This window comes from Streptomyces sp. NBC_01808 (assembly GCF_035917395.1).
In the GTDB taxonomy this organism is placed as follows: Bacteria; Actinomycetota; Actinomycetes; order Streptomycetales; family Streptomycetaceae; genus Streptomyces.
Genome location: NZ_CP109072.1, coordinates 2,887,483 through 2,945,153, shown reverse-complemented (window position 1 = coordinate 2,945,153; position 57,671 = coordinate 2,887,483). Strand labels below are relative to the sequence as shown.

Below are 57,671 nucleotides of genomic sequence, written 5' to 3'. Positions count from 1 at the left end.
CTCGTCTGGGACTGGAACGGCACTCTCTTCCACGACATCCACGCGGTGATAGAGGCGACGAACGCCTCCTTCACCGAGCTGGGCCTGCCGCCGATCACGCTTGAGCGCTATCGCGAGCTGTACTGCGTTCCGGTGCCGCGGTTCTACGAGCGGCTGATGGGCCGGCTGCCGACGGCCGAGGAGTGGGAGATCATGGACGAGACCTTCCACCGGCACTACTGGGTGCGCGCCGAGGAGGCCGCCCTCGCCGACGGCGCGGCGGAGTTGCTGGCGCAGCGGCGGGCAGCGGGGCAGACGCAGTCGCTGTGCTCCCTCGCGCCGCACGAGCAACTGCTGCCGATAGTGCGTTCGCACGGCATCGCGGACCACTTCGTACGGATCGACGGCCGCACCGGCCCGTCCGACAGCGGGAAGGCGGCGCACATGGTGCGCCACCTCGGCGCGCTCCAGGGCATAGACCCGGCCCGTACGGTCGTGATCGGGGACGCGGTGGACGACGCCGTGGCCGCGCGGCACGCGGGGGTACGGGCGGTGCTCTACACCGGCGGTTCGCACAGCCGCGCGAGTCTGGAGGCCGCGGGCGTCCCGGTGGTGGACAGCCTGGCGGAGGCGGTCGCGGCGGCGGACGAGCTGGCGGCGTAACGCGCCCCGGGCGGCCCGTCCGGCACCGGGCTCCACCCCTCGCTCGTACGCTCCGATGGTGACGTTCGCCACCCCCCGGCACACCGGACCCAACAGGGCCATACGGAAGGCTTTAGTCCAGGTGAAGGACGTTCCGCAGGCTGGAGAAGCTGTGCGGATCGTCAAAGAACAGGGGCTGTGTTTGTACACATTCGGCCGTGGACGGCGCCTGGCCCCAAGGGGATAGCCTGGTGGGCGTGATCAGCCCGATATCTCATGGGGGCGACGGAGGCGGGGCCCGCGGGGCCACCACCGCGCCCCTCCCGGCGTCGGTCGGCGCCGGGGACCCCCACCGGGGGGCGGCTGATCGGCGAAACCGGTGCCGCCGCCCGATGATGGCCGGAAGCGGACCGATGCGTTTCCCGTTCCGGCACGATGCCGCGCAGGGCCCGGAGGCATCCGGGCCGCGGTGCCGTGCCCGCTCGTCAGCAAGGGCCGGGGAACACTCCCGGCCCACAAGAACCGTCACGCAACGGCGCGCGACAGGAGCCTGAGGACCATGCAGATCAAGCTGGCTGAAGCCAAGAACGAGCTGCTCGCGCGCGCCGCGCGGGTGGACGGGACGGGTGAGGGGGGATTGCCTCCCGAGACCCTCGACGCGTACCTCCAGCGCTATTACCTGCATACCGCGCCCGAGGATCTGCTCGGCCGTGACCCGGTCGACGTCTTCGGCGCCGCGCTCTCCCACTACCGCCTGGCCCAGAACCGCCCGCAGGGCACCGCCAACGTGCGCGTGCACACGCCCACGGTCGAGGAGAACGGCTGGACGTCCAGTCACAGCGTCGTTGAGGTAGTAACGGACGATATGCCGTTTTTGGTGGACTCCGTCACCAATGAGCTGTCTCGCCAGGGACGCGGCATTCATCTGGTGATCCACCCGCAGATCGTCGTCCGCCGGGACGTCACCGGCAAGCTGCTGGAGGTCCTGGACGCGGGCCGCGACCCGAACGCCTCGCCGCCGTACGCCCGCGGCCTCGAAGACCTGCCGCACGACGCCGTCATCGAGTCCTGGATCCACGTCGAGATCGACCGCGAGTCCGACCGCGCGGACCTCAAGCAGATCACCGCCGACCTGATGCGGGTGCTGTCCGACGCCCGCGAGGCCGTCGAGGACTGGCAGAAGATGCGCGACTCCGCCCTGCGCATCGCCGACGACCTCGACGAGGAGCCGCTGCCGGACGACATGCCCACGCAGGAGGTCGAGGAGGCCAGGGAGCTGCTGCGCTGGCTCGCCGCCGACCACTTCACCTTCCTGGGCTACCGGGAGTACCGCCTGACGGTCAACAGCGACGGCGAGGAGCTGACCGCCGTCCCCGGCACCGGCCTCGGCATCCTGCGCGCCGACCCGTCGCACGCCGCGTTCGCCAAGGACGACGGCAAGCCGCAGCCCGCCTCCGAGTCGTTCCACCGGCTGCCCGCCGACGTCCGCGCCAAGGCCCGCGAGCACCGCATGCTGGTGCTCACCAAGGCCAACAGCCGCGCCACGGTGCACCGCCCGGCCTACCTCGACTACGTCGGCGTGAAGAAGTTCGACGCCGACGGCAACGTCGTCGGCGAGCGGCGCTTCCTCGGCCTGTTCTCCTCCGCCGCGTACACCGAGTCCGTACGCCGCGTGCCCGTCGTCCGCCGCAAGGTCGCCGAGGTCCTCAGCAGGGCCGGCTTCACGCCCAACAGCCACGACGGCCGCGACCTGCTGCAGATCCTGGAGACGTACCCGCGCGACGAGCTGTTCCAGATCCCCGTCGCGGAGCTGCAGTCCATCGTCATCAGCGTGCTGTACCTGCAGGAGCGCCGCCGGCTGCGGCTGTTCCTCCGGCAGGAGGAGTACGGGCGCTACTACTCGGCGCTCGTCTACCTGCCGCGCGACCGCTACACCACCTCCGTGCGGCTGCGGCTCGTCGACATCCTCAAGGAGGAGCTGGGCGGCACCTCCGTCGACTTCACCGCCTGGAACACCGAGTCGGTCCTGTCCCGGCTGCACTTCGTCGTCCGCGTCGACCCCGGCACCGGGCTGCGCGAGCTGACCGAGACCGACGTCCACCGCATCGAGAACCGCCTCGCGGACGCCTCCCGCTCCTGGAACGACGGCTTCACCGAGGCGCTGGTCGCCGAGTTCGGCGAGGAGCGCGCCGCCGAGCTGGCGCACCGCTACGCCGGCGCCTTCCCGGAGGGTTACAAGGAGGACTTCGCGCCCCGCGCCGCCGTCTCCGACCTCCAGCACTTCGAGAAGCTCAGCTCCCGGGGCGGCGCCGACAAGTTCGCGCTCAGCCTGTACGAGCCGGTGGGCGCCGCGCCCAACGAGCGCCGCCTGAAGGTCTACGGGACGGGCGCGCCGTTCTCGCTGACCCGGGTGCTGCCCGTGCTGCACAACCTCGGCGTCGAGGTCACCGAGGAGCGGCCGTACGTGCTGCGCTGCGGCGGCGTCACCGACGCCTGGGTCTCGGACTTCGGGCTGCAGTTCCCCCCGTCGCAGAACGGCGGCGGTCTGGAGGTCGGCGAGGACGCGCGCGAGCGCTTCCAGGAGACGTTCGCCGCGGTGTGGAACGGCGAGGCGGAGGACGACGGGCTCAACGCCCTCGTGCCCGTCGCCGGGCTGACGTGGCGGCAGGCGATGGTGCTGCGCGCGTACGCCCGCTATCTGCGCCAGGCCGGCTCGAAGTTCAGCCCGGCGTACATGGAGGACACCCTCCGTACCAACGTGCACACCACCCGGCTGCTGGTGAGCCTCTTCGAGGCGCGCATGGCGCCGGAGCGGCAGCACGCCGGACGGGAGCTGACGGACGGCATCCTGGAGGAGCTGAACGGCGCGCTGGACCAGGTCGCCTCCCTCGACGAGGACCGCATCCTGCGCTCGTTCCTCACCGCCATCCAGGCCACGCTGCGGACCAACTACTTCCAGCACGACGGCGACGGGAAGTCCTGGCACTCGTATCTGTCGCTGAAGCTCGACCCGCAGGCCATCCCCGGACTGCCCGAGCCGCGCCCGGAGTACGAGATCTGGGTGTACTCGCCGCGCGTCGAGGGCGTGCACCTGCGCTTCGGCAAGGTCGCACGCGGCGGGCTGCGCTGGTCCGACCGGCGCGAGGACTTCCGCACCGAGATCCTGGGCCTGGTCAAGGCGCAGGAGGTGAAGAACACCGTCATCGTCCCGGCCGGCGCCAAGGGCGGCTTCGTCGGCAAGCGGCTGCCGGACCCGTCGGCGGACCGGGACGCCTGGCTGGCCGAAGGCATCGCCTGCTACAAGACGTTCATCTACGGCATGCTCGACATCACCGACAATCTCGTCGGCGGCGAGGTCGTGCACCCCAAGAACGTCGTCCGGCACGACGAGGACGACACGTACCTGGTCGTCGCCGCCGACAAGGGCACCGCGACCTTCTCCGACATCGCCAACGAGGTCGCCGTCTCGTACGACTTCTGGCTCGGCGACGCCTTCGCCTCCGGCGGCTCCGCCGGCTACGACCACAAGGGCATGGGCATCACCGCCCGCGGTGCCTGGGAGTCGGTCAAGCGGCACTTCCGCGAGCTGGGCGTGGACTGCCAGACGGAGGACTTCACCGCCGTCGGCATCGGCGACATGTCGGGTGACGTCTTCGGCAACGGGATGCTGCTCAGCGAGCACACCCGGCTGGTCGCCGCCTTCGACCACCGGCACATCATCGTCGACCCCGACCCGGACCCGGCCGTCTCCTACGCAGAGCGCCGCCGGCTCTTCGAGCTGCCGCGCTCCTCCTGGGAGGACTACGACACCCGCAAGCTCTCCGAGGGCGGCGGGGTGTTCTCCCGCAAGGCCAAGGCGATCCCGGTGAACGCCAAGATGCGCCGGGCGCTCGGCATCCGCGACGGCGCCGCGAAGATGACGCCCGCCGAGCTGATGAAGGCGATCCTCCAGGCGCCGGTCGACCTGCTCTGGAACGGCGGCATCGGTACGTATGTGAAGTCCTCGGCGGAGGCGCAGGCCGACGCGGGCGACCGGGCGAACGACGCGATCAGGGTGGACGGCGTCGACGTACGGGCGCGGATCGTCGGCGAGGGCGGCAACCTCGGTCTGACGCAGCTCGGCCGGATCGAGTTCGTGCGCGTCGGCGGCCCCGGAGGCAAGGGCGGCAAGATCAACACCGACGCGATCGACAACAGCGCGGGTGTGGACACGTCCGACCACGAAGTGAACATCAAGATCCTGCTCAACCAGGTCATCGGCGACGGCGACATGACCGTCAAGCAGCGCAACAAGCTGCTGGGGGAGATGACCGACGAGGTCGCCGCGCTGGTGTTGCGCAACAACTACGCGCAGAACACCGCCCTGGCCAACGCCGTCGCCCAGGCCCCCAGCCTGCTCCAGGCCCACCACCGCTACATCCGCAAGCTGAGCAAGGAGGGGGCGCTCGACCGGGATCTGGAGTTCCTGCCCGGCGAGAAGCTGATGCGCGAGCGCCTCACCGCGGGCCTGGGCCTCACCCAGCCCGAGCTGGCGGTGCTGCTGGGCTACACGAAGATCACCACCGCCGAGGACCTGGTCGCCACCGGGCTGCCCGACGACCCGTATCTGGAGCGGCTGCTGTTCTCCTACTTCCCGCAGCCGTTGCGCGACCGCTTCCCCGACCAGATCCGCGCGCACGCGCTGCGCCGCGAGATCGTCACCACGGTGCTGGTCAACGACACGGTCAACACCGGCGGTACGACGTTCGTGCACCGGCTGAAGGAGGAGACCGGCGCGTCGACCGAGGAGATCGTACGGGCGCACACCGCGGCCCGCGCGATCTTCCACCTCGGCGACTTCTGGGACGAGGTCGAAACCCTCGACAACGTCATCGCCGCCGACATCCAGACCCGTATCCGGCTGCACTCCCGCCGCCTGGTCGAGCGCGCCACCCGCTGGCTGCTCAACAACCGGCCGCAGCCGCTGCAACTGAGCGAGACGATCGACTTCTTCAGCGAGCGCATCGGACAGGTCTGGGCGGCGCTGCCGAAGCTGCTGCGCGGCACGGACCTGGAGTGGTACGAGCGCAACCAGAACGAGCTGACCGACAACGGCGTCCCGGCCGAGCTGGCGCAGCGGGTCGCCACGTTCTCGGCGGCGTTCCCGGCGATGGACATCGTCGCCGTCGCCGACCGCACCGGACACGAGCCGCTGGACGTCGCGGAGGTGTACTACGACCTCGGTGACCGGCTGCACATCAGCAACCTGATGGACCGCATCGTGGAACTCCCGCGGGCCGACCGGTGGCAGTCCATGGCCCGCGCGGCGATCCGCGAGGACCTGTACGCGGCGCACGCGCTGCTCACCGCGGCGGTGCTGTCGGCGGAGCCGGAGGCGGAGGGCGAGGCGATCACGCCGGAGCTGCGGTTCAAGACCTGGGAGGCGAAGAACACGGCGATCCTGGGGCGGGCGCGCAGCACGCTGGAGGAGATCCAGAGTTCGGAGTCGTTCGACCTGGCGAACCTGTCGGTGGCGATGCGGACGATGCGCACGCTGCTGCGGACGAACCGGTAGGAGGACGGCGGCGCGGGGCGTTGCTCGAAGTCCGGGGCGGGCGAATGACGTAGTTTGTCCCGCATGGGGCAGACAGCCACGGATCAGCGACCGCCGCGCGTCGGCCCCGGCACGGCGTCCGTCGTCGCCGCGTACCGCCGCGCGCTTCCCCGCGCCGTCCGCCGCCACCTCGCCGTCCTCACCGCACCGCACCACGCCGACCGGCTCCGCGCCGCCCTCAAGGCCCGCCGCGAGCAGGCCGCCACCGAGGCCCCGGGCCGCGTCGTCATCACCGCCGACGGCCGGCCGCGCATCGCGCACCTGCAGCGCGCGCTCTCCCCGGTGCAGGCCCGCCGCGTCGGGGTGCTCGGGGTCACCCGGGCGCTGCGGACCGCCGGCGTCCCGTACTTCGCGGTACGGGGCCGGGCGGGCGGGCCCTCGGTGGTCGCCGTGCCCGCGGACCAGCGCCGCCGGGCGTGCCGGGCGCTGGCCCGGCTGTGCCGGGTGCAGCCGGCGTACGTGACGGTGGTGGCGGGCGAGGGCGCGGGCGCGGGCGCGGGGTCTGGTGAGGGGCACGGGGCCGGTGCGGGGGCGCGGGGGGCCGGCCTCGTGGGGGACGGCGCGGCCGGTGCGTACCCGAGCCTCGTGCCCGGCTACGAGCCGGGCGTCTGGCAGCAGTTGGAGAAGGCCGACGTGCTGCGCCTCACGTGGTATCGCACCGAGCCCGGCCTGCGGCTCGTCATCGGCGCCGACTCCGGCTGCGAGGTGGAGTTCTGGCACGAGGACGCCACCGGCGACCGGCTGCTCGCGCCCCGCCCCGGCCGCGTCGCCGGCAGCGTCCCGGCCGGCGCCACCACCGTGAAGATGACCGACCGCGGCTCCTGGGGCTGCGGCCGGCTCACGCTGCGTACCCGCGAGGAGTTCGCGCACCCGCTGCCCGAGGACGTCACGTATGCGGTCGACGCGGTGTTCACCTGGACCGATCCCGAACTGCGCTACGCGCTGCGCTCCCTCGCCACCTACGCGCCCTGGCTCCGCCGCATCCACCTGCTCACCGATGACGGCGAGCCGCCGTGGCTGGACACCGCGCACCCGGGGCTGAAGGTCGTCGCGCACCGCGAGGTCTTCGCCGACCCGACCATGCTGCCGACGTCCAACCCGCGCGCCGTCGAGAGCCAACTGCACCACATCGAGGGCCTCGCCGAGCACTTCCTGTACTTCGGCGACCGCCTCTTCCTCGGCACCGAGACCGTCCCCGAGCAGTTCTTCCTCGCCAACGGCCTCACGCGGTTCTTCGTCTCGCCCGTACAGGAGCCGCTGCGGCACGCCCCGCACCCGCTGCGGCGCAGCGTGCTGTGCGAGATCGAGCGCGAGTTCGGCGACCGGCACGTGGCGACCGCCGCCCACCGCGACCCGCGCCGCGACGACCTCGCGATCCCGTCGTCGCTGTACCACCACTACGCCGCCCACACCGGCCGCGCGGCGGCCGCGACGCTGCGCTACGCGGACGTGGACCTGGCGGCGCCCGGCGCGGACGCCGTGCTGCGGGGGCTGCTGGCGGCGCGGAACCGCACGGTGATCCGGGCCAGGGGCACGGGGGCGCCGGGGCTGCTGGGGGCGTTCCTGGAGGCGTACTTCCCGGTGCCGAGCGCGTACGAGCTGCCGGGGTGAGGGCGGCGGCGGGCTGTCTGGACGCCGAGCACCTGACGGTGCTGGACGGGCGGACGCTGAACGTGTGCGTGCGGCTGCCGGAGGACGGGGCGGGCCGGTCGGGGGCGTGGCTGCGGGCGGGGGGCAGGGCGCTGCCGCTGGAGGTGGCGGGGGAGCGGGCGTTCGGGACGTACGTGGTGGAGCCGGGGGTCCCGGAGGGGGCCGGCATGAGGCGGCGGCGGGCCGCGGGGGCGGGGCACGGGCTGGACGTGATCGCGGTACGGGAGGGGGAGGCGCGGGAGTTGGGCGTGGAGCTGGCGGTGGGGGGCCGTCGGCGCAGGGGGTACGGGCTGAGGGCACCGGGAGATGGGGTGCCGGTGGCGAGTCCGGGGGCGGGTTCGGCGGCGGGGCCGACGCTTCTTGATCCGCCGCATCCCGACGGCTGGCGGATCACCGTCGCGGCATCGGGGGACGGGTGCGCCGTCGTGCTGCGGGCGGTGCGGTTGCCGCCGCATGCGGAGGTGGAGCGCGTGGAGGTGGGCTGGACGGAACTGGCGGTGCACGGGCGGGTGGTGGGACCGGCGGATACGCCCCCGGCGTGGCGGTGGCCCGTCCGGCTGCCCCGGAGCCGGGGCGCGGAGGACGCGCGCCGCGGGCCGGCCGGCCCGGCTCCCGGCGGGGAGTTCGCGTGCGAACTCGTGGGGCGCGGGGAGGCCGGGGGAGTGTGCGCGCTGCCGGTGGCCGACCGCGGGGGCGGGCGGTTCGTGGCCCGGGCCGGGGGTGCCGAGTTGACGCGGGTGGCCGGATGGGGCGGCGAGCGGGCGTGGGACGTACGGGTACGGGCCGCCGGGTGCGCGGTCGCGCTCCCGGTGGGGCGGTTGCTCGGCGACGTCGTCGACCCCGGGCGCGTACACCGGCTGCCGAACCGTTTGCTCATCGCCGACTCCGGCGACGTCGTCAGGGTCGCCCCGCGGTACACCGCCGCCGGCCGGCTGGTCGTCGTCACCGAGGTCGTGGGGCACGCGGGGGAGACTCGATGAAGATCACGTTCCTCGCGGACCCCGCCGCCGCGGCCCAGGACGGTGTCGTACGGAGCCTCGCGGCGCGCCACGACGTGGAGTTCGCCGCCGATCCCGACTCTTCCACCCTGCGTACGCTCGACGCCGACGTGCTCGTCACCACCGCCCCCGACCTCGTACCCGCCGTCTGCGCCCTCGCCCCCGCCCGCACCCTCACCGTCCACCGCGCCCCCGGCCCCGGCCACCCGCCGCCGCCCGGCGCGCCGGAGCTGGACGCGCTGGTCGTAGCGGCGGAGGCCGACCGGGCGGCGTACGAGGCGGAGTTGGGCCCGGCGGCGCCGCGCCTCGCGGCCATCCCCGACGACGCGCACGCCCCCGACCGCTGGCACGCGCTCCTGACCGAGCTGGCCGCACTCCGCGACGACGAGCCCCGCCGCCAGCGCGACCGCGCCGACCGCGCCGCCTTCCACCGCGCCGCGACCGCTCCCGCCCGGCCGCCCCGCTCCCTGCCGCCGCACCCCCCGCCACCCGCGGCGGAGCTGCGCAGGTGGGAGGAGGCGGTACGGGCCGCGGGGAGCGGGAACGGCGGGCGACTCGTGCGGGCGGCGGGGCAGTTGGCCGAAGTACGGGACGACCTCCTCGCCGCCGGCGCGTACGCCGCCAACCTCCGCCTCGCCGCGGACGCGCTGGAGGCCGCCGACGTCCCGTACCTCCTGCTGCGCGACCCCGACGACCCCGACGACCCCGACGACCCCGACGACCCCAACGACCCCGACGACCCCGACGACCCGGACGAGACCGACGGGACCGACGACCCCGACGACCCCGACGACCCGGACGAGACCGACGGGACCGACGACCTGGACGGGACCGACCCCGGCGCCGCCCCCCGCCACCGCCTCGCCGTCGACGCGGGCCTGCGTTCGCGCGCCTGCCGCGCGCTGGCCGGTGCATACCCCGGCCAGGCCGTCTACGTCCTGCCCCTCCGACACCCGGACGTCCCCGTCCCCGCCGAACTGCTCACCGCCGCAAGCGAACCGCCCGCGCTGCGCCTCTACCGCCCGTACCTCACCTCGGGCCGCACCCTCCGCTACGGCCCCGGCCACGGCTGCGACATCGAATTCTGGCAGCGCCGCCACCGCGGCGGCGCGTACGCCACCCCGCGCGCCCCCACCGCGCTCGGCACCACGCTGCCGTCGCTGACGCCGACCGCCGTGCTGTACGTGGCCGACCGCGCGTTCCCCACGCTCCGCGAGTTCGTCACCGAACCCCGCCCGCCCGTCGATGCCGTCTACACCACCACGGGCCCGGCGCTGCGCTACTCCCTCCGCTCCCTCGCGATGTACGCGCCCTGGATCCGGCACGTCTACGTCGTCGCGGAAACCCCGCCGCCCTGGCTGGACACCGCCCGCCCCGGCCTCACCGTCGTCGACCGCCGCCACCCCCTCGACGCCCTCGCCACGCACGTACTGCCCCTCGCCGACGACGTGTTCCTCGGCCGCGCCCTCCCCGCCGGGCGCCGCACGGGGCCGCCCCGCGTCGAGACCGCGGGCGGCCACGAGCCGCGGCGGCTCGACCGGCTGTTCGCCCGCCGCGACACCGACGTCTTCTGTCTCCGGCTCGACGGCAAACTCCCCCGAGGGGTGCAAGCGTTCCTGGAGGGGTACTTCCCGGTGCCGTCCCCCTACGAGCGCGCGGGGGCGCGCGGGGAGGGCGTACGGGCGTGAGGATCGTCTTCCTGCTCTCCCGCGCCGACGAGCCGGGCGACGTCCCGCGGGCCGTCCTCACCCGGGCAAGCCACCTCGCCGCCCGCCACGACGTCGAGGTCGTGAGCGTCTTCCGCACCCGCGACCGGCCGCACGCCGCGCCCGACGCCCGCGTCGCGCTGCGCCACCTCGTCGACCGCACCGGCCCCGTCCCCGTACCGCTGCGGCCCACCGCCCTCACCGACCGTGCCCGGCAGCAGCTCGCCGCCGCGCCCAGCGCGCTCGTCGACCCCGCCCTGGGCCCGGACTTCGACGCGCTCACCGACACCGAACTCACCCTCGCCCTGCGCACCCTCGACACCGATGTCCTCGTCACGGCCTCGCCCGCGCTGCTGCGCGCCGCCGCGGACCACGCCCCGGCGGGGGTGGTGCGGATCCACGAGTCGCCGTGGGCGGGGGAGGGGGCGCTGCCGCCGGGGACGGGGGAGTGCGATGCGGTGGTGGTACGGACGGAGGGTGCGCGGCGGCGGCTGGCGGCGGCGCTGGGCGCGGCGGCGCGGGGGCCTGCGGCGCCGAAGCCGGCGGCGATCCCGTACCCGGCGCCCGGCGGCTTCCGGCCGCGGTCGTCGCGTACGACGCGGACGGCGGTGCTGGCGGGCCCGCTGACCCGGGCGGACCACGCCATCGCCGCGTTCGCGGCGGCGTCGCCGGCCGGCTCCGGCTGGCGGCTGCGGGTGTTCGGGGAAGGCCCCGAGCCGCCGCGGGTGCGCCGGCGGGTGGCGGAGCCGGGGCTGTACGAGCGGGTGGAACTGCTGGGCCCGAGCCCGCACATGGCGGCGGAGTGGGCCAAGGCGAGCTTCGCGGTGCTGCCTTCGGGGAGCGCCGGAGTGCTGGAGGCGTACGCCGCGGGGGTGCCGGCGGTCGCGTACGCCGAGGGCGGCGGGGCGGCGGACGTCGTACGGGACGGGGTGGACGGGCTGCTGGTGCCGCCGGACGACGTGGACGCGCTGGCGGACGCGATGACGCGGCTGATGGCGGCGGACGCGGAGCTGCTGCACCGGCTGGGTACCAACGCCCGTGCGGGGGCGGGGCGGTTCGCGGCGGAGGGGGTGACGCGGGCGTGGGAGGAGCTGTGCGCGGAGCTGGTCGCGGTGCGCGCCCCCGCCCGCGGTGCCGCGGAGCCGGGGGAGCGCGCGAGCGTGCCGCCGCGCTGACGCAGCCGGGCCCCTGGTGCGTACGAACCGCGTGGCCCGACCCGGGGCGACGGGCCCGGTGCCTACGGCGGCGCTACGGGACCGGGGCACCCGCCGTGCCGCGGGGCGCGGGCGTTCGGGTGGACGTCCGGGGCCCCGGTGCGGGCGCCGGGCCCGGGCGGTCGCCGGACAGCGCCGCCGAGAGCGGCAACTGCTCGTGCAGCCCCGCGCACAGCAGGGCCACGGGCGCGAGCGCCAGCAGACTGGAGAGCAGCGCGCGACCCGGTTCCGCCGCCGCCGAACCGGCCAGCGTCGCCAGCGCCCCGGCCGCCGCCCCGATGCCGCCGTGCACCGCGTGCGTCCGCAGCACCTCCCGTACCCGCACCAGCCCGCACCGCCCCCACCGCACCAACTGCAGCGCGTGCCCCGCGGCAGGACCGGCGGCCGCGGCGCAGGCCAGCAGCGGCAGGGCGGAGCCGGAGCCGCGCCACGGGAGGACGGCGGCGAGGGCGGCGGCGGTGGCGAGGAGCACCACCAGGTGCGTACCGAGGAGTTCGCGGCGGCGGCCGCGGGCGAGGTCGAGGGAGCAGCCCGCGGAGTAGACGAGTTGCAGCGCCGCCGCCGCGCAGAGCCACGGCACCAGCGCCGTCGCGGACTCCCAGCCGGGGCCGAGGAGCAGCGCGAGCGCGGCGGGCCCGACCCCGGCGGCGGCGCCGAACCCGGCGAAGCCGGCGGCGGAGGCGGCGGTGACGGCGATGCGCGCGGTGGGCACGTCGACGCGGCGTACGGGACGGGACGGCGGGTGGCGATCGGCCTCCCGGCCCCCGCCCGTCGCCCGGTCCGCCACCCGGCCGTACACCGTCACCGGCACCTCGCACAGCGCCGCGGCGCGGGAGTACACGCCGGCCGCGCCAGGCCCCAGCAGCCCGCAGACCGCCCACAGCGGCGCACCCGCGGCGACCAGCCGCAGCAGCCCGAACCCGGCCGTGAACCGCGAGACGCGGATCAGCGACGCGGCCTGCACCGGAGGGCCGTCCGCCAGCGGCGTACGGGACAGGAGCAGCGCCGCGGCGCCGAGTGTCACCGCGGCCGAGACCGGCAGCACGGCGGCCAGGCCGAGGGGGTTGACGCCCCCGGCGAGCAGCAGGATGCCGGTCGCGGCACCGGCCGCCTGGCCGCCGGCGTCCGTCAGCACGGCGGCGCGGGGGCGGTCGGCGCGGCGGAGCGCGGTGAGCGCGGCGTCGGCGGCGGGCTGGCAGAGGAACGCGCAGGCGAGGAGGCGGAGGAGGGGGGTGGTGCCGGGGGTGTGCAGGAGCAGGGCGGGCAGCGGGGCGGCGAGTTGGGCGACGGCGAAGCCGGTGAGCCCGGTGATCCCGGCGAGCCGCAGCGCGGCGTGGGCGGCGGGCCGGGTCGGCGGTCCTGCGCGGTGCAGGGAGGCGGCGATGCCGCTGCCGGCGAGGTGGGCGAGGAGGTGGACGGCGGTGAGGGCCACGGCGTACGCGCCGAGGGCGGTGGGGGAGACGTGGCGGGCGGCGTAGGCGACACAGCAGAGCTGGAACAGCAGCCCGAAGGCGGCGCCCCCCAACCGCCAGCCGCCCGCGGCGTCTTCCGCGCGGACCGTACGGGCCGTGTCCCCGCTCACCGCCCCACTGCCCGCGGCGTCTTCCGTATGCCCCGTACCTGCCGGATCCCCGTTCACCGTCCCACCGCCTGCCGCCACATCCGCGGCAGCCGCGCCTCCAGCCCGCGCCGCGGCCGGGGCGGCGCCCCCGGCGCGCCGTGCGGCGCGTAGCTCTTCGCGTCGTGCGCGTGCCACGGCGTCTCCGGGTGGATGAGGTGCAGCCCGTACCCCAGCTCCGTCAGTGGCGACAGCGCCGCCGCCATCGCCGCCGGGTCCGTGCTCGGCAGGACGACGAGCCGGCGCACGCGCCGCGGGACCGCGCGCCGGTAGCGGCGTACGAGCCACGGCTGCCGGGGCTTCGCGCCGTTGGCGTCCGCGGCGTAGGCGGGGGTGGGGCCGGGCCGTGCGGGACCTTGGCGGGGGCGGCCGACTCCCGTGGCGGGGGGCGCCGTTGACGGGGCGGCGGGTCGCTCGCTGCGGGTCTGTGTCATCCGTACCTCCGGCTTCCGTGCGTCGGGACTGCCTGCGCCGGGTGTGCGTGCGTCCGGCTGCCGTGTCTGCGGTGTGCGTGCCTGCGTTGCCCGTACGACCGGCTGCCGCGCTGTTCGTACGACCGGGGTTCGCGCCGCCGTCCCCGTACGCCCCGCTTCCGCACCTCCGTCATTCGCTGCGCACCACCGCACTCCCCGCCGGCCGCGGCAGCACCCCCGGAACGCCCCGCGCCACTCCCCGGGGCCCCGGCAGCGGCGGGTATCCCGCCTCGCCCAGGAAGACGTGCCGGACCACGCGCTCCGCGGCGTGCCCGTCGTCGTACGGGCAGAAGCGGCGCCGGAACGCGGCGAGCTGCGCCGCGGCGGCGGGGGCCGCGTGGGCGCCGGTGGCGAGCGTGCCGGCGATCTCGTCGGCGGTGCGGCAGACGCGGCCGGGCGGCTCGGCGGTGAGGTCGAAGTACGTGCCGCGCGCGAGCCGGTACGCCTCCCAGTCGGCGGCGTGGATCACGATGGGGCGGCCGAGCAGGGCGTAGTCGAACATCACGGACGAGTAGTCCGTGAGCAGCGCGTCGGAGGCCAGGCACAGCTCGGTGAGCGACGGGTGCGCGGTGACGTCGAGGACGCCGGCGGGCGGGGCGCCGGCGGGCGCGGCGTCGTGGAAGTAGTGCGCGCGGGCCAGCAGGACGACGTGCGCGCCGCGTTCGCGCAGCGCGCGGGCGAGGGCGCCGAGGTCGAGCGCGGGGACGTGGCCGGGCAGGTAGTCGCGGCGGGTGGGGGCGTAGAGGACGGCGGTGGCGCCCTCGGGGATGCCGAGCCGGGCGCGCAACCCGGCGCGCGCGGCGGGCGCGAGGGGCGGCCCGGCGAGGGCGTCGTTGCGCGGGTAGCCGTACTCCAGGGTGGTGTGCTCGGCCGGGTAGGCGCGGCTCCAGGCCAGCGTGGAGTGGCGGTTGGCGGAGAGGCTGTAGTCCCAGCGGTCGACGCGGGTCATGAGCGCGGCGAAGTCCATGCCCGCCGCGCCCGCCGGGTGGTCGGCGAGGTCCAGGCCCATCTTCTTCAGCGGGGTGCCGTGGTGGGTCTGTACGTGGATCTGGCCGGGGCGCTTCACCACGTACTGCGGGAAGTTGACGTTGTTGACGAGGTACGTGGCGCGCGCCAGGGCGCGGTGGCAGGCGCGCGAGCCGGGGCGCAGCACCCGTACGCCGGGCGGCACGGTGTGCGCGTACCCGGGGCGGGCGATCCAGGCGGTGGCGAGGCCGGGGACCAGCTCGCGGGCCCTGGCTTCGAGGGCGGCGGGGTTGCAGGAGTAGCCGCGGTACCAGTACGCGGCGAAGACCGCCAGGTGCGGGTCGAGGGGCAGGCGGAGCTGGAGGCGGTAGTAGAGCAGGCCGCAGCCGGTGCGGGCGCGGCGGGCCGCGCGGGCGGCGAGGTCGCGGGTACGGGAGAGGAGCCGGCCGGTGGCGCCGAGCAGTTGGAACGCGCGCCCGGTGCCGAGCCGCACGAGGAGATGCCGCGTCCGGGCCCGTACCCCGCGCCCTGCCCGTACCGCACCGCCGGCGTCACCCCGGGCCCGTACGCCACCCTCCGCCCCCGACCCCGCCCCATATCGCACGTACAGCGCCCGCGCCCGCCGGAAGAACTCCGCCCGCTTGTGCCGCGGCACCCGCTCGCTCTTGTTGAAGATCGTCGTCAGGTGGTCCACCATCCGCACGAACAGCACCGGCCGCCACCGCTCCAGCCGCCGCGAGGCGAGGAACGCGAACACCCGCTCGTACTGCTCGAAGACGTCGAGGTGCTGCTCCCCCGGCGTGCCGAGGATGTTGCCCGACCGCCGCTGCCGGTAGTGCACGCACACCCGGTCAAGCACCGCGATCCGCTCCGCCGACAGCAGCGCGGGGTACGTCCACGGGGTGTCCTCGTAGTAGCCGGGCGGGAAGCTGAGGCCCTGCGCGGCGACGAAGTCCCGCCGGTACGCCTTGTTCCACACCACCATCAGCAGCCGCAGCAGCTCCGGCCGCTCCGCCAGCCGGAAGACCTGCGGGTCGCGCTCGGCGAGCAGGTCGGCACGGACGTTGCGGGCGTGCCGGCCGTCCCAGTAGGTGCGCGCGTAGTCGTAGACGAGGACGTCGGGGTCCGCGGTGGCGGCGAGCCGGTCGGCGATCGCCTGGAGCGCGCCGGGGACGAGGGTGTCGTCGCCGTCGAGGAAAAGGACGTAGTCGCCGGTGGCGCGCTCCAGTCCGGCGTTGCGGGCGCGGCCGAGGCCGACGTTGGCGCTCAGGTGGACGGCGGTCAGCCGCGGGTCGCGGGCTGCCGCGGCGTCGATGATCTCGCCGCAGAAGTCGGGGGAGCGGTCGTCGACCGCGATGACCTCCACGTCCGTGAAGGACTGCGTGAGCACGGACTCCAGGCACTCGTCGAGATATGCCTGGACCCTGTACGCGGGGACGATGACGCTGAACCGGGGCACGGGACACATCCCTGGGCGGGCGGCGGCGGAAGGACAGTCCGCTGGTCGGAATGTCCTTATTTCTGGTATCCGCCACCGTAACGGCGGCCCCACGCGCTCAGCCTTACGACAGTACGGCCGCCCGGGTGATCCACCCGGACGGCCGTATCGCTTCGGTGCGCTCGCCTCAGCGCGTACGCGCCTACTTCACCGCGCCCGCCATCACGCCGGACACGAACTGCCGCTGGAAGGCGAAGAAGACGACCAGCGGGATGATCATCGAGATGAACGCGCCGGACGCGATCAGCTCGATGTTGCTGTCGAACTGCCGCGTCTGCTGCTGCACCGCCACCGTCAGCGGCGGCTTGCCCGGGTCGGCGAAGACCAGGGCCACCAGCATGTCGTTCCACACCCACAGGAACTGGAAGATGCTCAGCGCCGCGATCGCGGGCCCGCCCAGCGGCATCACGACGCGGAAGAACAGCCGCAGCTCGCTCGCCCCGTCGATCCGCGCCGCCTCCAGCAGCTCCCGCGGGATCTCCGCGAAGAAGTTCCGCAACAGGAAGATGGCGAACGGCAACCCGAACGCGGTATGGAAGAGCACCACGCCCGTGATCGTGTGGAACAGGTTCAGATCCCGGTACAGCGACGCGATCGGGATCAGCGCCACCTGCACCGGCACCACCAGCAGGCCCACCACCGCGAGGAACACCCAGTCCCGGCCGGGGAACTCCATCCACGCGAAGGCGTAGCCCGCCAGCGCGCCGATGACCACCACCAGCAGCGTGGACGGCACGGTGATCCAGATCGTGGTGGGCAGCGCGCCCATCACGTCGTCGTTGCCGAAGAGCGCGTCGTACGTGTCCGTGGTGAGCTGCCCCGGATCGCCGAAGACCTTCCACCAGCCGGTGGTCGCGATGTCCGCGGGATCCCGGAACGACGAGATCAGCAGCCCCACCGTCGGGGTCAGCCACAGGAACGCCACGATCACCAGGAACGCCCGGACCGCGCCGCCGCCCGCGTACCGGCCGATGCGGGCGGCGAGGGACTCCTTCGCCGGCGCCTCGGCCTTCGCCTTCTGCGGTTCCGGCTTCGGTGCGGTCTCCGCCGCTGCTGCGGTGGTCATCGGCCGGACTCCTTTCGCAGGCGGCGGATATTGAAGATCATCACGGGGATGACGAGGAGCAGCAGCACGACGGAGATCGCGCTGCCCACGCCCAGGTCGGGCTCGGTGCCCGCGAACGCCTGCTGGAACAGCTCGACGGCCAGCACGTTGCCGTCCTCCAGCCGGGCGCTGGGCACGATGATGTAGACGAGGTCGAAGATCTTCAGCACGTTGATCATCAACGTGACGAGCACCACGGCGAGCACCGGCGCCAGCACCGGCACCGTGATCCGCCGGAACACCTGCCACTCGTTCGCGCCGTCGACCCGCGCCGCCTCCATCAGCTCCCGCGGCACCGACGCCAGCCCCGCGGCGATCAGCACCATCGCGAACCCGGCCCACATCCACACGTACGCCGCGATCACCGCCGGCGTCACCAGCGACGGGCCGAGCCAGTCGACGCCGCCGTACGCCTCCGCGAAGTTCGAGGAGGGCAGCCGCAACTGGGCGCCGTCGGCCGCGGCCGGCAGCGTGAACGTACCGTCGGACGCCGTCGTGGCCGAGGCGACGACCTTGCCGTCCTTGACCGCCTCGACCTTGATGCCCTTCAGCGCCTTCTCACCGCTGTCGACGACGTCGGGCTCGCCGCCGCCGGGCTTGAAGTCCAGCCACACCGTGCCGCTCACGCCGTCGCCCGCGGCCTGCGGCTTCGCCGCCGGCTGCTCGCCGGCCGCGTCCTGCGGCTTCACGGCGACCAGCGGCAGCAGCGCCGTCTGCCCGGCGCTGACGGTCGTTTTGCTGGTGAAGGGGCCCTTGTCGGGACCCTTCAGATCGGCGTTGGGGCGCGGGCGGGCGCCCGGCCAGGGCGCGGGGTCGCTGAACGTGTCGTGGATCGTCGTCCACGCCGCGTTCGCGGCGCCGCGCTCCGGCTCGTTCTGGTAGACGAGGCTGAAGATGACGCCCGCCGCCAGCATCGAGATCGCCATCGGCATGAAGACGACCATCTTGAACGCCGTGCCCCACCGCACCTTCTCGGTGAGGACGGCGAAGATCAGCCCCAGCGCGGTGCAGACCGCGGGCGCGACGAGCACCCAGATGAGGTTGTTGCGCAGCGCGGTGCGGATGCGGTCGTCGCTGAACAGCTCGGTGTAGTTGTCCAGGCCGATGAATTCGTCGCCGGAGACGTCGAAGAGGCTGCGGTAGACCGAGTACCCGATCGGATACAGCACCAGGGCGCCGAGCAGGACCACGGCGGGCAGCAGGAACGCCACCGTGATCCAGCTCTTGGTCCGTACCACCGACCTCGGCGGCTTGCTCTGCTTCTGCTCTTCCGACTCTTGTGACTTGCTGCCCGGCGGGGCGAGGGGGGAGGGGGCGGCGGACTCCGCCGCACCCCCCGCCGACGAGGTCGACATCAGGGTCTCCCTGCTCCGTCCGTCAGCTCTTGTAGGCCGCGGCCGCGGCCTTCTCGAGGTCCTGCTGCGCGCCCTCGACGTCCTTCGGATCGGCCAGGAAGTCCTGCAGCGCCTTCCACTCGCCCTTGCCCGCGGTGCCGCCGAAGTCGGCGGGCGCCTGGTCGGACATGTCGAACCGGAAGTCGTCCCCGGCGTCGACGAGCGCCTGCGCGATCTCACGCTGCACGTCGTTCGGGTACGCGCCCATGTCCATGTTCTTGTTCGGCGAGACGAAGCCGCCGGGCGCCGCCCACGCCTCCGCCGCCTCGGTGGACGACAGGTACGTCAGCAGCGCCTGCGCGCCCTTGGAGCCGGTCAGCGTCACGGCCGCGTCGCCGCCGGTGACGACCGGCTTGTCCGGGCCGACCGCAGGGAACGGGAAGACCTTCGCGTCCTCGCCGACCTTCGCGTCGGTCTCGTTGACGAACGCGCCGACGAAGTCGGCCTCGAAGACCATCGCGGCCTTCGGGTCCTCCAGGTCGGCGAACGGGGCGATCGCCGAGTCCGGGAACGCCATCTTCGTCGCCTTCTTCTGGCCGCCCGCGATCAGCGTGTCGTCGCCGAACAGCTCGCCGAGGGTGGTCAGCGCGTCCTTCACCGACGGGTCGGTCCACGGGATCTCGTGCGCCGCGAGCTGGTCGTACTTCTCCGGGCCCGCCTGGGAGAGGTAGATGTTCTCGAACCAGTCGGTGAGCGTCCAGCCGTCCGCGCCGCCGATCGCCACCGGCGGCACGCCGGAGTCGGAGACGAGCTGCGCGGTGTCCATGAAGCCCTGCCAGTCCTCCGGCTCCTGGGCGCCCGCGTTCTCGAAGGCCGTGGTGTTGTACCAGACCAGCGACTTGTTGGCCGCCTTGCAGTACACGCCGTACTGCTCGCCGTCCACCGCGCCCAGGTCCTGCCAGCCCTGCGAGAAGTTCTTGCCCAGCTCCTTCTTCGCGGCGGCGTCCAGCGGCTTCGCCCAGCCCTCCTTGACGAACTCCTGCAACACGCCCACCTGCGGCGCGAACACGACGTCCGGCGGCTTCCCGCCCGCGACCTGGGTCCGTACGAAGGACGCGACGTTGTCACCGGTGGGCACGTACTCCACCGTGGCGCCGGTCTGCTCCTCGAAGCCGTCGAGCACCTTCTCGAAGTTCTTCTGCTCAGGCCCCGTCCACACGGCGCCGACGCGCAGGGACTCGCCGTCCAACTTCGGCAGCGTGACGCCGGCGCCGGACTTGTCCGCCTTGCCGCCGTCCCCGCCGTTGTCGTCGCCGTCGTCGCCGCACCCGGCGGCTGTCACGGCGAGAGCACCTGCGGCGACGATCGCCACCGCGGCCCGCACGACTCTTACCTGCTGCAGTGTATGCAGCGAACTGCGCATCCCAGCCTCCCCAGGAACGCGGGGCAGATGGGGTTGTCCCGTACCGGCACAAACCTGCCCCGCGAGGCCTGTGCCGTTTTACCGGTGCGAAATGCTGTGGGGTATGTCCTACGCCCGGACCGGCGGGCCCGCAATAGCGCTTCGTACGCAATCCCCGTCAGCGGCCGTTTCGTGATCCGTCCGTGACAGGGGAGCGTTCGGAATGTGAAGGCGGGCCTGGGCGGGATAAATACGGGGGGAGGCGTAAAAACCGCTGGTGGGAGGTGGTTTGAAGAGAAGTGAGTGCGGTCGTGGAGCGTGGGGGGAGAGTTCGGCCGTTGGAGGGAGAGCGGTTGCGGTGCGTTGACGGCGGAGACGCGAGGGGTGGCAGATTGTTGCTGGGGGGACGGGTGGGGCGGATGGTGCGAGTGGGACGTTGAGGGCAGCAGCGTGCGCGGGCGGGCGCGTACGGAGCGTGCGAGAGGCGTACGTGCCGACTGTGCGGCCGTGGGGCGAAGGCGCGGGCCGGTGGGGGCGGAGGCCGCGGGGCTACGGGGACGGGGTGCGGGTGTCGTCCTGCTGGGGGGCGGGGGTGCCCGCGGCGCGCTGGAGGGCGCTGGCGAGCAGGGCCAGGTCCGTGGGCCCGTTGCCGAGTTCGCGCAGGGGGCGGCTCGTCGGGGGTGAGCCCATGCGGGCCCACTCCAGCGGCACGACGGTGGGCCGCGCGGTCGCCGTACGGGGGATCCGGCCGGTGACCCGCGCCGCCTGGAACGGCACCGGCTCCGCCCCGGCGGCGCGCAACAGCCCGCGCCCCGGCGGCACATCGTCCCCGCCGAGCACGACGTGGTGCGCCGCGCCGGAGACGGCGGCGGTGGCGGCGGTCGCCTCGGGCTGCGCGGAGGCGGTGACGAGGTGCATGCCGAGCGGGCCGCCGTCACGGGCGATGGCCTCGACGACGCGGACGACGGATCCGGCGGCGGGCCGCGCGGGGCTGCCGAGGGCGGGGGCCACGAGGGCGTCGTAGTCGTCGACGACCAGCACGACGGCGGGCGGCGCGGCCCGCCGCCCGGCGGGCACGGGGGCGGGCGCCGTGGTGCCGTGCGGCGGTGTGGTGCCCGGGCGTTGCTGCGGTGCGGGCATCCGGGTGCCGTGGGGCGGGGCCGCACGGCCGCCGACGGCGCCTTCCGTACCCGCACCTGCTCCGGTCTGTGCCCCTGCTCCCGCGCTGGCCGCCGGCACCGGGCCGGACTCGGCCCGCGCTCCCGTCGCCGGTGTCTCCTCCGGGGCGGGTCTGGGGCGCAGCCGCAGCGTGTTGCTCTGCGCGGCCTGTATGTCCGCCGCGCCGCCCGTGCGCGGGTCGCCCGCCGGGCGGGGGCCGGGGATCGCCGGGCCCTGCGGCGCCTTTTCGCCTCCCGGGGCGTACCCCGCGGCCCTGCGCTTGAACTCCGCCCACAGCTCCTGCGCGAACTCCCGCATCCGCACCGGGTCGGACGCCACCAGATACCCCGAGACGTGCGGCAGGTCCGCCGCCGCGCCCAGCGCGTCGCCCCGCTCCCGGCCCGCGCCGTCGACCAGCACCAACTGCAGCCGCTCCGGCGGCTCCCCGGCCGCCAGCGCGGCGGCGAACGAGCGCAGCAGCTCCGACTTGCCGCCCCGCGCGGCGCCTTCGACCGCCAGCGGCCCGGCGGCGAGGTCGGCCATGAGCCGCCCGGCGGGGCCCGCGCCGAGCACCGCGCCCACGCGCGGGGCGCCCGAACGGGACTCCAGCCAGCGGGCGGTGAGCGCGGTGGGGGTGGCGCGGGCGAGGTCCAGCTCGTCCAGGAGGCGTACGGCTCCGGGGAGGGCACCGCGGCGGGCGGGGTGGATGCCGTCCGCGTCGTCGCGCTCGCCGTACGGGGCCAGCGCGCGGGCCAGCCGCTCCGCCCACGCGGCCGACACGGCGTCGACCGTTCCCGCCGGTCCCGCGGCGGCGGGGCCGGAGGCGGCGGCCCCGAACCAGCCGCCGGCCGCGGCGGGTTCGGCAGGCCCCGCATAGCCGTCGCCGCCGAGGCGGGCGCGGCCGGTGCCGTAGGCGGTCGCGGGGGAGGAGCCGCCGCCGGCGGGGTCGTCGTGGGCGCCGTCGTACGGACCGGCCGCGGGCGGCTCCGCGGGCCCGGGCGGCGGTGCTGCGACCCCGGGGGCGGCCGGCTCCGTAGCGGCACTGTCCGGTGCTGCCGCCGCGGGGCGCTGGAGGAGCCGCAGGCTGGTGGCCACGTCGCCGCTGAGCAGCCCGACCGCGCCGCAGGCGGCGAAGCCGGGCGCCACGCCGGCGGCCGCAGCGTACGTCGCGGTCAACGGCGAGGCGGGGGTGGCGGGTGCGGTCTCGGCGAGGCAGACGAGGTGCACGCCCGCGGCGGGCCCGCGTTCGGCGAGCCGGGCGACGGCGTCGCGGACGGCGGCCGTCCCCGGATCGCCGTCGACGACGACGACGCTGCGCGTCCCCGGCACCGGCTGCTCCACCCGCCGCTGCAACTCGCCCACGCGCGCGGCGGCCTGCTCCCGGTCGTACGCGAGCAGCAGCCGGCAGTCCTGGCCCTGCCGCGGCCGTACGTGGGGGAGCCAGCCGGCCCACGACCAGTCCTCGACGCGCGACTCGTGCGGCCGGGTCGGGTCGGCGGCGATCAGCACCAGCTCCAGGACGTCGGGCCCGTGCAGCGCGGCGAGTTGGGCCACGACGGAACGCGCGAGCCCGGCGAGCCGCCCGCGCGGCCCGGCGAGCGCGAGCGACCCGGCCCGCCGCAGGTCGACGGTCAGCGGAGCGGTGCCGCCCCCGGGGCGGAACTCGGTCCCCAGCCGTACGACGAGCGCGTCGGCGTGCCCACTCCCGCGCCGGAACACGGGTCCCCGCCCAGCGGTGCCGCCCGCGCGCGGGGTGGTGCCCGCGGGGGCGCCCGGCTGTGCGGGGATGCCCGCGGCGGTGTCGGCGGCACCGGGGCGTGCGGGGTCTCCGGAGCGGGCGGGGGCGCCCGCATCCGTGCCGGGGTGCGGGAACCCGCCCGCGTCGGCGGGGTGCGCGGGGTGGTGCGCCGGGGTGTCGTCCGGGGCGTAGAGGAAGCCGGGCCGGTACGCCGCTTCGCCTGCCAGGGCCGCGAGCAGGACGGTGGCGGCGTCCGGGTAGCGCTCGTGCAGGTCGGTGGTCCCGCCGGGCCCGGCGGCGGTACGGGCCGTGGCCGGGGCGGCCGCCGCCAGCTCCGCGGCCTCCTCCCGGCCGCCGAGCCTCCGGGCCCACGCCCGGATACCGCGCCGCGGCGGCTGCGGTACGGAAGCCGTTCCCGCCGCCCCGCCGCGGGACTGCAGCTCCGGCGGCACGAGCGTGCCCCGCGTCGGCGTCCCGCTCCTGCGCGGGGCGGCGGCGCCCGGTGCACGCGCCCCTTCGGCGGCGGTGCGCCCGCGCGCCTGCGCGGCGGGCGCCTCGCCACGGGCTTCGCCGGTGCCCGGCGCGCTCGGGCCCGCGTCCGCGCGCCCTCCGCCGTACCCGGGCGCCCCCGTGGCGGGGCCGCCGGGGCCGGAGGCGGCGTGTGCGTCGTCGTCTCCCGCGCCGGGTCCTGTCTGTTCGGGGGAAGTGTGCCCGCCGTCGTATCCGGGGCCCGTCTCCCTGGGGCCGTTCCGGCCGGAGGCGACGTGGCGGTCCGGATATCCGGGATCCGCTCCCGTGCCCCGTCCGCTCCGGCCGGGGGTCTCGTGTCCCTCGCCGTACGCGGGGCCGGCCGCGGCGGAGCCGCGTGCGGCCCCGTCTCCGTCCCCGTGGACCATGTCGGAGTCCGTCCGGCCGTGCACCCCGTGTGCACCGGCGTGCGTATGGTCCGCTTCCGCGGCGCCGTACCCGGCGCCGTGCGCCCGGTCCGTCCCGCTGTCTCCGTACTCCGGGCCGCCGCCCGCCGGCCAGCCGCTGCCCAGGCCCGCCGTCGTCGTGCCCTGATCCTGCGGCCCGCGCTGCTCCGGGACCCGGCTGTGCTCCGCCGACCCGGACCCCGGTCCACCCCCGTGCTCCGCCCTGCCCGCGCCCGTACGCCCGGACCCGGAACCCGGCCCGGCCGTGATCCTCAGCGCCGACTCCCCGACCCGCAGCACCGCGTCCGCGCGCAGCGGCACCGGGGTCGTGCCCACCGCCACCCCGTCGATCGTCGTGCCGTTCGTGGAGCCCAGGTCCGACACCGTGACGCCGCCGTCAGGGGCGACCGTCAGCGCGCAGTGGAGCCGCGAGACGTCCGGGTCGTCCAGCGGGACGTCGGCGTCGGCCGATCTGCCGATCCGGACCTGGCCGCCGTGCAGCAGGTGGACGCCGCCCGCGTCGGGGCCCGCCACCACCCGCAGGCTGGTGACCGCCGCCGCGCCGGCCGCCGGGGGCTGGCCGTGGCCCGGGTCCGCGGGGCCGCCGAGGCTCAGGACCGCGCCGTCGACCAGCGGGGGTTCGCCGAGGAGGGTGCGATCCGGGTCGAGCAGCCGCTGTCCCGCGTAGACCGCGATGCCCGCGCCGCCGCCCGTGCCGCCCGCGGTGCCCCCGCCGCCGCTCGCTGCGGCCGCGGCGGCGTCCAGGAGGCCGCCCGCCACGGCGCCCAGGGTCGTGCCGGCAGGTGCGGTGACGATCACATCGCGACCGCGGGCGGCGCCGCCGCCGCGCGCCGCCTGGACGGTCAGCCGGATCTGCATGCCGGTCACCGCTCCCTTCCCTGGGCAGGGCCGATTCGAGGGCCGCCGTCATATTCCCACTTCCCACCGACAGCCCGCTGCGAGACCGGTGTTGGCGGATCTTGTATGGCCGCTTCCTGCCCCGACTCCGACTTAAAAGTTGCCGTTACGGACCATTGTTGACGCCTTCGTCAGCCCTACGGGGCAACCAGTGACCGGGTGGTTGACGTCCTTTCTTGCCACAGGCGTCACGGAACGACCGCGGACGGGCGATACGGCGGTACGGCACGGGTGAGACGGCGCCGTGCACGGGTACGGGGTCCGCAGGGGGTACGGGGACGAGCACGGCGACCCTGGCACCCGAGGGGCGGGGGCACGGCACAAAACAGGAGGCGCCTTCCGGAAAACCGGTGGCCAGGGGCGGACCGGGAAGCCGGACCCCCGGTCCCGCCCGACCCCGGCGGGCGCCGCGGTGACGCCACTAGAGTGGTGCAGATGGCGCACGGACCGACCGGTCCGCGGGCCGGCAGGAACGATCACGACCAGGGAGCGCATGACGTGCGGCCGGTAGGCAGCAAGTACCTCCTCGAAGAGCCGCTCGGGCGCGGCGCCACGGGCACCGTGTGGCGCGGCCGCCAGCGCGAGACGGCGGGGGCGGAAGCCGCCGTGGCGGGCAGCCCGGGCGAGGTAGTCGCCATCAAGGTCCTCAAGGAGGAGCTGGCAGGCGACCCCGACGTGGTGATGCGGTTCCTGCGGGAGCGCTCCGCGCTCCTCCGCCTCACCCACCCGAACATCGTCCGCACCCGCGACCTCGTCGTCGAGGGCGATCTGCTGGCCCTGGTGATGGACCTCGTCGACGGTCCCGACCTGCACCGCTACCTGCGCGACAACGGCCCCTTCACGCCCGTGGGCGCCGCCCTGCTCACCGCCCAGATCGCGGACGCGCTTGCCGCCAGCCACGCCGACGGCATCGTCCACCGCGACCTCAAGCCCGCCAACGTGCTGCTCGCCGGCAGCACCGGGCCCGACGGGGTCGGCCGCATGCAGCCGATGCTCACCGACTTCGGCATCGCCAGGCTCGCGGACTCCCCGGGCCTGACCCGGGCCCACGAGTTCGTCGGCACGCCCGCGTACGTGGCGCCCGAGTCCGCCGAGGGCCGCCCGCAGACCTCCGCCGTGGACGTCTACGGTGCCGGCATCCTGCTGTACGAGCTGCTGACCGGCCGGCCGCCCTTCGGCGGCACCTCCGCCCTGGAGGTGCTCCACCAGCACCTCAACCAGGAGGCGCAGCGCCCGCCGGGCCTGCCGGACCCGATGTGGACCGTCGTCCAGTCCTGCCTGCGCAAGAACCCCGACGAACGCCCCAGCGCCGAGAACCTGGCCCGCGGGCTGCGCACCGTGGCCGCCGGCATCGGCGCCGGCGCCGCTCCCGAGCAGGCGACCGCCGCCCTCGGCGTCGCCGCGCTCCTCGCCGCCGACCCGCACCCCGCGCAGGTCCCGGGCACCGGCGTCGCCGCGTCCGACCCCACGCAGGTCCTCCCGGGGGGCAGCGGCAGCGCCCCCGGGCAGCAGGGCGCGTACGACCCGAACGCCGCCACCAGCGTCCTGCCCGCCGGCGCCGCGGGAGCCGCGGCCGGTGCCGCCGCGGGCGCCGCCGCCGCGCACGGCCAGCAGGGATCCGGCGCCCCCGGGTCCGAGGACGGCACCCGTGTGATGCCCGTCACCGAGGGGCCGCCGCAGCCGGAGGGCCCGCACCCCTGGGAGACCCAGATGCGCGCCGCCCGCGACCGCGGCGAGCAGACCCAGCAGATCGGCTACCTCGATCCCAGCGAGGACCCGCTGCGCCGCCGCCCGCCGCGGCGCGTCCAGCGCCGGCAGCCGCCGCCCGAGGCGTACGCCGCCCCGCCGCAGCGCCGCGAGCCGCCGCCCCAGCGCTACGAGCCCCGCCCGCAGCCTCCCGCGCCCCCGCCGCAGCCCCCGCGCCAGCGGCGGCGCAGCGCGAACCCGATGCGCATCCCGGGGCTCGGCTGCCTGAAGGGCTGCCTGTTCACGGTCCTCATCCTGGTCGTCGGCTCGTGGCTGATCTGGGAGCTGACCCCCGTCCAGGACTGGATCGCGGACGGCAAGGGCTTCTGGGACCAGATGACCGACTGGGCCACCGACCTCAAGAACTGGATCTCGGAATTCAACGACGCAGCCGACGACGCCCAGAAGACGAAGGACGACATCGACTCGGGTGTCAACGACGTCCAGGACGGCCTCAACGGCCTGAAGAACGGCGCGGACCAGTAACCGAAGACCGGTGACGACAAGGGCCGTCCGGGCCCCGAACCGCCTCCTGGCCTGTGAGCATGCCGACAAGTCGACACCCACGTGGGGTTTCCGGGCCGGTCCGGCACCCAACGTCCGTGCCGCCGCGTAGCTTTGTGTCATGGCACGCAGAATCGGCAGCCGATACGCCGCCCATCAGGTGATCGGACGCGGCAGCGCGGGCACGGTGTGGCTCGGCGAGGGCCCGGACGGGCCGGTCGCCATCAAGCTGCTCCGCGAGGACCTGGCCGAGGACCGGGAGCTGGTCGAGCGCTTCCTGGGGGAGCGCGCCGCGCTGATGAGCCTGGACCACTCGCGCGTCGTCGGCGTCCGCGACCTCGTCGTCGACGGCCGCGACCTGGCGCTCGTCATGGACCTCGTCCGCGGTACGGACCTGCGTACCCGGCTGGAGCGCGACCGCCGGCTGCTCCCGCAGGCCGCCGTCGCCATCGCCGCCGACATCGCGGAGGCCCTGGCCGCCGCGCACGCCGTGGGCCTCGTACACCGGGACGTCAAGCCCGAGAACGTCCTGCTGGACTCCGACGCCCCCGCGGGCGCGGGCGGCGCGCCGCCCGCGCTGCTCACCGACTTCGGCGTCGCCAAGCTCATCGACGCCCCCAGCCGCGCGGCGCAGCCGCCCCCTACGCCCGGGGGGCGCGGGGGAACCCCCACCGCGCCCCGCGGGCGCGGCGGCGCCGCCGTGGGCACCCGGGTGCCGACCCAGCGCCGTGTCATCGGCACCCCCGACTACGTCGCCCCGGAGATCGTCGAGGGCCTGCCCGCGCGCGCGGCCGTCGACATCTACGCCCTGGCCACCGTGCTGTACGAACTGCTGGCCGGCTTCACCCCCTTCGGCGGCGGCCACCCGGGCGCCGTGCTGCGCCGGCACGTGACGGAGACCGTCGCGCCGCTGCCCGGCATCCCCGACGAGCTGTGGGAGCTGCTGCTGCAGTGCCTCGCGAAGGCGCCCGCGTCGCGGCTGCGGGCGGTGGAGCTGGCCGCCAGGCTGCGCGAGATACTGCCGGACCTGGACGGGCTGCCGCCGCTGGACGTGGAGGAGTCGGCGGACGGTGCGGACGAGGCGGGCGGCCGGTCGCCGCACACGATGCGGCTGGGCGGCGACCGCGAGGCGGCCCCGGCCGGAGCCCTCGCCACCGCGGGCGAGCCGGGCGTGACCGGCGCCGGCGGCCGGCCGCTGCGCGGCTCGGTGCCGCTGGTACGGTCCGCGGCCCCGGACTCCAACCGGGACACCCACACGAGCATGCGCATGCCCAGCGCCGACGAGCTGGCCGGCGGCGCCCGCGGCACCGCGCGCGTACCGCGGCTGGCCGGCCAGCCGCGGCCGGGCTCGGCCCGTGCCGCCCGCGCGACCACGACGCGTGCGAAGCGGCTGAAGCTCACGGTCGCCGCGGCCGTCGTCGCCCTCGCGGGCGTCGGCGGCTGGCTGGTCGCGTCGGGCGGCGGCGACGACGGCGGGGGCGGGAGCGGCGGCGGCGACCGCTCCACCACCTCGGAACCCTGACTCCGCCCGGATCCGCGGATACGCGCCACCTGCGGTCGGAGCGCGCAGCGGTACTCTGGTGGGGTGGCAGCACCTGATGTATCCGAATCGCTCAAGGCCCTCGGCTCCACCATGGACTCCATCGAGGCCGTGCTCGACCTCGACAGGCTGAGGGCCGACATCGCCGTGCTCGAAGAGAAGGCAGCGGCCCCCGCCCTCTGGGACGACCCGGAGAACGCGCAGCGGGTCACCAGCCGGCTCTCCCTCCTGCAGGGCCAGTTGCGCAAGATCGAAGAGCTGCGCGGGCGGATCGACGACCTCGAAGTCCTCTTCGAGCTCGCCGAGAGCGAGGGCGACGCCGACACGCAGCGCGAGGCCGAGGGCGAGCTGACCGCCGTCCGGCGCGCGGTCGAGGAGCTGGAGGTGCGCACGCTGCTGTCCGGCGAGTACGACCAGCGCGAGGCGATGGTCAATATCCGCGCCGAGGCGGGCGGCGTGGACGCCGCGGACTTCGCCGAGCAGTTGCAGCGCATGTATCTGCGCTGGGCCGAGCACAAGGGCTATCCGACGGAGGTGCTGGACACCTCGTACGCGGAGGAGGCCGGCATCAAGTCGACGACCTTCGCCGTGAAGGCCCCGTACGCGTACGGCACCCTCTCCGTCGAGCAGGGGACGCACCGCATGGTGCGTATCTCCCCGTACGACAACCAGGGCCGCCGCCAGACGTCGTTCGCCGGCGTCGAGGTGCTGCCCGTCGTGGAGCAGACCGACCACATCGAGATCCCGGAGAACGAGATCCGGATCGACGTCTTCCGCTCCTCTGGGCCCGGCGGCCAGTCCGTCAACACCACGGACTCCGCGATCCGCATCACGCACCTGCCGACCGGCATCGTCGTCTCCTGCCAGAACGAGAAGTCGCAGATCCAGAACCGCGCCGCCGCCATGCGCGTGCTGCAGGCCCGCCTGCTCGCCAAGCGCAAGGAGGAGGAGCAGGCGAAGATGAACGCGCTCAAGGGCGACAGCGCCGGCTCGTGGGGCAACCAGATGCGGTCCTACGTGCTGCAGCCCTACCAGATGGTCAAGGACCTGCGCACGACGCACGAGGTGGGCAACCCGCAGGCGGTGCTCGACGGCGAGATCGACGGCTTCCTGGAGGCGGGCATCCGCTGGCGCAAGCAGCAGGAGCAGGCGGCCGCCGAGGGCTGATGTCCGCCGGTCGCCGGAGGCGTCCGCGGACCGGTCCTGCCGCTGCAATTCCACGGCTGACCGCGGGCGTTGCGGGTCCCGGTGCGAGTGTCACAGTCGTGCACCACTTACCCCGGACATTGACCGGAAAAAGGTACAACCCCGTCTCAACTCGCTTGACGCTCCAGCGAATACCCGAGAGGCTTGCCGCCGAGCTTTCTGCAGGTGTGTGGGGTTCGTGTGACTCAGGGGGGTAAACCCGCCGCGAACAGGCCCCGTACCGACGCCAGCCCACTGACGAGTACGGCTACTGGGGGTAGCGAGCAATGACGAACAAGGTGCGTGTACGGGTGGCGCGGGTCGCCGCCAGCGCGCTGATCGCCGGCGGAGCCTCGCTCGCCGCCGCCGGGGCCGCGCAGGCCACCGGCGACGACGGTGGCGACACGCGTGTCGAGGTCTCGGTCAAGTCCGGTAACGACGAGGGCGACGGGAACGCCGGCGGCGTGGTCGCCGGCCTCATCGAGGGCGCCACCGGTGCGGTCACCGGCGAGACGACCGGTGAGACCACTGGCGAGACGACCGGCGAAACCACTGGCGAGACGACCGGTGAGACCACTGGTGAGACGACCGGTGAAACCACCGGCGAAACCACTGGTGAGACGACCGGTGAGACGACCGGTGAGACCACTGGCGAGACGACCGGTGAAACCACGGGTGAGACCACCGGCGAGACGACTGGTGAGACCACCACCGGCGAGACCACCGCCGACGGCGGTGCCGATGACGGCGGTTCCGGTGACGACGGCGGCTCCGGCGACGACGGCGGTCAGCAGGCCAGCGGCGGCCAGCAGACCACCGGCGGCACCGGCGGCGGCGACACCGACTGCGAGCTGGACGGCGACAGCGTGATCTGCGAGGCCGAGTCGACCTCCGGCGGCAGCGAGCCCTCGCCGGCCGGCGACAGCGAGCCGCAGGAGCAGCTCGCCGACACCGGTTCCAGCGGCACCACGTACCTGCTCGTGGGTGCGGCCAGCATCATCGCCGGCGGCGTCGGCTTCCGGCTGCTGCCGCGGCTGATGACCCGCAACGAGTCGGCTGCCTGACCCGTAGCACCCGCCGCACAGGCGACACGAAGGGCCCGGAGCGAATCGCTCCGGGCCCTTCCGCGCATTTCGTAGCGCTGTGTGGCGGTTTCCGGTGCTTCGTTACGCACCGTCGGTCAAGTGATGTGACGTAGATCACATACGCGGTTTTCGTGGGCGCCGTACGCCCCGCGCCCCCGCGCCACCCGCGGACTGTGCCGCGCTACGCCGTCCGCTGCTGCAGGAACAGCACCGCCGCCACGGCCGCCAGCAGCGCCAGCAGTATCCACACCGTCGTCGGCGTCACGCCGCGCCAGCCGTTCTCCTGGCGCATGCGCTCCCTGCTCGCCCGGCAGACGGGACAGCGGCCCTCGCTCACGGGCCCCGCACAGCTCGCGCAGACCAGCCAGTCGCGTGTCATGTGCTTCCTCCTCCCGCTTCGCTCTCCGTGCACCGCCGCTTGCGTTTCTCCCTCTACCACTGTGCCAGGTCCGGACCGAATCGGCGCGTGTCAACGGATTCCCCGCGGGCGCACGGGGCGGTTTGTCCGTGACGAAACGCACCAACCGCCCACGGCGACTGCGCGCCCCCGCCGCATTCGCGTAAGGTCACCTGCGACCGCGACAGGGAGCCCAGCGTGATCCGATTCGACAACGTCACCAAGATGTACCCCAAGCAGAACCGCCCAGCGCTCCAGGACGTCTCGCTGGAGATCGAGCGCGGTGAGTTCGTGTTCCTCGTGGGGTCCTCCGGCTCCGGCAAGTCCACGTTCCTGCGGCTCATCCTGCGCGAGGAGCGGACCACCCACGGCCAGGTGTACGTGCTCGGCAAGGATCTCGCCCGGCTGTCCAACTGGAAGGTGCCGCAGATGCGGCGCCAGTTGGGCACGGTCTTCCAGGACTTCCGGCTGCTGCCGAACAAGACCGTCGCGGAGAACGTCGCGTTCGCCCTCGAAGTGATCGGCAAGCCCCGCGGGCAGATCCGCAAGACCGTCCCCGAGGTGCTCGACCTCGTGGGACTGTCCGGCAAGGGCGACCGGATGCCCGGCGAGTTGTCCGGCGGTGAGCAGCAGCGGGTCGCCGTCGCGCGGGCGTTCGTCAACCGGCCGATGCTCCTCATCGCGGACGAGCCGACGGGCAACCTCGACCCGCAGACCTCGGTCGGCATCATGAAGCTGCTCGACCGCATCAACAGGACCGGTACCACAGTGATCATGGCCACGCATGATCAGCAGATCGTCGACCAGATGCGCCGGCGCGTCATCGAACTCGAGTTGGGGCGGCTGGTCCGCGACCAGTCGCGCGGTGTCTACGGATACCAGCACTGAGCTGCTGCCCCCGGAGCTGAAAGGACGGGCATGCGCGCCCAGTTCGTCTTCTCGGAGATCGGTGTCGGTCTCCGCCGCAATCTGACGATGACCTTCGCGGTGATCGTCTCCGTGGCCCTGTCGCTGGCCCTGTTCGGGGCCTCCTGGCTCATGGGCAAGCAGGTCGACACCATGAAGGGCTACTGGTACGACAAGGTCAACGTCTCCATCTTCTTCTGCAACGAAGTGGACGCCGAGACCTCGCCCAACTGCGAGAAGGGCGCGGTCACGGCGGAGCAGAAGAAGGAGATCCAGGACGACCTCAAGGCCCTCGACGTCGTCGAGAGCGTGCACCACGAGTCCAGCGAAGAGGCGTACAAGCACTACAAGGAGCAGTTCGGCGACTCCCCGCTGGCCTCCTCCCTCACGCCGGACCAGATGCAGGAGTCCTTCCGCGTCAAGCTGACGGATCCCGAGCGGTACGAGGTCATCACCAGCGCCTTTGCCGACAGACCCGGCGTCCAGGAGGTGCAGGACCAGCGCAATGTGCTGGAGAGCCTGTTCAACCTGCTCAACGGCATGACGTACGCGGCCATCGGTGTGATGGCGCTGATGCTCGTCGTGGCGATCATGCTGATCGTCAACACGGTACGGGTCTCGGCGTTCAGCCGGCGGCGTGAGACCGGGATCATGCGGCTGGTGGGCGCGTCCAGCGTCTACATCCAGTTGCCGTTCATCGTCGAGGCCGCCGTCGCCGGGCTGATCGGCGCGAGCTTCGCGGCCGTGCTGCTGGTCGGCGGCAAGCACTTCCTGATCGACAACTGGCTCGCCGACAAGATCCTGTTGATCAACTTCATCGGCTGGGACGAAGTGATCCGGGTGCTGCCCCTCGTCGTCGCGATCGGGCTGCTCATGCCGGGTATCGCGGCCTTCTTCGCACTGCGCAAGTACCTCAAGGTCTGACAATCAGGGCGGGTGTGGCGTAGGCCACGTGCGTGCAGTAGCGGGGCCAACTCCCCCTGCCGCACCCGCCGCTGTCCTACACTCAGCGGCATGTCGGGCCCGACTGACAGCGACAGGCCCCGCAGCGCCTTCCGCCGCGGGGCCTCCCTGACGTTGGTCTTCGTCAGCGTCCTGGCCACCGGCGCCGCCACCGGGTCCTGGCCCGGCGAGGCCGAGCGCCCGCCCAAGGTGCTCACGGGACACGTCGCGGACGAGCAGGTCTACGATCCGCGGGCCGGCGAGGGCGGCACCGCCGACTCGGCAGGCGAGCTGGTCAGCCGCAGCGGAGACCGCTGGTCGACGGCGTACAGCGCGCGCGAGTACGAGTCCCTCCAGCAGATGCTGGCGGGCAAGTACGTCGGCGTGGGGCTGTGGATCAAGACCGACGAGGCCGGCCGGATGGAGATCGCCCAGGTCGGCGAGGACAGCCCGGCCGCCGAGGCCGGCATCCGCGCCGGCGACACGCTGCGCGCCGTCGACGGCACCCCGGTCGCGGGCCGCCCGGTCACCGAGGTCGTCGCGCTGCTGCGCGGCGACGAGCTGGGCGAGGGGGCGCGCGGAAGCACGGTGGTGCTTGCGCTGCAGCGCGGCGAGCGGCGCTGGGTGCGGCCCGTGCGCCGGGTGGAGCTGACGACCGAGCCCGTGACCGTACGGCAGGACAAGCCCGAGGGCGCGGGCGACGCGACCCCCGTGATCCGGGTGGAGAGCTTCACCCGCGGCAGCGGCGCCGAGGTGCGCAGGGCCGCAGCGGAGGCCCGCGGCAGCGACGGCCTCATCCTCGACCTGCGGGGCAACTCCGGCGGCCTGGTCGTGGAGGCCGTCGAGGCGGCGTCGGGCTTCCTCGACGACGGGGTGGTGGCGACGTACGACCTGGCGGGCCGCCAGCAGGTGCTGTACGCGAAGCCGGGCGGGAACACCCGGACGCCGATGGTCGTCCTCGTCGACAGCGGCACGATGAGCAGCGCCGAGCTGCTGGCCGGGGCGCTCCAGGACCGCGGCCGCGCCGTCGTCGTCGGCAGCCGCACCTTCGGCAAGGGCTCGGTGCAGATGCCGAAGGCGCTGCCGGACGGCTCGGTCGCCGAGCTGACGGTCGGCGAGTACCGCACCCCGGCCGGGCGCAGCCTGGAGGGCGTCGGCGTCACCCCGGACCTGGACCTGGCCGCCACCGGCGACCGGAGCGCCGAGGAGGAGGCCCGGACGGTTTTGAGTGGCCTCGGGAGCGGCGTCTAGGCGACAATGGCCCGGCTATGGGTAAAGACACGGGTCGCAAGCTGATCGCGCAGAACAAGAAGGCGCGGCACGACTACCTCATCCTCGACACGTACGAGGCGGGGCTCGTGCTGACCGGTACCGAGGTCAAGTCGCTCCGCCAGGGGCGGGCCTCGCTCGCCGACGGCTTCGCGCATCTCGACGGCGGCGAGATCTGGCTGCACAACGTGCACATCCCGGAGTACTCGCAGGGTACGTGGACGAACCACACCGCGCGCCGCAAGCGCAAGCTGCTGCTGCACCGGGCCGAGATCGACAAGCTGATCGGCAAGACGCAGGAGACCGGGCTGACGATCGTGCCGCTGGCGCTGTACTTCAAGGACGGCCGGGCGAAGGTCGAGATCGCGCTGGCGCGCGGCAAGCGGGAGTACGACAAGCGGCAGGCGCTGCGCGAGAAGCAGGACAACCGCGAGGCGCAGAAGGCGATCTCCGCGGCCCGCCGCAGGTTCCGCGGCTGACCTGCGCGGACGGCGCGCTGCGGGGTGGAATACGGTGGCACGCCACGGCGTTCTTCCAGTAGGCTGTTCGCAGCGGCTCCTCGTGGGCTGCGCACCTTGAAAACACCACATGGGGATGATCGGTTTCGACAGCGGCTGTCGGAACAGGAGAAGCGAGCCGAGGAAGCGGCCATGATCTCGTTAACCACAGGCCGAAACAAATAATCGCCAATCCCAAGCGCGATTCCTTCGCCCTCGCTGCCTAAGTAGCGACTTGCGAAGTGTCAGCCCGGGGCTGTTCCCGACCCGGATCCTGGCATCAGCTAGGGAACTCCACTGCTAGACCCGGTCACGGGGTGTAGCAGGACAAACCACAGTGACTGAGCCCGTCGGAGACTTGTCCGCGTGATCTCCGGGGCCGAGAAAAACGTAGCGGACTGCGCTCGGAGAAGTCCTGTCCCTGCACCGTTGGACGCGGGTTCGATTCCCGCCATCTCCACGAAGGCGATGGGCGACGTGTGCCCGCGGAAAGCGCGGGCCTCGTCGCCTTCGTCATTTCTGCGCGGCTTCGCCGCGCGTGGCGGGGGCTTCGCCCCCGCACCCCCTTTACGGGGTGACGGTGACGTGTGCGTGCGGAGAGCGCGGGCCTGGTCGCCTTCGTCGTTTCTGCGCGGCTTCGCCGCGCGTGGCGGGGGCTTCGCCCCCGCACCCCCTTTACGGGGTGACGGTGACGTGTGCGTGCGGAGAGCGCGGGCCTGGTCGCCTTCGTCGTTTCTGCGCGGCTTCGCCGCGCGTGGGGGGGGCTTCGCCCCCGCACCCCCTTTACGGGGTGACGGTGACGTGTGCGTGCGGAGAGCGCGGGCCTGGTCGCCTTCGTCGTTTCTGCGCGGCTTCGCCGCGCGTGGCGGGGGCTTCGCCCCCGCACCCCCTTTGTCATCGCTGTTTCCCGATGTGGTCCATCAGGTGGGTCACCAAGGTGTCGGCTACCGGCGTGCGGCGGTACAGGAGTACCGGCGGGGACGTGAACTCGCCGAGCGCGTGGGCGCCGGGGCGTACCTTCGGTGACGTCCTCCTCAGCGTGACGCAGAACCCCGCGCCCGCCACCCGGCTCTCGTGGAAGTCCGCCGCGGACACCGCGTAGAAGCGGCCGGGGCCCAGCAGCCGGTCGTCCACGACCTCCAACTCCGCGACCTCCTCCGTGCGTTTGAGCACGGACAGCCGTCCCCCTCCCTCCGCCCGGTACAGCGGCCCCCGGACCCCGCCCGGCGCGGCGCCGAACCGCCGGTTGCGTAACTCCCCGTCGATGACCAGGCTTTCGAGCGCGTACGCGTGCCGGTGCACGGTCAGCGTCCGTGCCGCCGGGTGCCGTTCGCCGCGCGGCCAGCAGTGCAGCGCGTACCGCCGGCGTGACTCGTCCCCGGCCAGTTCGAGGCGGAAGAAGCCCAGCGGGTGCCACAGGGCCGCGAGCCGGCCGGGGGCCGGGCTTTCGAGCAGTTCGCCGAGTGCGGCAACGGCCTTGCCGGCGTCCTGGTCGTCGAAGGCCGCGGCGAGCGCGGGCATGACGGACTGGTCGCCGGACATCGAGGTCTCCGCGGGCATGTGGGAGGTGGACCGTCGGTCTGCGGTGCGTTCAATATGCAAGCAAGTCCGCGCCCCGGGCAATGGCGCATGGTCGCGAACCGATGGCTTTCGGACGGGCAGGTGGTCCGCCCGGTCAGAGCGGTGGCGGGGTGCCCGGCAGGCGCTCGATGACCAGCAGCGCCGCGTCGTCGGCCAACTGCCGGCCGGCATGCCGCAGCAGGTCCGCGCGCAGGGCCGCGACGAGGTCGGCCAGCGCGCACTCAGCGTGGCGGGCGACGCTGTCGGCGAGCGGGAAGTAGACGCCGTTCTCGTCGCGGGCCTCGATGAACCCGTCCGTGTAGAGCAGCAGCCGCTCACCGGGACGGAAGGCGATGGTCTGCGGCACCGGCAGGGTGCCGACCAGGCCGCCGAGCCCGATCGGGAGGCCCGGCCGGTCGGGCATGTGGCTGGTGACGGTGCCGCCGTCGATGAGCAGCGGCTCGGGGTGGCCCAGGTGCACGATGCGGGCGACGGGCTCGTCCGGCGGGATCTCCACCAGCAGGGCGGTGGTGAAGCGCTCGCTGTACGCCTCCGACGGGTCGTCCCGGGCGATCTCCCGCAGGGCGGTCTCCTCCAGTCGCCCGGCGACCTCGCCGATCGTCGGCTCCCGGTAGGCGGCCTCGCGGAAGCACCCGGTCAGCACGGCGGAGACGCCGACGGCGGGCAGCCCCTTCCCGCGTACGTCGCCGATGAGCACCCGGGCGCCGTACGGGGTCGGCAGCGCCTCGTACAGATCCCCGCCGATCTGGGCCTCCGCCTCGGCGGCGAGATAGACGCTGTGCAGGGCGAGCCGGTCGATCCGCGGCGGCAGCGGGCGCAGCAGCGCGCGCTGCGCGGCCCCGGCCACGGACCGGACCTGCTTCAGTTCGGCCTCGCGTCTTTCCCGGATGTTGGCCGCTGCGATGCTCGCCACCGCCACGGAGGCCAGGGCGGCGAGGATCATGTCGGAGCTGATATGGCCCAGGACGCCGTTGGTCACGTCCAGAACCAGGGTCAGGCCCATCACGGCGGCGCCGGTCACGGCGGTGATGCGTACCGACGCGGTCGCCGCGGCCACGACGGGCGCGGCGCCGAGCAGCGGCGCGGTCCGCAGCCAGGAGGGGGCGGCGAGGTCGACGGCCGCGACGACGACGATGATCAGCAAGGGGTACAGGACGTACGGGATCGGGGACGCGCCGGGTGGGGCGGAGTCCTCGGCGCCTCCGACATCGCGGCGGTGGCCGCCGCGGAGCGGGAGTCGCATGGTGGTGGCGTCCTTCGGTTGGTTTGTTCCTTATGTTCTGATTATCGAGGATAGGTCATGGTAGGGGAGGCGACGCGACCGCGTGAGGCGATCGGGGGCGGGGGCGGCCGCCGGGGGCCGAGGGCCGCTCGTATACGGGCCGGGGGGCCCGCGCTTCGTACCGGGGCGTAGGACGGGCGCGGCCGGGCCCTGGCCCGTTCCGCGGCGCTGTGTCAGCGGGTGCCGGGCGTGGCGCGCAGCGCCAGGGTCTCGGGGGCGGTGATCTCGATTTCGCCGTGCGCGTACGTCAGCACGCCGTCGCGGCGGAGTCCGGACAGCGCGCGGTTGAGGGTGACGCGGGTGACCCCGAGGTGGTCGGCCAGGGCCTGCTGGCCGCCGGGGAGGGGCACGCGGCGGGAGCGGCGGCGGGCGGCTTCGTCGAGCAGCCAGGCCGCGAGCCGGGCGGGCGCGGGGAGGGTCGCCGCCGCGGTGAAGCGGGTCTGCTGGTCGCGGGCCTGGGCGGCGAGGGTGCGCAGGACGTGGGCACGGACGGCGGCGGCGCCGTCGACGAGGGCGAGGAAGTCCGCCCGGGGCAGGCTGCGCACGGTGCAGGGGGTGAGGGCGGTGTACGTCGCGGTGTGCCCGCGGTCGTCGATCACCGCGACCTTGTCCAGCGCACACGGCCCCGCCCACGCCCCGACCCGGACCACCCGCCCGCCCGCGGACACGACGGTGGCCGCGACCCGGCCGTCGAGGAGCAGGAGCAGGTGCCCGGCGGGGTCCCCGGCGGCGCGCAGGACGCCTCCGGCGGCGTACCGCCGCGGGACGGAGGCGCGCCACAGGGCGCGGAGGCGGTCCGGAGGGAGGCCGCGGAGCAGCGGTACGCCCCTCAGCACGGCGCACGCACCGGGCTCGGCGTCCGGCGCCGGTGTATCGGGTGATACAGATCCCCTCACGCCCCCGACCGTACCGTCGCCCCCATGCTCGTACTCGAACTGTCCTTCAGCCCCACCCCCGACCGCCTCGCCGCCCGGCCCGCCCACCGCGAGCGGCTCGCCCGGCTGCACCGCGACAAGGTCCTCCTCGCCGCCGGGCCCTGGGCCGACGACTCCGGGGCCCTGCTCGTCTTCGACGCGACCCGCGACCGGCTCGACGCGCTCCTGGCCGACGACCCGTACTACCGCACCCCCGGCGTCCGGGTCGTCGGCGTCCGCGAGTGGAGCCCCGTCGTCGGCCCTTGACCTCGACCTAGGTTCAACCGCCACGCTGGCGGCGTGACCCGCCCCCTCGTGCCGCGCGCCTACCGCCCCGTGCTCGCGCATCCCCGACTGCGCCGGCTGCTGCCCGCCTTCGTGGCCTCGGACTTCGGCGGCGGCATGAGCATGGTCGCGGTGGCGTGGCTGGCCCTCCTCATCGCCCCGGACGGCCGCGAGGGCCTGCTCGTCGGGGCCGCGCTCGCGGCGTACGCGCTGCCGGGGGCGGCGGGCGTGCTGCTGCTCGGGCGGTGGCTGCGGAAGCTGCCCGCGCGCCGGCTGCTCATGGCCAACTGCGCGCTGCGCGGCACCCTGCTGGGCTGCGTGCCGCTCGCCTGGGGCCTCGGCATCCTGGACCCCGTGACGTACGTCGTGCTGCTCGGCTGCTCGTCGGTGCTGACCGCCTGGGGCAGCGCGGGGAAGTTCACGCTCGTCGGCGAACTGCTGCCGGAGCGGCACCGGCTGGCCGCCAACGCCCTGCTCGGCGCCAGCATCTCCACGAGCATCGTCGCGGGACCCGCGGTGGCCGGGTTCCTCGCCACGGCCGTCAGCCCGGCGTGGATCATCGGCCTGGACGCGCTGACGTACGCGGTCCTCGCCGTGCAGACCGCGCGGCTGGGTCCCGGCGGCGAGGAGCGCCAGGAAGCGGCGGCGGCCCGGCCCGCCGGGCGCGGGCTGCGGCTCCTCGCCGGACAGCGCGAACTGCTCGCGATCCTCGTCCTCACCTGGCTGTTCTTCGCCCTCTACGGCCCCGTCGAGGTCGCTCTCCCGCTCTACGTCACCGGTGTGCTCGACGGCGACGCCGGGCTCCTCGGCCTGTTCTGGACCGCCTTCGGCGTCGGCGCGGTCGCCGGCGGGCTGACGGTCGGCGCGCTGCGGCGGCTGCCGCTGTGGCCGGTGACGCTCGGGATCGTCGCCGGCTGGGGCGCGACGCTGCTGCTGCCGTACGGGCTCGGGGCCGGGACCGCAGCGGCGATGGCCTGCTTCGCGCTGGGCGGCGCGGTGTACGGCCCGTACCCGGCGCTGTCGTTCACCCTCTTCCAGAACCGCACGCCGCGGGGCTGGCTGACCACGGTGCTCGCGGCGCGGGGCGCGGTGCTGCTCACGTCGACGCCGGTCGGGGCGGCGCTCGGCGGGCCGCTGGTCGCGGCGTTCGGGGCGCGGGCGGTGCTGGCGGGTTCCGGGGCGGCGACGGTGGGGGTGGCGGTGGTGGGGACGGGGGTGTGGCTGGCGACGCGGGGGGCGCGGCCCGTAGCGGAGGCGGGTGACGGGCCGGGCGGCGGGCCGGACGGCGACGGGCCGGACGACGACGGGGCGCGGGGGGACGGGGCGCGGGCCTCGGCCTGACCCGCGCATGCCGGGGCACGCGACGGCGTCGTCGTGGCCGGTCTCGGGGGCCCAGCCGTACGGGTCGAAGAGCGGGACGGTGCCGCTGGCCCTAGGAGACGGCGGAGGTCCGCGGCACCCGGCCGAGCAGCGTCACCGCGACCGCGCCCAGCGCCAGCGCGCCGCCGAACCACAGCACCGACCGCGTACCGAACCCGTCCACCATCCGGCCGCCCGTGAACGCCCCAAGGGCGATGGCCCCGTTGAACACCGCCACGAACAGCGACGTCGCGCCCTCCCGCGTCCGCGGCGCGGCCAGGCCCAGCCACGTCTGCGTACTCACCGACACCCCTCCGTACGCCAGCCCCCACACGACCAGCAGCACCGCCGCACCCGCCACCGACAGCCCGAGCAGCGGCACGAGCAGCAGCGAGGCGGTCAGTACGGCGCCGATCACCAGCACCGTGCCGCGCAGCCGCCGGCCCACCCGGGCGCCGGCCGCGAAGTTGCCGGCGATACCGGCGATCCCGTACGCGAGCAGGAGGGTCCCGATCATCGACGCCCCGACGCCCGAGAGGTCCTCCAGGACGGGACGCACATACGTGTACGCGGCGAAGTGCCCCGTCACCAGCAGGGACACCACCGCGAGCCCCGTGGCCACCCGGCTGTCGCCGACCAGCCGCACGACCCCGCCGAGGGCGACCGCCTCCGCGGCGGGCAGCGGCGGCAGCAGCACGGCCATCGCGGCGCTCACGAGCAGCGCGAGGCCGCCGACGGCGAGGAACGCGGCGCGCCAGCCGGCGAGTTCACCGAGGTACACGCCCGCCGGCACGCCCACGACCGAGGCGACGGCGACGCCGCTGAAGATCAGGGAGGTCGCCGCCCCGACGGCCGCGGCCGGCACCAGCCGCACCCCGAGCCCGCCGGCGAGCGACCAGACGCCGCCGAGCCCGACGCCGACGAGGACGCGGGCCGCGATCATGACGGCGAACCCCGGCGACCAGGCGGCGAGCACGTTGGCGGCGGCCAGGAGCACCATCAGGGAGCAGAGGACGAGCCGCCGGTCGAGCCGGCCGACCGCGGCGGTGACGAGCGGGGCGGAGAGCGCGGCGACCAGGCCGGTGACGGTGAGGGTCAGACCGGCGGTGCCTTCGCTGACGTACAGCGAACCGCTGATGGGGGTGAGCAGACCGACCGGCAGCATCTCCGAGGTGACCACGGTGAAGGTCCCGGCGGCCACGGTCGCCACGGCGGGCCAGCCGCCTTCGGCAGCGGCTTCTGCGGGCGGGGCTGCGGACAGCTCGTCGACTTTTGCCATGACCTCAGCCAAGCCCGGCGGAAGGGAGGGGAACAAGCGCGAAGTGCTCATGCTTCCATGAGGTGGGCTTATGGAAAGGCGGCGGGCGACGGCGCCGGGAAGAAGGGCGGCGGCGGATGGCGAGCGCAGGTCAGGGGGCCGGGGACGGGAATCCGGCGGCGGTGGGCGGGGTGGAGATCCGCGAGCTGGAGTGCTTCCTGGTCCTGGCGGAGGAGCTGCACTTCGGACGTACCGGCGAACGGCTGTATGTATCGCAGAGCCGGGTCAGCCAGCTCGTCCGCGCGCTGGAACACCGCATCGGCGCCCGCCTCGTGGACCGCACCAGCCGCCGGGTCCGGCTCACCGCGGCGGGCGAGGACTTCCTTTCCGCGCTCCGCCCGGCGTACGCGGCGCTGCGCGCGGCCGTCGACGACGCCAGGGCGGCGGCGCTGGGGGTGGGCGGGCCGCTGCGGATCGGGTTCCAGGGGGTGGTGGGGTACGGATTCATGGACGCGGTCGGGGAGTTCGAGGACCGGCACCCGGGGTGCGCCACGCGTCTCACCGAACTCCCGCTGTCCGACCCCTTCGGGGCGCTGCACCGCGACGAGGTGGACGCGGCGGTGGTGCTGCTGCCGGTGGCGGAACCGGGGCTGGCGCTGGGGCCGGTCTTCTCGGTGCAGCCCCCGTACGCGGCGGTGTCGCGGCGGCACGCCTTCGCCGGGTGCCTGGAGGTGGACGCCGAGGACCTGGCCGCGACCCCGCTGATCGGCGTGAAGGACCCGGCCCCGCCGTACTGGCGCGAGGCCCAGGCCCCGACGCGTACCCCGTCGGGCGCGCCGGTGCCGCGGGGGCCGGAGGTGGGGACGCTGCAGGAGGGCCTGTCGCTGGTGGCGGCGAACCGGGGGGTGATGCTGCTGTGCCGCCCGACGGCGGAGCACCACCCGCGGGGGGATGTGGCGTACGTACGGGTGCGGGGGCTGCGGGAGTCGGCGCTGGGGCTGGTGTGGCGGGAGGACGGGGCGGGGGCGGCGGTACGGGCGTTCGCGGGGGCGGTGGAGGAGGCGATGAGGGGTACGGGGTGAGGGGCGTGCGCGCCCCCGCCGACCCGCCGCCACCTCCGGCCCCGCCCGCACCCGCCGGCGACCGGCCCTCCGTAGCCGGTCGCCGGGTCCTCGGGAGTTACCTGATGTTCCTCGTGTCCGCCTCCACTTCCGCCAGGTACTCCTCCATCGTCACCGGCCTCCCCCGTACCCCCGGCCGCCGCTCCCACGGCCTCGGGCCCTCGGGCCGCCGGTACTCCACCCCCAGCGCCTCCAGCCGGCCCAGGTGGTGCGCCAGCCGCTCCGCGAAGGCCGTCCCGTCCCGCGTCGCGTCGCACCACACCGTCTCCGCGAACGCGCTCATCCGCGGGAACGCCTGGTAGTCCAGCGCGCGGGCGTTGTCGATCGCCTCCGTCCACAGGCCGCACTGCGCGCCGATGACCAGGTCCGCCGCCGGGGTGCCGCGGAGTTCCTCCGGGACCGGTTCGAAGGCGTAGACCTCCTCGACCGGCAGGACCGTGCCCACCGGGACCGGTTCGTCCGGGGAGTCCGAGGCGCGGTAGTCGAGGTAGACCTGGCGGGCCGGGCTCGTGATGACCTGGTGGCCCTCGCGGGCTGCCCGCACCGCGCCGTGGTTGTCGCGCCACGACACGATCGTCGCGGCCGGCGGCAGGCCGCCCTCCAGGATCTCGTCCCAGCCCAGCAACTGCCGTCCCCGCGCCTCCAGATGGTCCGAGACCTGCCGGATGAACCAGCTCTGCAGTTCGTCCTCGTTGCGCAGCCCCAGCTCCGTCATCCGCGCCTGCGCCGCCGGGCTCGCCTTCCACTGGTCCTTCGGGCACTCGTCGCCGCCGACGCAGATGATCGGGCTGGGGAACAGCTCGACCACCTCGTCGAAGACGTTCCGTACGAAGTCCAGCGTCCCGTCGGAGACGTTGAGGATGTCCGACTTGACGCCCCAGCCGGTCTCCACCGCCAACTGCGCCCCCGTGTTGCCCAGTTCGGGGTACGCCGTGATCGCGGCCTGCGTGTGTCCCGGCACGTCGACCTCCGGCACCACGAGGATGTGCCTGGCCGCCGCGTACGCGACGATCTCGCGGATGTCGTCCTGCGTGTAGTACCCGCCGTGCGGCTGGCCGTCGCCCGTCTCGTTCCAGCCCGGCTTCGACTCCGTGCGCCAGGATCCGATCTCCGTCAGCCGCGGGTAGCGCTTCACCTCCAGGCGCCAGCCCTGGTCGTCGGTGAGGTGGAAGTGGAGCACGTTCAGCTTGTGCAGCGCCATCTGGTCGAGCACGCGCAGCACGTCGCGCTTGGGGAAGAAGTGCCTGGCCACGTCCAGCAGCACGCCCCGCCACGCGAACCGCGGCCGGTCCTCGATCTCGACGCCGGCCAGGTCCCACGGGCCCTCGTCGAGCGCGCTGTGGCGCAGGGTGTGCGACGGCAGGAGCTGGCGCAGCGTCTGCACGCCGTAGAAGGCGCCGGCCGGGCCGCCCGCGGCGATGCGGATGCCGTCGGGGCCGATCGTCAGGCGGTACGCCTCCGGGCCCGCACCCGGGTCCGCGGCCAGGTCCCCGGAGAGGGCCAGCTCGATCCCGCCCCGCCCCGGCGGCAGCGTGCAGCCCGTGCCGGGCAGGAGCTGTTCGCGCAGGACGCGGGCGACCGGGGCGAGCGCCGGATCGGCGACGTGCAGCGGGGTGTCCGGGCCCAGGGCGTACGAACCGGGGCGGGGAGAGCTGCGCGACGGCGTGGGGATGATCAAGGTCGTTCTCCGTTCGACGGGTTGACGCTGGCGTTCGCCACTCCATATAAAGTGCCCGTTGACGACGACGCCCCGCACCGAGGCGACCGCCGATCCCGTACGGAACGAAGGCGCCGGAACCAGCGTCCGCGGCGGGCGGCCGTCCTCCCGCCCGCCGCGGACCACCAAACCCGCGGTTCAGCTCAGGGAGAAGTCCGCGATACGCACCCCTTCACCCGGCACCAGATACACGTCCCGCCGCCCGGCCGCGCCCCGCAGCGTCGCCGTGACCTCCTCGTACGCGTACCGCGACCCCGTGCTGCGCACCGCCGCCTCACCCGCCAACGGGCCGTCCGGCGCGTCCAGCCGCACCTCCAGCGCGGCCGCGCCCGGCGACTCCTTCGCCACCCGCGCCACCAGCCGCCGCGCCCCGCGCCGCAGGTCGGCGTCGGCGAACAGCAGCCACGCGCCCGCCGACTCCGCGCCGACCGCCGTGCCGCGCGGCTTCGACTCGTCGACCAGCCGCACGCCCGCGTAGTCGTCGAAGTTCTCCGCCCGCGTCGTCCGCCGCAGATCCCGCGGCGGCACCGTCTCGCCGTCGACGGCCAGCTCCGTCCGCGCCCGGATGTCCCCGGACGAGGCGCCGACGAGCACGTCGTACGTGCTGCGCTCCACCACCCAGCGTTCGCGGGTGACGTCCCAGTGCGCCAGCGCCGCGCGGGCCAGAGGCAGCGTCACCGTGCGCGTCTCGCCGGGCCGGAGACTGACCTTCGCGAACGCCTGGAGCTTTTTCAGCGGCTGCTCCACCCGCGAGTCGCGCTGCCGCGTGTAGAGCTGCACGACCTCCGCGCCTGCGCGCCTGCCGGTGTTGGTGACCGGCACGGCGACGGCGTCGCGCAGCAGCCGCGGGCGGCCGTAGCGGAAGGTGGTGTACGACAGACCGTGGCCGAAGGGGTAGAGCACGTCGCCGGTGAAGTACTGGTACGTACGCCCGTGCTTGATGTTGTCGTACTCCAGGATCGGCGGCAGGTCGGCGGCCGAGCGGTACCAGGTCTGGGTGAGCCGGCCCGCCGGGTTCACGTCGCCGAACAGTACGTCGGCCAGCGCGCGGCCGGTCTCCTGGCCGGCGTGGGTCGTCCACACCAGCGCGGGGACGTGCTCCTGCTCCCAGGTCAGCGTGGTGGGGTAGCTGTTCTCGACCACGACGACGGTCTTGGGATTGGCGGCGAGCACGGCGCGTACCAGCGCCGACTGGGTGCCGGCCAGGCCCATGTCCTCGCGGTCGTCGGTCTCGCGGGCGTTGATGAACGGCATCGACCCGACGACGACGATCGCGGTGTCCGCGGCCCGTGCCGCCGCCACGGCCTCGTCGATGCCGTCTCGAAGCTTTTCGAGGGTGTAGCGGGAGGCGTCGGCGGCGGTGCCGAGGACCAGCCCGCCGTCCTCCTCGCGGGCGCGGAGGTAGACGGCGTCGCCGAGCCAGTTCTCGTAGCCCGCGTAGCGCAGCACCACGGTGCCGTCGTCCTGCTCCTCGGGACGGAACAACTGCGAGACGAACCAGCCGTTGGGCTGGTCCTGGTCGTTGACGAACCGGTAGCCCTCAGGACCGTCGCCGTCCGGGTCGCGCATGCCGACGACCTTGCCGTTGACCACGGCCCGCAGCGTGACGACGCCTTCGCCCCAGCCGAAGACGTCGAACTGCTCGGTCTCGCCCGCCGCCGTCGCGCTCTCCGCCAGCGCCGCGCCCCCGTCGCCGCTGCCCGCGGTGACGTAGCGGCCGGTCACGGCGTTCTTCAGCGCCACCCGGTCGACGGCCTCGCTGGTCGTCACCTCGGCGCCCGCGCCCAGCCGGTCGGCGATGCCGCGCAGCGGCGTGATCGCGTACGGCAGGCTGCCCGAGTACCAGTCGGTGTAGAGGGTGTCGGCCAGCGGGCCGACGACCGCGACCTTCCGCAGCTTGCCGGCGTCGAGCGGCAGCGCGCCGCGGTCGTTCTTCAGCAGCACGACCGCCTCGGCTGCGGTGCGGCGGGCGAGCTTGCGGTGCGCGGGGCTGTCGATGACGGACTTGTCGAGGTGCCCGTACGGGCCGCCGTCCGCGGCGAAGTCGCCGAGGCGGGCGCGGATGTCGAGGATGTGCCGTACGGCGGTGTCGACGTCCGCCTCCGTGAGCAGGCCCTTCGCCAGCGCCTCCCTGACGGCGGCGGCGGTCGGGCCGCCATTGGTGTCGTCGGTGGTGAAGCTGTCGACGCCGGCTTTGAGGATGGCGGCGTCGGCCTCGGCGAGGGTGCCGAAGTACTTCTGCGAGCCGGTCGCCGGGAGGTTGTTGGGGGCCCAGGCGTCGGTGACGTTGAGCAGGGTGCGGTCGGTCCAGGTGCGTACCGAGGCGTTCAGGTCGGTGACCGTGCAGGGGCGGCCGTTGACGAGGTTGTACGCGGTCATGACGCCGCACGCCGCGTCGGCGGAGATCGCCGCCCGGTACGCCGGCTCCTCGTACTCCTTGAGCACCCGCGGGCGCAGGTCCGAGGAGGTCTGGTCGCGGCGGACCTCGTTGTTGTTGGCCAGGTAGTGCTTGACGAGGGGTGCCGTCTTGAGGTTGTCGGGGTCGCCGCCGGTCAGCCCGCGCGCGTATGCGGTGGAGATCACGCCGGTCAGGTACGGATCCTCGGAGTAGCCCTCCTCGTTGCGGCCCCAGCGTGGGTCGCGCAGCAGGTTGACCGTCGGTGCCCACACGTTCAGGCCCCAGCCCGCGGGGCGCTCGTGCTGGAGCCCGCGTACCTCGTCGCCGACGGCTTCGCCGACCTCGCGGATCAGTTCCGGGTTCCAGGTGGAGGCGAGGCCGACGGCCTGCGGGAAGACGGTGGCGGTGCCGAGCCAGGCGAGGCCGTGGAGGGCCTCGGTGCCGGTGCGGAACGCCTTCATCCCGAGCCGGGGGATCGCGGGTTGCCACTGGTGGAGCAGGGAGATCTTCTCGTCGAGGGTGAGTTGGGAGAGCAGCTCGCGGACCTTGGCGGCGGCTGCCGAAGCGGCCGGAGATGCCGGGGCTTTCGGGGCCGCCGCGGCGGTGCCGGCGAGCGCGGTGGTGAGGGAACCGGCCAGCGGGAGCGCCAGCGGGGCGGCGAGAACTGTTCTTCGTTTCACGTGCGCGACTCCTTGTGATCTAGTCGAAACGCTTCGACTACGCGATGAGTTGCTCCGTTCCGTTCCCCCCGGAGGTCCGCCCGCCCGCCGGTCAGCCGGCGCGCGGCGCCGTCGTCGCCCGCCGGGTCAGCCACGGCGGCAGCAGCGTCGCCTCCGGCACCTCCCGCCCGTCGAGCTTGTCCATCAGCAGCTCCACCGCCCGCGTCCCGATCCGCGCGGACGGCACCGCCACCGACGAGATCGGCAGCGGCGCCTGCTCCGCCAGCTCGTCCGGGCAGATCGCCACCACCGACAGGTCCTCGGGCACCCGCAGCCCGAGCCGTCGGAACGATTCGATCAGCGGCTGCACCACCGGCTCGTTGTGCACCACCACCCCGGTCAGCTCCGGGTGCTCCCGCAGCAGCCGCTCCGCCATCGCCTGCGCCGCCGCCGGGGTCGCCTCGCAGGGGTGCACCGTCGACGTCAGCCCCCGCTCGTCGGCCGCCGCGGTGAAGCCCTGCGTGACGCGCTGCGCGAAGCCCGTCTCGCGCAGATACACCTCCGGCGGCGAGCCGACGAGGGCCACGCACCGGTGCCCCAGCTCCGCCAGATGCGTCACGCAGGCACCGCCCGCCGCCGCGAAGTCCAGGTCGATGCAGGTCAGTCCGGCGGCGTCGGCGGGGAAGCCGATGAGGACCGAGGGCCGGTCCAGGGCCCGCAGCAGCGGCAGCCGGGCGTCGTGCAACTGCACGTCCATCACGATGAGCGCGTCGACCAGCGCCGTGTCCGCCACCCGCCGCAGCCCCTCCTCGCCCTCCTCCTGGGTGAGCAGCAGCACGTCGTGGTCGTGCTGCCGCGCCGTCGTCACCACCGACACCGCGAACTGCATGACGACCGGTACGTGGATCCCGCTGCGGAACGGGATGACCAGCGCCAGCACGTTGGACCTGCTGCTCGCCAGCGCGCGGGCGCCGGCGTGCGGGCGGTAACCCAGCTCGCGGATGCTGGATTCGATGCGCTGCCGGGTCTCCTCGGAGATCGGGCGCTTGCCGCTGAGCGCGTACGAGACGGTGCTCGGCGACACCCCGGCGTGCCGGGCCACATCGGTGATCTTGACCATCAACTCCCCCTGCTCGACCGGCCGGCCGTCCGACATGCCGGACAGCCGGACCTTAGCCCAGCTCCGCGACGAGGACGGCGCGGCCCGCTTCCGCGCGCACCGTGGGACCGCCGACGACCTCCAGCGCCCAGGGCCCACCCGCACCGCCCGAGCCGCCCGAGCCGCCCGCACCCGACGCCTCCCCGTCGCCCGCCGACGCCCGTACCGTGCCGCCCTCGCAGACCACCGTGAACACCCGCCCCCCGACCGGCACCCGCACCCGCTGTCCAGGGCGCAGCCCGTACGCGCGGAGCGTCACCCCGTCCGCGTAGTCGTAGTCCGGCCGGTCGTCCACCGCCCCCACCGGCAGCACCGCCCCCGGCCGCACCAGCACCGGCGCGCTCGCGAACCCGTGCCGCTCCCGCACCCACCGCGGCCCCCGCACCTCCTCGCCGCTCAGCAGATGCGTCCACGTACCCTCCGGGACGTAGTACGAGACCTCGCCCCCGTCGCTGAACACCGGCGCCACCAGCAGATCGGGCCCGAGCATGTACTGCCGCTCCAGATGCGTGCACGCCCGGTCCTCCGGGAACTCCAGCGCCATCGGCCGCATCATCGGCACTCCCGACGCGTGCGCCTCGCGCGCCACCGCGTCCAGATACGGCATCAGCCGCAGCTTCAGCTTCGTGAACACCCGCAGCACGTCCACGGCCTCCTCGTCGAAGAGCCACGGCACCCGGTACGACGACGAGCCGTGCAGCCGGCTGTGCGACGACAGCAGCCCGAAGGCGATCCACCGCTTGAACAGCGCCGGCGACGGCGTGCCCTCGAAGCCGCCGATGTCGTGGCTCCAGTAGCCGAAGCCCGACATCCCCAGCGAGAGACCGCCGCGCAGCGACTCCGCCATCGCCTCGTACGTCGACTCGCAGTCCCCGCCCCAGTGCACCGGGAACTGCTGGCTCCCGGCCGTCGCCGAGCGCGCGAAGACCACCGCCTCGCCCTCGCCGCGGTGCTTCTTCAGCACGTCGAAGACGGTCTCGTTGTAGAGGTACGTGTAGTAGTTGTGCATCCGCTCCGGGTCGGAGCCGTCGAAGTACGCGACGTCCGTCGGCACCCGCTCGCCGAAGTCGGTCTTGAAGCAGTCCACGCCCATGTCGAGCAGCGCCGCGAGCTTGCCCGCGTACCAGGCGCGCGCCTCGGGGTTGGTGAAGTCCACCAGCGCCATCCCCGGCTGCCACTTGTCCCACTGCCACACCCCGCCGTCCGGCCTGCGCAGCAGGTAGCCGGCGTCGCGGCCCTCGGCGAAGAGCGGGGAGCGCTGCGCGATGTACGGGTTGATCCACACGCAGATCCGCAGCCCCCGCTCCTTCAGCCGGCGCAGCATCCCCGCCGGGTCGGGGAAGACCCGCGGGTCCCACTCGAAGTCGCACCAGTGGAACTCGCGCATCCAGAAGCAGTCGAAGTGGAAGACGGACAGCGGCAGATCGCGCTCGGCCATCCCGTCGATGAAGGAGGTGACGGTCTCCTCGTCGTACGAGGTCGTGAACGACGTCGACAGCCACAGCCCGAACGACCAGGCCGGCGGCAGCGCGGGCCGGCCGGTCAGCGCCGTGTACTTGCGCAGGATCTCCTTCGGCGTCGGCCCGTGGATGACGTAGTACGTCAGCTCCTGCCCCTCGACGCTGAACTGCACCCGCGACACCGCCTCCGAGCCCACCTCCAGCGACACCCGCCCGGGGTGGTCGACGAAGACCCCGTAGCCGGCGTCGGTGAGGTAGAACGGCACGTTCTTGTACGCCTGCTCGGTGGCCGTGCCGCCGTCGGCGTTCCAGATGTCCACGACCTGGCCGTTCTTCACCAGCGGCCCGAAGCGCTCGCCCAGCCCGTAGACGTGGGTGCCGACGGCGAGCCCGAGCTGCTCGCGCAGGTAGTGCCGGGCCGGGCCGCCGCCAGGGGGGTCGGTCTCCATGATGGCCATGCCCTTGGGCCCCGAGGAGGTCAGCGGCTTCAGCCCGTCGGCGGTGAGGAAGTCCAGCCGCCACGGCCCGCCGCGCGTCACCCGCAGGGCGAGGCTGCCGGCGGTGAGCAGGGCGTGCTCGTCGTCGTACGAGACCTGCGCGTGCGACTCCGCCCCGGCGAGCTGGAAGCGGGGCCCGGCGTCGGTGCCGCCGTCGAAGTGGGTCAGCGTCACGCCGACCACGTCGGGCATGGGGGAGTGCACGGAGACCGTCATGACGGGGCCCTTCAGCAGATCGCCGCGGTGCCGGATGGGCTGGGTCGGTGCGTGCACGTCCAGCGTGCCGTCCCCGGCGGTGACGTCGAGCACCTCGACCGGATAGGCGGCACGAACGCCCGCGCGCAGCATCCAGTAGCCGTCGGTGAACTTCATGCGCAGCCTCTCGGGGTCACTTGGGGAGTACGTCGTGGGGCACTACGGGGCTTACGGTGATCACTTGACCGCGCCCACGGCGATGCCGCGGGTCAGGGTCCGCTGGAAGATGAGGAAGAACGCGATCGCCGGCAGCACGCCCAGCAGGGCGGCGGCGTTCGTCATCGTGGCGTCCATGTCCCGCTGCCCCTGGAGGACGCCGAGGGCGACGGACACGGTCTGGTTGTCGTCTGAGACGAGCATGACCAGCGGCAGCAGGAACTCGTTCCACGTCCAGATGAAGAACAGCACCATCAGCACGCCGATCGTCGGCCGGCTGACGGGCACCACCACCCGCCACAGCACCTGCCACTTGCCCGCCCCGTCGATCCGCGCCGCCTCGATCACCTCGCGCGGGAACCCGCCGAGCACCGAGGCCAGCAGATACGTACCGAAGGCGGACTGCACGACGGTGAAGACGATCACCACGCTCAGCCGGGTGTCGTAGAGGCCCGCCTCCTTCGACAGGTAGTAGACGGGGTAGACCAGCGCCTCCTGCGGCAGCATGTTCGCCAGCACGAAGAACGCCAGCACGTACGGCCGCCCGCGGATCCGCCCGATGCCGATGGCGTACGCGCTGAGCACCGACAGCACCACCGCGAGCACCGCCACCGAGCCGGAGATCAGCACCGAGTTCCACAGCTTCTGCCCGAAGTCGACGCGCTCCCAGAAGTCCGCGAGCCCGTCGAGGTACACGCCGTCCGGCATGCTCAGCGGCCCGTCGCTGGAGTACTCCTCCGGCGACTTCACCGCGTTCATCAGCACCACGAAGAACGGCAGCACCATGAACGCCGCGCCCACCACCAGCGCCACGAGCACGGGGTACTTCCTGACCGCGGTCACGAGTTCTCGTCCTCCGCCCTCGTCTGCAGCTTCAGGGCGACGACCGCCAGCACCAGGATCAGCACCGTGAGGACGGTGGAGATCGCGGCGCCGTAGCCGGCCTGGAAGTTCTCGAAGAAGTTCTGGTACGCGAAGTACGACGGGACGTTCGTCGCCTCGCCCGGGCCGCCGCCGGTGAGGACGTACACCATGCCGAAGACCTTCAGCGCCGCGATCGTGCACCACAGCAGCACCACCGCGACCTCCGGCCGCAGTTGCGGCAGCGTCACGTGCCAGAACCGCCGCCACCAGCCCGCGCCGTCCAGCTCCGCCGCCTCGTGCAGCGCCGGGTCGACGCGCTGGAGCCCGGACATGAAGATCACCAGCGGGAAGCCGATCTGCACCCACACCATCACGGCCATCACGCTGTACAGCGCCCAGTCCGGGTCGCCGAGCCAGTCCTGCTGGAGCGCGTCGAGCCCGACGGCGCCCAGGAGTTCGTTCAGCGAGCCGCTCTCCGGAGCCAGGATCCAGCTCCACACGATGCCGGCGACCGCGATCGGCAGCACCTGCGGCAGATAGAAGCAGGCGCGCAGCACGGCCACCCAGCGGCTGCCGGCGTGCCGGCCGGCGAAGTCGAAGAGCGCGGAGGCCAGCACCAGCCCGAGCGCGGTCGGGATCAGCGCCATCGCCGCGACCATGGCCAGGCTGTGCCGGAACGACTCCCAGAAGTCGTCGTCGCCGAGGAGCCGGTCGTAGTTCTCCAGACCGGTGAACTCCGGCGTGCCGACGCCGCTCCAGTCGGTGAAGCTGATCCCGGTGTTCATCGCGAACGGCACGATGATGACGACGAGGAACGCCAGCGCGCCGGGCAGCAGAAAGAGCGCGTACGAGCCCTCGGTGGACGTCCGGTGCGTACGGCCGCCGCGGCGTGTGCGCCACCGCCGGCGGGAGGGGGTTCCGCTCCCGCCGGCGGGGCGAGCCGCGTCCTTGGAGACGACGGCCGTCATTCCTGGAGCACGTTCTCGTCGTACTCGGCCTGGAGCGACTCCAGTACATCGCCCGGCTCCGCGCCGCCGGTGAGGAGCTTCTGCGTCTCGGAGGTCATCGAGTCGTAGAAGCCGTTGGCCGGCCAGTCGGGGTAGTAGGCGAGGCCGTCGTTCCCGGCGAGGGTCGTGTAGTCCTCGATGAGGGCCTTGGACTGCGGGTCGGTGATCGCGGCGGCGTCGGCCGCGACGGGGACGCCGCCGTTGTCGCCCAGGATGTTCTGGACGCCCTTCTTCATCGTGATGTCGATGAAGTCGTACGCCAGCTCCTTGTTCTCGGCGCCCTCCGGGACCACCCACAGGTTGCCGCCGGAGCCGAGGGTCAGCTCGCTGCCGGGCCACAGGAAGGTGTCCCAGTCGAACTTCTGGATCTCCGCCTGGAAGCGGCCGAACCACCAGCTTCCGGAGAAGAGCATCGGGTGCTTGCCCTGGATGAACGAGACGCCGGCGTCCTCGGCCTTGGTGCCGGAGGAGTTCTCGGCGATGTAGCCCTTGTCGACCCAGTCGGCGAAGGTCTCGGCGGCGTACGTCCAGGCCGCGTCCGAGAAGTCGGTCTCGCCCTCCATCTGGAAGGAGTCGACCCACGCCTTGTCGGCCCGGCTGAGCGCGAGCTGGTAGAGGTACTGCTGCGCCATGTACTCGGCGCCGGCGTTGGCGAACGGGGTGATGCCGGCGTCCTTGAACGTCGCGAGCGCGTCCTCAAGCTCCGCGAACGTCGTCGGGACCTCGACGCCGTGCTCCTCGAAGAGGTCCTTGTTGAAGTAGACCATCGTGAACTCGGCGTAGTTGGGGATGCCGTACCAGGCGCCGGAGCCCATGACGCCGCTCTCGTCGTACTGGCTGGTGGTCGCCACGGTCGGCGGCACGGCGTCGGCCCAGCCGCGCTTCTCCGCCTCCGCGGTGAGGTCGGTCAGCAGGCCCTGGCGGGAGAGCTGGCCGGTGGTGGCGTTGCCCTTGTTGTACTCCATGAGGTCGGGCGCCTGGTCGGAGTTGAGGACCTGCGGGGCGGTTTTCTGGATCTGCTCGAAGCCCTTCTCCTCGAACTCGACCTTCACCCCGGGGTGGCTCTCCTCGAACTCGGTGACGGCCTCGGCCCACGCCTTGCCCATGGCGCTGTCGGGGCCCTCGTAGTGCCAGAGCCGGAGGGTCTTGCCGTCGCCGGAACCGCCGTCGTCGGAGCCGCCGCACGCGGCGAGCGTGCTCAGCGACAGGGCTCCCGCCAGGGCGGCAGCCAGCAGGCGCGCCCTTCTCCGTGCCTTCAACATCCACTGCCTCCGGGAGAGTTGTCCTCGTCGAATCGATTCGATGAGGGGTGTCGAAGCGCTTCGACGGAGGAAGGTAGGGAGGCCCCGGCGGTATGTCAATGGCGTTGACAAATTGTTTCGGTGAACGGCGCCGAAGGGGGCGGGCACCCGCCGGCGCCCGCCCCCTTCGGCGCTGTGCCGCGCGCGCCGCGCGCCACTCCGGCCTCACGCCGGCGTCACTCCGGCGTCACTCCGGCCGTCACTTCGGCAGGACGCCCCCGAAGGCCACGCATGCCGGGCTCGGGGCGGCGGCGGTGGCGCCGGTGCGGCGCAGGGCGCCGGAGCGGGTGACGCGGAACGACACCACGTCGTCGCTGTTCTGGTTCGCCACCAGCAGCACGTCGCCGGCCGGGGCCAGGGCGAAGTGCCGCGGCCAGGCGCCGTCGGTCGAGGTGGTCTCGCGCAGGTCGAGCCGCCCGTCGGCGCCGACCGTGAACCGGGCGATGCTGTCGTGCCCGCGGTTGGACACGTAGACCGTCCTGCCGTCCGGGTGCACGGCGACCTCCGCGCAGTAGCTCTCGCCGGTGAAGCCGCGCGGCAGCGTGCCGAGGGTCTGCAGCCAGCGGAACGTGCCGCGGGCCGCGTCGTACGTGAAGGCCGTCACCGACGACGTCAGCTCGTTGACCACGTAGACGAACCGCCCGCCGGGGTGGAACGCCAGGTGCCGCGTGCCCGAGCCGGAGGCGACCTGCATGAACGGCAGCGGGTTCGGCGTCAGCTTCCCGGCCTCGGCGTCCAACCGCCAGGCCCAGACGCGGTCGGTGCCCAGGTCGGCGCCGAAGACGTACCCGTACGCGGGGTCGAAGGCGACCTGGTGCGGGTGCGGGCCGGTCTGGCGCTCGGGGTCGGGGCCCGTACCGGCGACGGTGACGGTGTCCGAGACCGGCTGGGGAGTGCCGTCCGCGCCGAGCGGGACGACGGCGAAGGTGGCGCCGCCGTAGTTGGCGACGATCAGGTGGTCGCCGCGCTCGTCGAGGGCGCCGTGCGCGGGGACGCCGGGCACGGGCTGGTCGCCGGTGCGGGTCAGCTCGCCGGTGGCGGTGTCGATGGCGTACGAGACGACGCCGCCGCCCTTCTGCCCGTTCCAGGTGCTCACCTCGCAGACGGCGTAGAGCACGGGCAGCCGCGGATGCACCGCCAGCCACGAGGGGTTGGGGACGCCGGGCACCTCCTGGATCGGGGTGAGGCGGCCGTCGCCCGCCATGCGGAACGCGGCGAGCCCGGCGGGGGCGCCGGGGCCGCCGGCGTAGCCGCCGACGTAGACGGCGCGGGGGCCGCGGGCTGCCGTCGCGGCGGAGGCGGGCGCCGCGGCCGCGGGTGCGGCCGACGCGGGCGAGGCGGAGCCCAGCGCGGGAACGACGCCCGCCAGCGCCGCGGCGCCGAAGACCGGCAGCATCTGGCGCCGGCTCGGTCCTGTGGGGCTCTCGGCGGCGGGTTCCGCATCGGGTTCTGGGGGCGGGGCGGAGGCGTGCAAGACGGTGCTCCTCTCGTGGCGGGGACGGTCACCGGTGGAGCGGGCGGGACGGGGATCGGGCCGTGGTGCGGGGTGGCGCGGGACGGGAAGCGATTCGATACGGGGCTGCTCGCAGTATGCGGCCCGGTCGCGGCGCGGGGAGGGGCCGGGGCACGTGAACTGACCGGGGCACGTGAACCGATCGGTCCGCGGACCGATCGGGGTACGCACACCGATCGCGGTGCGCGAGCCCATTGCGGTACGCGAACCGATTCGACTCGGCGCCGATCGCAGCGCGCGGGCCGAGCCGGGTCCGTGCACCGATCGCCGGTCCCGCCCCCTTCGCCGTACGCCACCGGCCAGCGCACCCCGGCCCGTCGAAAGGGGCCGGCCAGTCGAACCCGCCCCCGGCACACGTCGAACGGCGCGCGCGCCGCCCGGCCCGGGGTCCCCTGCGCCCCGGGCCGGGCGCCGCCGCCGCGGCCGCCTACTCGGGCAGCCGGACGGACTGGGCGTGGCGGAACACGTTCCCCGGGTCGTACGCGGCCTTGACCCGCTGCAGCCGCACGTACGCCTGCTTGTAGTACAGGTCGTGCCAGGGGGTGTCCGAGGTGTTCCACTGCGGGTCACCGAGGTCGATGTCCGGGTAGTTGATGTAGCACCCGTCGTTGACCTCGTTGGGGACGGGGACGCCGCCGGTGTCGGCGTACACGTCGCGGTACATGTTCCGGATCCAGCCGAGCTTCGCCGCCTCCTCCGACTGCTCGCTCCAGTACGCCTGGTACTGGAGCTTGATGATCGAGTCCCGCTGCGGCGCCGCGGTCGCGTCCGTGCCGACCGCGTTCACCTGCGCGCCGTACGAGTCGATCGACACGAGCGCGCTGCGCTGGTCGGTCTCGGTGAGGTTCTTGTACATCGCGGATATCTGCTCTTCCGGGAACGCCCGCCGCAGGTACGCCGACTTGTAGTCGCCCCGCCCGCCCCAGCCGGAGCCGCCGAGCTGGCGGGTCGCGACCAGCCACGGCCGCGCCTGCGGTGCGAAGAGGTCGGGCATCGCCCGCATCTCGTTCGTCGACAGCGTCGTCGGCTGGGCGTCGCCCATGTGGCCGCCGACCTCGGCGAGGAAGTCGTCCAGCTTGCGCGCCGCGTCCGGCTGGGTGGCGTCGAACTGGGTCGTCATCGAGATCGAGCCGCTGGCCTTCGTGCTGCAGACGAGCATGCTGAACATGCCGGCGTACGGGTTGCCGGGGGCGCTGTACTCCTCGTAGAAGCCGCTGTAGTTGCGCAGCAGCGTGCGGAAGCGGTCCTCGTTGATGTTGCTCCAGGGCCACGACTGCTGGTGCACGTACACCTCGCCGGGCGGCTGCGGCAACTGCTTCTCCGGCGCCAGCCGCTCGGTGCCGGGGGCGCGCAGGAAGTAGCGGGTGACGATGCCGAAGTTGCCGCCGCCACCGCCGGTGTGCGCCCACCACAGGTCGTGGTGCGGGTCGTTCTTGTCGCTGCTGGCCACGATCGCGCGGGCCTTGCCTGAGGCGTCCACCACGACGACCTCGACCGCGTGAATGTAGTCGACCGTCAGCCCGAACGCCCGGGACAGCAGCCCGAAGCCACCGCCCTGGATATGTCCGCCGGCGCCGACGGAGGAGCAGGAACCGCCCGGGATCGTCACCCCCCAGACGCGATAGAGCTCCATGTAGACCTCCATCAGCGTGCAGCCGGGCTCGATGACGAAGGCGCGTCTCTCTTGGTCGTACGAGATGTCGTTCATCGCCGACAGGTCGATGACGACCTGGGCGTCGGAGTGGTAGACGAATGCCTCGTAGCAGTGCCCGCCGCTGCGTACGGCGACGCGCTTTCCGGCCCGTACGGCCTCCTCCACCGCGGCCACGACCTGCTCCGTGGCCGTGGCCACCCGGATCGCCTCGGGGCCGGCGCGCCAGCGGCCGTTGCTGCCGGAGACGAAGTCGG

Annotated in this window: 38 protein-coding genes and 1 other RNA gene (2 of these 39 only partly in view); 18 read left to right on the top strand and 21 right to left on the bottom strand. The window is 73.9% G+C overall.

The genetic code is table 11. The annotated features are described in order from the left end of the window. The 6 genes from OG946_RS12520 to OG946_RS12495 form a co-directional block, all read left to right on the top strand. Positions 1-642, top strand: partial view of an HAD family hydrolase gene (locus tag OG946_RS12520; RefSeq protein ID WP_326796191.1) — the 3' portion only. Its footprint begins 12 nt before the window's first position; only the last 642 of its 654 coding nucleotides appear in the window; its start codon lies beyond the left edge, outside the window; the stop codon is at positions 640-642. Positions 643-1,180: 538 nt separating this feature from the next. Continuing rightward, complete coding sequence (locus OG946_RS12515; protein ID WP_326796190.1) at positions 1,181-6,175, top strand: NAD-glutamate dehydrogenase; 4,995 nt, start codon at positions 1,181-1,183, stop codon at positions 6,173-6,175. 63 nt (positions 6,176-6,238) lie between these two features. Further along, positions 6,239-7,825, top strand: a complete 1,587-nt coding sequence (locus tag OG946_RS12510) for a stealth conserved region 3 domain-containing protein (RefSeq protein WP_326796189.1) — start codon at positions 6,239-6,241, stop codon at positions 7,823-7,825. Further along, positions 7,822-8,844 carry a hypothetical protein gene (locus tag OG946_RS12505; RefSeq protein WP_326796188.1) on the top strand — a complete coding sequence of 341 codons (1,023 nt, stop codon included), beginning with the start codon at positions 7,822-7,824 and terminating at the stop codon, positions 8,842-8,844. The genes OG946_RS12510 and OG946_RS12505 overlap by 4 nt, the downstream gene beginning before the upstream one ends. Beyond that, positions 8,841-10,550, top strand: coding sequence for a hypothetical protein (locus tag OG946_RS12500; protein ID WP_326796187.1), 1,710 nt, complete (start codon positions 8,841-8,843; stop codon positions 10,548-10,550). Before OG946_RS12505 ends, OG946_RS12500 begins: the two co-directional genes overlap by 4 nt. Next, positions 10,547-11,743, top strand: a complete 1,197-nt coding sequence (locus tag OG946_RS12495) for a glycosyltransferase (protein ID WP_326796186.1) — start codon at positions 10,547-10,549, stop codon at positions 11,741-11,743. Before OG946_RS12500 ends, OG946_RS12495 begins: the two co-directional genes overlap by 4 nt. 73 nt (positions 11,744-11,816) lie before the next feature. Here the strand turns inward: OG946_RS12495 and OG946_RS12490 are convergent, their stop codons facing one another. The 7 genes from OG946_RS12490 to OG946_RS12460 all read right to left on the bottom strand — a co-directional run bounded on the left by OG946_RS12490 (position 11,817) and on the right by OG946_RS12460 (position 24,867). Continuing rightward, positions 11,817-13,364, bottom strand: a complete 1,548-nt coding sequence (locus tag OG946_RS12490; RefSeq protein WP_326796185.1) for a lipopolysaccharide biosynthesis protein — start codon at positions 13,362-13,364, stop codon at positions 11,817-11,819. A 53-nt stretch (positions 13,365-13,417) separates the two neighbouring features. Then, on the bottom strand, positions 13,418-13,834 hold the full coding sequence (locus OG946_RS12485) for a hypothetical protein (protein WP_326796184.1): 417 nt from the start codon (positions 13,832-13,834) through the stop codon (positions 13,418-13,420). A gap of 169 nt (positions 13,835-14,003) precedes the next feature. Further along, complete coding sequence (locus OG946_RS12480) at positions 14,004-16,307, bottom strand: bifunctional glycosyltransferase/CDP-glycerol:glycerophosphate glycerophosphotransferase (protein WP_326796183.1); 2,304 nt, start codon at positions 16,305-16,307, stop codon at positions 14,004-14,006. Between the two features lie 172 nt (positions 16,308-16,479). Continuing rightward, entirely contained in the window at positions 16,480-17,403 is a 924-nt protein-coding gene (locus tag OG946_RS12475; protein ID WP_326796182.1) for a carbohydrate ABC transporter permease, read from the bottom strand. Continuing rightward, complete coding sequence (locus tag OG946_RS12470) at positions 17,400-18,797, bottom strand: carbohydrate ABC transporter permease (RefSeq protein WP_326796181.1); 1,398 nt, start codon at positions 18,795-18,797, stop codon at positions 17,400-17,402. Before OG946_RS12470 ends, OG946_RS12475 begins: the two co-directional genes overlap by 4 nt. 22 nt (positions 18,798-18,819) lie before the next feature. After that, positions 18,820-20,199 (bottom strand): ABC transporter substrate-binding protein, encoded by a 1,380-nt coding sequence (locus OG946_RS12465; RefSeq protein WP_326796180.1) that lies wholly within the window; start codon positions 20,197-20,199, stop codon positions 18,820-18,822. Between the two features lie 528 nt (positions 20,200-20,727). Next, positions 20,728-24,867, bottom strand: coding sequence for an FHA domain-containing protein (locus OG946_RS12460; protein WP_326800233.1), 4,140 nt, complete (start codon positions 24,865-24,867; stop codon positions 20,728-20,730). Between the two features lie 537 nt (positions 24,868-25,404). On the opposite strand from OG946_RS12460, the gene OG946_RS12455 reads away from it, so the two are divergent. The 4 genes from OG946_RS12455 to OG946_RS12440 all read left to right on the top strand — a co-directional run bounded on the left by OG946_RS12455 (position 25,405) and on the right by OG946_RS12440 (position 30,945). Then, a complete protein-coding gene (locus tag OG946_RS12455) occupies positions 25,405-27,138 on the top strand; it encodes a serine/threonine-protein kinase (RefSeq protein WP_326796179.1) in 1,734 nt (577 codons plus the stop codon). Positions 27,139-27,277: 139 nt separating this feature from the next. Beyond that, positions 27,278-28,678 carry a serine/threonine-protein kinase gene (locus OG946_RS12450; protein ID WP_326796178.1) on the top strand — a complete coding sequence of 467 codons (1,401 nt, stop codon included), beginning with the start codon at positions 27,278-27,280 and terminating at the stop codon, positions 28,676-28,678. Positions 28,679-28,741: 63 nt separating this feature from the next. Further along, a complete protein-coding gene (gene prfB / locus OG946_RS12445) occupies positions 28,742-29,863 on the top strand; it encodes a peptide chain release factor 2 (protein WP_326796177.1) in 1,122 nt (373 codons plus the stop codon). A 305-nt stretch (positions 29,864-30,168) separates the two neighbouring features. Further along, entirely contained in the window at positions 30,169-30,945 is a 777-nt protein-coding gene (locus OG946_RS12440) for a hypothetical protein (RefSeq protein ID WP_326796176.1), read from the top strand. Between the two features lie 202 nt (positions 30,946-31,147). On the opposite strand, the gene OG946_RS12435 is transcribed toward OG946_RS12440, so the two are convergent. Beyond that, on the bottom strand, positions 31,148-31,345 hold the full coding sequence (locus OG946_RS12435) for a hypothetical protein (RefSeq protein ID WP_101424267.1): 198 nt from the start codon (positions 31,343-31,345) through the stop codon (positions 31,148-31,150). A 216-nt stretch (positions 31,346-31,561) separates the two neighbouring features. Here OG946_RS12435 and ftsE point away from each other — a divergent pair, with 216 nt between their 5' ends. The 5 genes from ftsE (at position 31,562) to ssrA (ending at position 35,440) form a co-directional block, all read left to right on the top strand. Next, complete coding sequence (gene ftsE / locus OG946_RS12430; protein WP_047016035.1) at positions 31,562-32,251, top strand: cell division ATP-binding protein FtsE; 690 nt, start codon at positions 31,562-31,564, stop codon at positions 32,249-32,251. Positions 32,252-32,281: 30 nt separating this feature from the next. After that, the gene (gene ftsX, locus OG946_RS12425) at positions 32,282-33,193 is read left to right on the top strand and encodes a permease-like cell division protein FtsX (protein WP_326796175.1); all 912 of its coding nucleotides are present in this window, start codon (positions 32,282-32,284) and stop codon (positions 33,191-33,193) included. A gap of 153 nt (positions 33,194-33,346) precedes the next feature. Beyond that, positions 33,347-34,462 (top strand): S41 family peptidase, encoded by a 1,116-nt coding sequence (locus OG946_RS12420; protein WP_326800232.1) that lies wholly within the window; start codon positions 33,347-33,349, stop codon positions 34,460-34,462. 17 nt (positions 34,463-34,479) lie between these two features. Further along, positions 34,480-34,959, top strand: a complete 480-nt coding sequence (gene smpB / locus OG946_RS12415; RefSeq protein ID WP_047016032.1) for an SsrA-binding protein SmpB — start codon at positions 34,480-34,482, stop codon at positions 34,957-34,959. A 111-nt stretch (positions 34,960-35,070) separates the two neighbouring features. After that, positions 35,071-35,440, top strand: a transfer-messenger RNA (tmRNA) gene (ssrA, locus tag OG946_RS12410). A 431-nt stretch (positions 35,441-35,871) separates the two neighbouring features. Here the strand turns inward: ssrA and OG946_RS12405 are convergent. From OG946_RS12405 to OG946_RS12395, 3 genes are all read right to left on the bottom strand, one after another. Further along, on the bottom strand, positions 35,872-36,537 hold the full coding sequence (locus OG946_RS12405) for a hypothetical protein (RefSeq protein ID WP_326796174.1): 666 nt from the start codon (positions 36,535-36,537) through the stop codon (positions 35,872-35,874). A gap of 115 nt (positions 36,538-36,652) precedes the next feature. Continuing rightward, the gene (locus OG946_RS12400) at positions 36,653-37,801 is read right to left on the bottom strand and encodes a PP2C family protein-serine/threonine phosphatase (RefSeq protein WP_326796173.1); all 1,149 of its coding nucleotides are present in this window, start codon (positions 37,799-37,801) and stop codon (positions 36,653-36,655) included. Positions 37,802-38,013: 212 nt separating this feature from the next. Next, positions 38,014-38,736 (bottom strand): Crp/Fnr family transcriptional regulator, encoded by a 723-nt coding sequence (locus OG946_RS12395; RefSeq protein ID WP_326796172.1) that lies wholly within the window; start codon positions 38,734-38,736, stop codon positions 38,014-38,016. 24 nt (positions 38,737-38,760) lie between these two features. Between OG946_RS12395 and OG946_RS12390 the strand changes: the two genes are divergently transcribed. Then, positions 38,761-39,021: a YciI family protein gene (locus tag OG946_RS12390; protein WP_326796171.1), complete on the top strand. Its 261-nt coding sequence runs from the start codon at positions 38,761-38,763 to the stop codon at positions 39,019-39,021. Positions 39,022-39,054: 33 nt separating this feature from the next. After that, on the top strand, positions 39,055-40,380 hold the full coding sequence (locus tag OG946_RS12385) for an MFS transporter (RefSeq protein ID WP_326796170.1): 1,326 nt from the start codon (positions 39,055-39,057) through the stop codon (positions 40,378-40,380). A 91-nt stretch (positions 40,381-40,471) separates the two neighbouring features. Here OG946_RS12385 and OG946_RS12380 read toward each other — a convergent pair whose 3' ends face one another. Then, entirely contained in the window at positions 40,472-41,608 is a 1,137-nt protein-coding gene (locus OG946_RS12380; RefSeq protein WP_326800231.1) for an MFS transporter, read from the bottom strand. A gap of 185 nt (positions 41,609-41,793) precedes the next feature. Between OG946_RS12380 and OG946_RS12375 the strand changes: the two genes are divergently transcribed. After that, positions 41,794-42,738: a LysR family transcriptional regulator gene (locus OG946_RS12375; RefSeq protein WP_442814332.1), complete on the top strand. Its 945-nt coding sequence runs from the start codon at positions 41,794-41,796 to the stop codon at positions 42,736-42,738. A 97-nt stretch (positions 42,739-42,835) separates the two neighbouring features. Here the strand turns inward: OG946_RS12375 and OG946_RS12370 are convergent, their stop codons facing one another. The 9 genes from OG946_RS12370 to OG946_RS12330 form a co-directional block, all read right to left on the bottom strand. Continuing rightward, positions 42,836-44,455 (bottom strand): beta-N-acetylhexosaminidase, encoded by a 1,620-nt coding sequence (locus OG946_RS12370; protein WP_326796169.1) that lies wholly within the window; start codon positions 44,453-44,455, stop codon positions 42,836-42,838. 177 nt (positions 44,456-44,632) lie between these two features. After that, positions 44,633-47,572: a glycoside hydrolase family 3 protein gene (locus OG946_RS12365; RefSeq protein WP_326796168.1), complete on the bottom strand. Its 2,940-nt coding sequence runs from the start codon at positions 47,570-47,572 to the stop codon at positions 44,633-44,635. A gap of 91 nt (positions 47,573-47,663) precedes the next feature. Further along, entirely contained in the window at positions 47,664-48,707 is a 1,044-nt protein-coding gene (locus OG946_RS12360; RefSeq protein WP_326796167.1) for a LacI family DNA-binding transcriptional regulator, read from the bottom strand. 16 nt (positions 48,708-48,723) lie between these two features. After that, positions 48,724-51,039 carry an alpha-xylosidase gene (yicI, locus tag OG946_RS12355; protein WP_326796166.1) on the bottom strand — a complete coding sequence of 772 codons (2,316 nt, stop codon included), beginning with the start codon at positions 51,037-51,039 and terminating at the stop codon, positions 48,724-48,726. A 60-nt stretch (positions 51,040-51,099) separates the two neighbouring features. Beyond that, positions 51,100-51,864, bottom strand: a complete 765-nt coding sequence (locus OG946_RS12350; protein ID WP_326800229.1) for a carbohydrate ABC transporter permease — start codon at positions 51,862-51,864, stop codon at positions 51,100-51,102. A 53-nt stretch (positions 51,865-51,917) separates the two neighbouring features. Then, on the bottom strand, positions 51,918-52,910 hold the full coding sequence (locus tag OG946_RS12345; protein ID WP_326796165.1) for a carbohydrate ABC transporter permease: 993 nt from the start codon (positions 52,908-52,910) through the stop codon (positions 51,918-51,920). Then, on the bottom strand, positions 52,907-54,211 hold the full coding sequence (locus OG946_RS12340; RefSeq protein WP_326796164.1) for an ABC transporter substrate-binding protein: 1,305 nt from the start codon (positions 54,209-54,211) through the stop codon (positions 52,907-52,909). Before OG946_RS12340 ends, OG946_RS12345 begins: the two co-directional genes overlap by 4 nt. Positions 54,212-54,449: 238 nt before the next feature. Next, positions 54,450-55,724, bottom strand: a complete 1,275-nt coding sequence (locus OG946_RS12335) for a lactonase family protein (protein WP_326796163.1) — start codon at positions 55,722-55,724, stop codon at positions 54,450-54,452. A gap of 466 nt (positions 55,725-56,190) precedes the next feature. After that, positions 56,191-57,671, bottom strand: the 3' portion of a protein-coding gene (locus OG946_RS12330; protein ID WP_326796162.1) for an FAD-binding oxidoreductase. It continues 157 nt past the right edge of the window; 1,481 of the gene's 1,638 nt are visible here — the last part of the coding sequence; its start codon lies beyond the right edge, outside the window; the stop codon is at positions 56,191-56,193.

Bases quoted from the DNA above. Each gene is read 5' to 3' on its own strand.
- OG946_RS12515 (WP_326796190.1), top strand. From the start codon at position 1,181: ATGCAGATCAAGCTGGCTGAAGCCAAGAACGAGCTGCTCGCGCGCGCC.
- OG946_RS12510 (WP_326796189.1), top strand. From the start codon at position 6,239: ATGGGGCAGACAGCCACGGATCAGCGACCGCCGCGCGTCGGCCCCGGC.
- OG946_RS12500 (WP_326796187.1), top strand. From the start codon at position 8,841: ATGAAGATCACGTTCCTCGCGGACCCCGCCGCCGCGGCCCAGGACGGT.
- OG946_RS12485 (WP_326796184.1), bottom strand. From the start codon at position 13,834: ATGACACAGACCCGCAGCGAGCGACCCGCCGCCCCGTCAACGGCGCCC.
- OG946_RS12480 (WP_326796183.1), bottom strand. From the start codon at position 16,307: ATGTGTCCCGTGCCCCGGTTCAGCGTCATCGTCCCCGCGTACAGGGTC.
- OG946_RS12475 (WP_326796182.1), bottom strand. From the start codon at position 17,403: ATGACCACCGCAGCAGCGGCGGAGACCGCACCGAAGCCGGAACCGCAG.
- OG946_RS12470 (WP_326796181.1), bottom strand. From the start codon at position 18,797: ATGTCGACCTCGTCGGCGGGGGGTGCGGCGGAGTCCGCCGCCCCCTCC.
- OG946_RS12465 (WP_326796180.1), bottom strand. From the start codon at position 20,199: ATGCGCAGTTCGCTGCATACACTGCAGCAGGTAAGAGTCGTGCGGGCC.
- OG946_RS12460 (WP_326800233.1), bottom strand. From the start codon at position 24,867: ATGCAGATCCGGCTGACCGTCCAGGCGGCGCGCGGCGGCGGCGCCGCC.
- OG946_RS12450 (WP_326796178.1), top strand. From the start codon at position 27,278: ATGGCACGCAGAATCGGCAGCCGATACGCCGCCCATCAGGTGATCGGA.
- OG946_RS12440 (WP_326796176.1), top strand. From the start codon at position 30,169: ATGACGAACAAGGTGCGTGTACGGGTGGCGCGGGTCGCCGCCAGCGCG.
- OG946_RS12435 (WP_101424267.1), bottom strand. From the start codon at position 31,345: ATGACACGCGACTGGCTGGTCTGCGCGAGCTGTGCGGGGCCCGTGAGC.
- ftsX (WP_326796175.1), top strand. From the start codon at position 32,282: ATGCGCGCCCAGTTCGTCTTCTCGGAGATCGGTGTCGGTCTCCGCCGC.
- smpB (WP_047016032.1), top strand. From the start codon at position 34,480: ATGGGTAAAGACACGGGTCGCAAGCTGATCGCGCAGAACAAGAAGGCG.
- OG946_RS12405 (WP_326796174.1), bottom strand. From the start codon at position 36,537: ATGCCCGCGGAGACCTCGATGTCCGGCGACCAGTCCGTCATGCCCGCG.
- OG946_RS12400 (WP_326796173.1), bottom strand. From the start codon at position 37,801: ATGCGACTCCCGCTCCGCGGCGGCCACCGCCGCGATGTCGGAGGCGCC.
- OG946_RS12390 (WP_326796171.1), top strand. From the start codon at position 38,761: ATGCTCGTACTCGAACTGTCCTTCAGCCCCACCCCCGACCGCCTCGCC.
- OG946_RS12375 (WP_442814332.1), top strand. From the start codon at position 41,794: ATGGCGAGCGCAGGTCAGGGGGCCGGGGACGGGAATCCGGCGGCGGTG.
- OG946_RS12360 (WP_326796167.1), bottom strand. From the start codon at position 48,707: ATGTCGGACGGCCGGCCGGTCGAGCAGGGGGAGTTGATGGTCAAGATC.
- yicI (WP_326796166.1), bottom strand. From the start codon at position 51,039: ATGAAGTTCACCGACGGCTACTGGATGCTGCGCGCGGGCGTTCGTGCC.
- OG946_RS12350 (WP_326800229.1), bottom strand. From the start codon at position 51,864: ATGGTGCTGCCGTTCTTCGTGGTGCTGATGAACGCGGTGAAGTCGCCG.
- OG946_RS12345 (WP_326796165.1), bottom strand. From the start codon at position 52,910: ATGACGGCCGTCGTCTCCAAGGACGCGGCTCGCCCCGCCGGCGGGAGC.
- OG946_RS12340 (WP_326796164.1), bottom strand. From the start codon at position 54,211: ATGTTGAAGGCACGGAGAAGGGCGCGCCTGCTGGCTGCCGCCCTGGCG.